This is a genomic window from Bradyrhizobium sp. IC3123 (assembly GCF_020193625.1).
Classification (GTDB): domain Bacteria; phylum Pseudomonadota; class Alphaproteobacteria; order Rhizobiales; family Xanthobacteraceae; genus Bradyrhizobium; species Bradyrhizobium yuanmingense.
Genome location: NZ_JADYVF010000019.1, coordinates 53,957 through 102,941, shown reverse-complemented (window position 1 = coordinate 102,941; position 48,985 = coordinate 53,957). Strand labels below are relative to the sequence as shown.

General features: G+C 64.2%; 42 protein-coding genes and 1 pseudogene (1 of these 43 only partly in view). 17 read left to right on the top strand and 26 right to left on the bottom strand.

Features of this window, described 5'->3' with window-relative positions:
- A partial coding sequence (locus I6F20_RS34590; protein WP_225130437.1) for a M10 family metallopeptidase C-terminal domain-containing protein occupies window positions 1–2,170 on the bottom strand: 2,170 nt, incomplete at its 3' end.
- 286 nt (window positions 2,171–2,456) lie between these two features.
- Between I6F20_RS34590 and I6F20_RS34585 the strand changes: the two genes are divergently transcribed.
- The 3 genes from I6F20_RS34585 (at window position 2,457) to I6F20_RS34575 (ending at window position 5,165) form a co-directional block, all read left to right on the top strand.
- Window positions 2,457–2,669 (top strand): hypothetical protein, encoded by a 213-nt coding sequence (locus I6F20_RS34585; protein ID WP_346277132.1) that lies wholly within the window; start codon window positions 2,457–2,459, stop codon window positions 2,667–2,669.
- A 117-nt stretch (window positions 2,670–2,786) separates the two neighbouring features.
- Complete coding sequence (locus I6F20_RS34580; RefSeq protein WP_109143042.1) at window positions 2,787–2,975, top strand: hypothetical protein; 189 nt, start codon at window positions 2,787–2,789, stop codon at window positions 2,973–2,975.
- A gap of 996 nt (window positions 2,976–3,971) precedes the next feature.
- Window positions 3,972–5,165, top strand: coding sequence for a CaiB/BaiF CoA transferase family protein (locus I6F20_RS34575; RefSeq protein WP_225130435.1), 1,194 nt, complete (start codon window positions 3,972–3,974; stop codon window positions 5,163–5,165).
- Between the two features lie 87 nt (window positions 5,166–5,252).
- On the opposite strand, the gene I6F20_RS34570 is transcribed toward I6F20_RS34575, so the two are convergent.
- From I6F20_RS34570 to I6F20_RS34555, 4 genes are all read right to left on the bottom strand, one after another.
- Complete coding sequence (locus I6F20_RS34570) at window positions 5,253–6,119, bottom strand: outer membrane protein (protein WP_109143040.1); 867 nt, start codon at window positions 6,117–6,119, stop codon at window positions 5,253–5,255.
- 168 nt (window positions 6,120–6,287) lie between these two features.
- A complete protein-coding gene (locus I6F20_RS34565; protein WP_225130433.1) occupies window positions 6,288–7,805 on the bottom strand; it encodes a tripartite tricarboxylate transporter permease in 1,518 nt (505 codons plus the stop codon).
- A 16-nt stretch (window positions 7,806–7,821) separates the two neighbouring features.
- On the bottom strand, window positions 7,822–8,364 hold the full coding sequence (locus I6F20_RS34560; protein WP_109143038.1) for a tripartite tricarboxylate transporter TctB family protein: 543 nt from the start codon (window positions 8,362–8,364) through the stop codon (window positions 7,822–7,824).
- Between the two features lie 211 nt (window positions 8,365–8,575).
- Entirely contained in the window at window positions 8,576–9,550 is a 975-nt protein-coding gene (locus I6F20_RS34555; protein WP_192893135.1) for a Bug family tripartite tricarboxylate transporter substrate binding protein, read from the bottom strand.
- A gap of 279 nt (window positions 9,551–9,829) precedes the next feature.
- Here I6F20_RS34555 and I6F20_RS34550 point away from each other — a divergent pair, with 279 nt between their 5' ends.
- Both I6F20_RS34550 and I6F20_RS34545 read left to right on the top strand, forming a co-directional pair.
- Window positions 9,830–10,183 carry a hypothetical protein gene (locus tag I6F20_RS34550; protein ID WP_109143036.1) on the top strand — a complete coding sequence of 118 codons (354 nt, stop codon included), beginning with the start codon at window positions 9,830–9,832 and terminating at the stop codon, window positions 10,181–10,183.
- Window positions 10,184–10,449: 266 nt separating this feature from the next.
- Window positions 10,450–10,911 (top strand): hypothetical protein, encoded by a 462-nt coding sequence (locus tag I6F20_RS34545; RefSeq protein ID WP_225130432.1) that lies wholly within the window; start codon window positions 10,450–10,452, stop codon window positions 10,909–10,911.
- A gap of 870 nt (window positions 10,912–11,781) precedes the next feature.
- On the opposite strand, the gene I6F20_RS34540 is transcribed toward I6F20_RS34545, so the two are convergent.
- The 3 genes from I6F20_RS34540 to I6F20_RS34530 all read right to left on the bottom strand — a co-directional run bounded on the left by I6F20_RS34540 (window position 11,782) and on the right by I6F20_RS34530 (window position 15,184).
- The gene (locus I6F20_RS34540; RefSeq protein WP_225130430.1) at window positions 11,782–12,579 is read right to left on the bottom strand and encodes an enoyl-CoA hydratase/isomerase family protein; all 798 of its coding nucleotides are present in this window, start codon (window positions 12,577–12,579) and stop codon (window positions 11,782–11,784) included.
- Window positions 12,580–12,635: 56 nt separating this feature from the next.
- Complete coding sequence (locus tag I6F20_RS34535) at window positions 12,636–13,835, bottom strand: pyridoxal-phosphate-dependent aminotransferase family protein (RefSeq protein WP_225130428.1); 1,200 nt, start codon at window positions 13,833–13,835, stop codon at window positions 12,636–12,638.
- A 146-nt stretch (window positions 13,836–13,981) separates the two neighbouring features.
- Window positions 13,982–15,184 carry a pyridoxal-phosphate-dependent aminotransferase family protein gene (locus I6F20_RS34530; protein ID WP_225130426.1) on the bottom strand — a complete coding sequence of 401 codons (1,203 nt, stop codon included), beginning with the start codon at window positions 15,182–15,184 and terminating at the stop codon, window positions 13,982–13,984.
- 134 nt (window positions 15,185–15,318) lie between these two features.
- Here I6F20_RS34530 and I6F20_RS34525 point away from each other — a divergent pair, with 134 nt between their 5' ends.
- The 3 genes from I6F20_RS34525 to I6F20_RS34515 all read left to right on the top strand — a co-directional run bounded on the left by I6F20_RS34525 (window position 15,319) and on the right by I6F20_RS34515 (window position 19,565).
- A complete protein-coding gene (locus I6F20_RS34525; RefSeq protein WP_225111928.1) occupies window positions 15,319–16,065 on the top strand; it encodes a GntR family transcriptional regulator in 747 nt (248 codons plus the stop codon).
- Between the two features lie 103 nt (window positions 16,066–16,168).
- Window positions 16,169–19,144: an FAD-binding and (Fe-S)-binding domain-containing protein gene (locus I6F20_RS34520; protein WP_225130424.1), complete on the top strand. Its 2,976-nt coding sequence runs from the start codon at window positions 16,169–16,171 to the stop codon at window positions 19,142–19,144.
- Entirely contained in the window at window positions 19,137–19,565 is a 429-nt protein-coding gene (locus tag I6F20_RS34515; protein WP_036029017.1) for a GlcG/HbpS family heme-binding protein, read from the top strand. Before I6F20_RS34520 ends, I6F20_RS34515 begins: the two co-directional genes overlap by 8 nt.
- 212 nt (window positions 19,566–19,777) lie before the next feature.
- On the opposite strand, the gene I6F20_RS34510 is transcribed toward I6F20_RS34515, so the two are convergent.
- The gene (locus I6F20_RS34510; RefSeq protein WP_036007523.1) at window positions 19,778–20,560 is read right to left on the bottom strand and encodes an enoyl-CoA hydratase/isomerase family protein; all 783 of its coding nucleotides are present in this window, start codon (window positions 20,558–20,560) and stop codon (window positions 19,778–19,780) included.
- A 166-nt stretch (window positions 20,561–20,726) separates the two neighbouring features.
- Between I6F20_RS34510 and I6F20_RS34505 the strand changes: the two genes are divergently transcribed.
- The gene (locus tag I6F20_RS34505) at window positions 20,727–22,106 is read left to right on the top strand and encodes a caspase family protein (RefSeq protein WP_225130414.1); all 1,380 of its coding nucleotides are present in this window, start codon (window positions 20,727–20,729) and stop codon (window positions 22,104–22,106) included.
- Here the strand turns inward: I6F20_RS34505 and I6F20_RS34500 are convergent.
- The 8 genes from I6F20_RS34500 to I6F20_RS34470 form a co-directional block, all read right to left on the bottom strand.
- Entirely contained in the window at window positions 22,079–24,205 is a 2,127-nt protein-coding gene (locus tag I6F20_RS34500) for a molybdopterin oxidoreductase family protein (RefSeq protein ID WP_225130412.1), read from the bottom strand. The genes I6F20_RS34505 and I6F20_RS34500 overlap by 28 nt on opposite strands.
- Window positions 24,206–24,370: 165 nt before the next feature.
- Window positions 24,371–25,177: an SDR family NAD(P)-dependent oxidoreductase gene (locus I6F20_RS34495; RefSeq protein WP_225130410.1), complete on the bottom strand. Its 807-nt coding sequence runs from the start codon at window positions 25,175–25,177 to the stop codon at window positions 24,371–24,373.
- Window positions 25,178–25,199: 22 nt separating this feature from the next.
- Window positions 25,200–26,492 carry a TRAP transporter large permease gene (locus tag I6F20_RS34490; RefSeq protein WP_036007478.1) on the bottom strand — a complete coding sequence of 431 codons (1,293 nt, stop codon included), beginning with the start codon at window positions 26,490–26,492 and terminating at the stop codon, window positions 25,200–25,202.
- Window positions 26,483–27,034, bottom strand: coding sequence for a TRAP transporter small permease (locus tag I6F20_RS34485; protein ID WP_036007481.1), 552 nt, complete (start codon window positions 27,032–27,034; stop codon window positions 26,483–26,485). The genes I6F20_RS34490 and I6F20_RS34485 overlap by 10 nt, the downstream gene beginning before the upstream one ends.
- A gap of 64 nt (window positions 27,035–27,098) precedes the next feature.
- Entirely contained in the window at window positions 27,099–28,070 is a 972-nt protein-coding gene (locus tag I6F20_RS34480; protein ID WP_036043896.1) for a TRAP transporter substrate-binding protein, read from the bottom strand.
- Between the two features lie 300 nt (window positions 28,071–28,370).
- A complete protein-coding gene (locus I6F20_RS34475; protein ID WP_036007486.1) occupies window positions 28,371–29,099 on the bottom strand; it encodes a Crp/Fnr family transcriptional regulator in 729 nt (242 codons plus the stop codon).
- Window positions 29,100–29,438: 339 nt separating this feature from the next.
- A complete protein-coding gene (locus I6F20_RS38085; RefSeq protein ID WP_275945336.1) occupies window positions 29,439–29,564 on the bottom strand; it encodes a hypothetical protein in 126 nt (41 codons plus the stop codon).
- A gap of 97 nt (window positions 29,565–29,661) precedes the next feature.
- The gene (locus I6F20_RS34470) at window positions 29,662–30,375 is read right to left on the bottom strand and encodes a helix-turn-helix domain-containing protein (protein WP_225130409.1); all 714 of its coding nucleotides are present in this window, start codon (window positions 30,373–30,375) and stop codon (window positions 29,662–29,664) included.
- Between the two features lie 151 nt (window positions 30,376–30,526).
- Between I6F20_RS34470 and I6F20_RS34465 the strand changes: the two genes are divergently transcribed.
- The gene (locus I6F20_RS34465; protein ID WP_036007493.1) at window positions 30,527–30,844 is read left to right on the top strand and encodes a c-type cytochrome; all 318 of its coding nucleotides are present in this window, start codon (window positions 30,527–30,529) and stop codon (window positions 30,842–30,844) included.
- Window positions 30,845–30,851: 7 nt separating this feature from the next.
- On the opposite strand, the gene I6F20_RS34460 is transcribed toward I6F20_RS34465, so the two are convergent.
- The 3 genes from I6F20_RS34460 to I6F20_RS34450 are packed head-to-tail and all read right to left on the bottom strand — an operon-like array spanning window position 30,852 to window position 33,865.
- Entirely contained in the window at window positions 30,852–31,955 is a 1,104-nt protein-coding gene (locus I6F20_RS34460) for an ABC-type transport auxiliary lipoprotein family protein (protein WP_036029008.1), read from the bottom strand.
- A gap of 3 nt (window positions 31,956–31,958) precedes the next feature.
- Window positions 31,959–32,726: an ABC transporter ATP-binding protein gene (locus I6F20_RS34455; protein WP_225130407.1), complete on the bottom strand. Its 768-nt coding sequence runs from the start codon at window positions 32,724–32,726 to the stop codon at window positions 31,959–31,961.
- Window positions 32,727–32,728: 2 nt separating this feature from the next.
- Window positions 32,729–33,865 (bottom strand): ABC transporter permease, encoded by a 1,137-nt coding sequence (locus I6F20_RS34450; protein WP_036007528.1) that lies wholly within the window; start codon window positions 33,863–33,865, stop codon window positions 32,729–32,731.
- A 177-nt stretch (window positions 33,866–34,042) separates the two neighbouring features.
- On the opposite strand from I6F20_RS34450, the gene I6F20_RS34445 reads away from it, so the two are divergent.
- Window positions 34,043–34,318 carry a hypothetical protein gene (locus tag I6F20_RS34445; RefSeq protein WP_225130398.1) on the top strand — a complete coding sequence of 92 codons (276 nt, stop codon included), beginning with the start codon at window positions 34,043–34,045 and terminating at the stop codon, window positions 34,316–34,318.
- Window positions 34,319–34,807, top strand: a complete 489-nt coding sequence (locus I6F20_RS34440) for a phage holin family protein (protein ID WP_225130396.1) — start codon at window positions 34,319–34,321, stop codon at window positions 34,805–34,807. It abuts the gene before it with no gap.
- A 110-nt stretch (window positions 34,808–34,917) separates the two neighbouring features.
- Here the strand turns inward: I6F20_RS34440 and I6F20_RS34435 are convergent, their stop codons facing one another.
- Entirely contained in the window at window positions 34,918–37,611 is a 2,694-nt protein-coding gene (locus tag I6F20_RS34435) for a bifunctional acetate--CoA ligase family protein/GNAT family N-acetyltransferase (protein WP_225130394.1), read from the bottom strand.
- Window positions 37,612–37,675: 64 nt separating this feature from the next.
- Complete coding sequence (locus tag I6F20_RS34430) at window positions 37,676–38,509, bottom strand: universal stress protein (RefSeq protein ID WP_225130392.1); 834 nt, start codon at window positions 38,507–38,509, stop codon at window positions 37,676–37,678.
- A gap of 178 nt (window positions 38,510–38,687) precedes the next feature.
- Between I6F20_RS34430 and I6F20_RS34425 the strand changes: the two genes are divergently transcribed.
- From I6F20_RS34425 to I6F20_RS34415, 3 genes are read left to right on the top strand one after another with little or no spacing between them, the layout of a single operon-like run.
- Window positions 38,688–39,671 carry a zinc-dependent alcohol dehydrogenase family protein gene (locus I6F20_RS34425; protein WP_225130390.1) on the top strand — a complete coding sequence of 328 codons (984 nt, stop codon included), beginning with the start codon at window positions 38,688–38,690 and terminating at the stop codon, window positions 39,669–39,671.
- 23 nt (window positions 39,672–39,694) lie between these two features.
- Window positions 39,695–41,233, top strand: coding sequence for a bifunctional aminoglycoside phosphotransferase/ATP-binding protein (locus I6F20_RS34420; protein WP_225130441.1), 1,539 nt, complete (start codon window positions 39,695–39,697; stop codon window positions 41,231–41,233).
- Window positions 41,233–42,219: a CHAD domain-containing protein gene (locus I6F20_RS34415; RefSeq protein ID WP_225130388.1), complete on the top strand. Its 987-nt coding sequence runs from the start codon at window positions 41,233–41,235 to the stop codon at window positions 42,217–42,219. The genes I6F20_RS34420 and I6F20_RS34415 overlap by 1 nt, the downstream gene beginning before the upstream one ends.
- Here I6F20_RS34415 and I6F20_RS34410 read toward each other — a convergent pair.
- Window positions 42,216–43,882, bottom strand: a pseudogene (locus I6F20_RS34410) (PHA/PHB synthase family protein). The gene I6F20_RS34415 and the pseudogene I6F20_RS34410 overlap by 4 nt on opposite strands.
- Window positions 43,883–44,246: 364 nt before the next feature.
- Between I6F20_RS34410 and I6F20_RS34405 the strand changes: the two are divergent.
- Window positions 44,247–44,975, top strand: coding sequence for a CBS domain-containing protein (locus tag I6F20_RS34405; RefSeq protein WP_225130386.1), 729 nt, complete (start codon window positions 44,247–44,249; stop codon window positions 44,973–44,975).
- A 12-nt stretch (window positions 44,976–44,987) separates the two neighbouring features.
- Here the strand turns inward: I6F20_RS34405 and I6F20_RS34400 are convergent, their stop codons facing one another.
- The 3 genes from I6F20_RS34400 to I6F20_RS34390 all read right to left on the bottom strand — a co-directional run bounded on the left by I6F20_RS34400 (window position 44,988) and on the right by I6F20_RS34390 (window position 47,822).
- Window positions 44,988–45,446: a RidA family protein gene (locus tag I6F20_RS34400; protein WP_109143015.1), complete on the bottom strand. Its 459-nt coding sequence runs from the start codon at window positions 45,444–45,446 to the stop codon at window positions 44,988–44,990.
- A gap of 21 nt (window positions 45,447–45,467) precedes the next feature.
- Entirely contained in the window at window positions 45,468–47,159 is a 1,692-nt protein-coding gene (locus tag I6F20_RS34395) for a benzoate-CoA ligase family protein (protein WP_225130383.1), read from the bottom strand.
- A gap of 144 nt (window positions 47,160–47,303) precedes the next feature.
- Window positions 47,304–47,822 carry a MarR family winged helix-turn-helix transcriptional regulator gene (locus I6F20_RS34390; RefSeq protein ID WP_225130381.1) on the bottom strand — a complete coding sequence of 173 codons (519 nt, stop codon included), beginning with the start codon at window positions 47,820–47,822 and terminating at the stop codon, window positions 47,304–47,306.
- A 250-nt stretch (window positions 47,823–48,072) separates the two neighbouring features.
- On the opposite strand from I6F20_RS34390, the gene I6F20_RS34385 reads away from it, so the two are divergent.
- A protein-coding gene (locus I6F20_RS34385) for an ABC transporter substrate-binding protein (RefSeq protein WP_225130379.1) crosses the window boundary here: on the top strand, window positions 48,073–48,985 show its 5' portion. 263 nt of this gene lie beyond the right edge of the window; only the first 913 of its 1,176 coding nucleotides appear in the window; the start codon lies at window positions 48,073–48,075; its stop codon lies beyond the right edge, outside the window.

Sequence of the window (48,985 nt, the reverse complement as noted above, 5' to 3'; positions counted from 1 at the left end):
CATTCTTCCAGGCCACATCATAGCCAGTACCGCTCTGCTCTGCCCCGATCGGCGCCCAGCCTGTCCACATATCGACCGCGACCGGCGCACCCGAAAACGTGAGCCTGGGCCCTACTCCGCCCGCCACGGGATTGAGGAGGTACTCGTTCCCAACTTGAACAAGGCTCGTCGAGCCCGCTGCCTCGATCGTGATCGTAGGTACACCAATCAAACCATCGCCATTGAGATCCTGGTGGAACGTGGTTTCATATGATTCCAACGCCGAGTTCGTCCCAGACACAAAACTAAGGAGGTTCGTTGCGTAATTGCCATTCGAGTCGGTGCTCCAGATGTTGTATTGGCCTGTGCTCGCATTCTTCCAGGCCACATCATAGCCAGTACCGCTCTGCTCTGCCCCGATCGGCGCCCAGCCTGTCCACATATCGACCGCGACCGGCGCGCCCGAAAACGTGAGCCTGGGCCCTACTCCGCCCGCCACGGGATTGAGGAGGTACTCGTTCCCAACTTGAACAAGGCTCGTCGAGCCCGCTGTCTCGATCGGGATTGTGGGCACACCAATCAAACCGTCGCCATTCAGGTCCTGGTGGAAGAGTGGTTCATACGCTTCCAGCGCGGAGCTGGTACCCGAGGCAAAACTCAATAGATTCGTGACGTAGTTGCCATTCGAATCGGTGCTCCAGATGTTGTACTGGCCCGTGCTCGCATTCTTCCAGGCCACATCGTACCCACTACCCGTTTGCTCCGCTCCGATCGGGGCCCAGCCCGCCCACATGTCAACTGCAACCGGTGAGCCGTTATATTTCAGCTGCGGTCCCGCTCCGCCGGCAACAGGGTTAAGAGAGTAACTATTCCCGACCTGCACCAAACTGGTCGTTCCGAGCCCCTCGACCACCGTTGGCGATACGAACGTCAAGCTAGCGATCGTGCCGTCACCAAACTGGAAATACTCGACGCCGGTGACCGTATCGATGCCGTCTGGCGAGCCGTTGCGCAGATCGGTCAGCGTGAACGTCTGTGTCGTCGTGTTGTACGAGATCACGTAGCTCGCCCGGCTGCCGGAATACACCGCGGTATCGGTGCCGACGCCGCCGTTGATGGTGTCGTTGCCCGCACCGCCGGTGATCGTGTCGTTGCCGCCGCCGCCGTTCAGCGTATTGGCGATGGCATTGCCGATGATCGTGTCGTTGCCGGACCCGCCGGTGGCGTTGTCGATGTAGGAGCGCGCGTCGCCGTTATAAAGATAGGCGTTGTAGACGTTGCCCGATGCATAATGGCCGTTGCCGAGATAGGCCAACTGCACGGATGAGAACACCGACGAAGCACCGGGATTGAGGTTGATGCTCAGGTTGGTCGTGTAGTTCGAGAGGTCGTAGGTATCGACGCCGCCGCCGTCCCAGACGGTCTCGTAGATGCGGTTGGCCGAGCCGCCGACGCCTCCGCCCGGTGCGAGCTGGCCGACGCCATTGATGAACTGCTGCCCCGTGGTCGGATTCCAGGTGTAGACGGTGCTGCCGCTCTGCGTCGTGTAGTCCGCGCCGTACATCGTCTGGAGCGCGAGGATATCGTTGGCCATGTAGGTCTGCGAATATCCGTAGGCTTCGTTGGTGTAGCCGCCCGTGGTCGAAGCGCCGACATAGCTGCGATAGCTCATCACGGTGTATTCGCTGCTGTCATGCGCGCTCGGCACCGCAACGTTGCCGGGGCCGCCGGCCTCCTGGCTGTGCTTGAGGCCGATCGCGTGTCCGAGCTCGTGCAGCGCAGTGGTGAAGTAGTAATTGCCGAGCTTGGCCAGCGAGAAATTGTATTGAGTCCCGAACCAAATGTCGCCGCCGGGTGCATAATTGCCGGGATAGTAGGCGTAGGCGGTCGGATTGGCGGCCGACGACTGCGCGATCATGAGGTCGGCGCCGTTGGTGCCCGCATATTGGATGTTGGCGTTGGTGTAGCTCAGGATCAATCCGACGGCGTAATTGATCGCCGCCTGGATCTGCGTGGGCACCGAGCCAAAGCCCGACGTGGTCGGCTCGCTGCTGCCGCCGTAATAGGGATTGGAATAATCGCTCGGCGCGTCAGGAAAGCTGTAGGTTATGGTGCCCGACCATTTGACTCCCGACAGCAGGCCGTCGATCTCGGCGTTGTTAGTGGCACTGACGTTAACGGCGGTGGCCAATTGACTCTCCAAAGCAACGCGTCGTGTGATTCGCCGCGGGGGCACATGATTCTAGCTAGAGAGTTAAACGTTTGGTTTAAATGGGGCAGCGGCGTTTGCGCGGCTCCCAAAACGCTGTGTTAGCCATTAACTCCCGTATTCATACGAACGCGAGCATAGAGTTTGGTTCCCGGAACACCGTGATTTGCAGGGTTTCATGAATCGACGCACACTCCAGGCCGGCCTACTTGGTGCCTTAGTTGCGCTTGCTGGACCGTCCGATCAACCTCTCGGAGGACTGCCTGTGATGGTGGAGAGGGCCAAAGCAGACGACACCAGCAAGGCAGGGCGCGCGCCCTCCATGCCGATGGCGCGAGATCCTGCCGCTGCGGTGGCAGAGGAATATGAAGCTGCCCGCCGGAAGGGAACGCGGGAGGCCCTTGAGCTTTTCATTGCGCGCCATGGCGACGACCCGCTGGCCGAGCAGGCTCGTGCAGACTTGCAGCGCCTGTCGCGCTGATCTCTCGGGCCCGCGACAGCCATAGCATATCAGCAGGCGGCATCAGCGCCGGCCCGACTTGTCGCGTGATCTCTGGGTACTATGGTAGGCCCGCAGTCTGACCCGGAGCCTTCCACGATGCCCTTTCCGCATGCCTTGGAAGCCCTGTCGCGCTTCACCGTGTTCGATCTGACCCGTGTCCGCTCCGGGCCGACCTGCGTGCGGATATCTGCCCATCCGGACCAAGCGACGGCCCCCGCCCGTTCCAACAACAGCGACGCGCCCAACGCGGAGACGGAGAAACGCGTGGTGACGAAGTCGAGCTAGACCTGGGTCCGCGAGCTCAATGAGGCCGGCGCCCCCTACGGGGCGATCTATCGACCTAGCAGATGTTCGAGGACGCGCAGGTCAAGCATCTTGGTATCGCTGAGGAGGTGCCGAAGGATGAAGGCCGCATATCGGGAACCAGCCCCGTAGCTCTCGCGTAGGCCTAGCGGATGGTGGCGTGGCCGTCGGAATTCGGCGAGCAGCGGAAAAAGGTGCTTGAAGAGACTGACTTTCGTCGAGGAGATTGCAAACCTAAAGTCATTTAAGACACTCTAGCTCTACGGCCGGGCGTGCGTGAATCACCCCGAAGATCTTCGCGCCGTGGTTGATCCCAACTAAGGAGGGAGTCCGGGTCAAATCAAGTAGCTCGTTGGGAGAACTGGCACAGCGCTGCGCAAAGTGTAATCAATCGCCATTTCTCGGTACGATCCAACATTGGTATGTGGTATCGACTTCCGGACCCCCTTTCCACGAGCAACCGCTGTCCGTTCTGGAAGACGTGGCGCTGCCCTGATCGACAGACGCGGCCCCATTCACTGACTAACCGGGGCACCTAGCGCCGCTTGGTTTGGCGGACAACTTCAAGTATTCTCGTGGAATGAACTGGATCGGCCTCGTCGCTGCTTTTGCCCTGGCTACCCTCGTCTTCGGGATCGTATCCGATTTCCAGATGACGCCCTGCCGCGCTGGTTCGCTGTATGCGGTTGTAGGGGCCTGCTCGCCCGATCGGAAGGCTCCCGCAACCTAGACTTTTGCACAGCGATAGGTGCGACCAGACTAGACTGTTCTGGACAGGCCGCGGTCGTCCTGTTTCGGAGCAAGCGGATCGGCCCCTCGAAGTCCGACCGGCCCACCTTAGCATTCCGTGATCGACAATCATCGACGCTGCCGTCGCGACGTCCTTCCGCGTGCAGAGCGAACCAACGCCCGGAGGGACTTTGCCGCTCCCCTGTCAGCCAATATGGTAGGTTAGCAATTCTCCCGGAGCCTTTCACGATGCCCTTTCCGCATGCCTCGGAAGCCCTGTCGCGCTTCACCGTGCTCGATCTGACCCGTGTCCGCTCCGGGCCGACCTGTGTGCGGCAGCTCGCCGATTGGGGCGCCAATGTCGTCAAGATCGACGCGCTGACCGAGGATGCCGGCGCCGAGCAACCGGGCGGGCCGCGGCGCGGTTCCGACTTCCAGAATTTGCACCGCAACAAGCGGGCGATGACACTGAACCTCAAGGACGAGCGTGGGCTGGCCGTGTTCAAGCGCCTCGCCGCCAAGGCCGACGTCGTGGTCGAGAATTTCCGCCCTGACGTGAAGAAGAAGCTCGGCATCGACTACGACAGCCTCGCCGCGATCAACCCGCGCATCGTCTATGGCAGCATCTCCGGCTTCGGCCAGGACGGCCCCTACCACAAGCGGCCGGGCTTCGATCAGATCGCGCAAGGCATGGGCGGGCTGATGTCGATCACCGGCGCGCCGGGCGAAGGCCCGATGCGGGTCGGCATTCCCGTCGCCGACCTCACCGCGGGTCTGTTCTGCGCCATGGGCATCCTCACCGCGCTGCTCGAGCGCGAGGTCTCGGGCAAGGGCCAGTGGGTCCAGACCTCGCTGCTGCAGGCCCAGATCTTCATGCTCGACTTCCAGGCCGCGCGCTGGCTGATGGAGAAGGAGGTCGCCAAGCAGGCCGGCAACAACCACCCGACCAGCATCCCGACCGGCGTGTTCAAGACTTCCGACGGCTACATCAACATCGCCACCACGGGCGGGCGGATCTGGGAGCGCTGCGCGCAAGCGATCGGCGCACCGGAGCTCTATGCCCATCCCGACTATGCGACCGCCCCTGCCCGCTCCAAGAACCGCGATGCGCTCAACGCCGAGATCGAGAAGCGCACCGCGACGAAGTCGACCGAGACCTGGGTCCGCGAACTCAACGAGGCCGGCGTGCCTTGCGGGCCGATCTACGCCATCGACCAGATGTTCGAGGACGCGCAGGTCAAGCATCTCGGCATTGCGCAGGACGTGCCGAACGATGAAGGCCGGCATATCCGCCTGGTCGGCCAGCCCGTGACGCTGTCGCGCACGCCGAGCAGGATGGTGGTGCGGCCGCCGGAATTCGGCGAGCAGACCGACGAAGTGCTGAAGGAGTTCGGCTTCGGCGCGGACGAGATTGCAGGGCTCAGAGACGCCAAGGTGGTGTGAATCTCACGCGTCCCGTCTGCAACGACAAAGCCCGGCGCGAGCCGGGCTTTGTTTATTGTTAGACGCCTCTTTTGTGATCCAGCTCGCTCAGTACTTCGCGACGACCGGGCCACCAAATTGATAGTTGATGCCGGCGCGCAGGATGTGGTCGGTGAAGCGAGAGGAAGCACTGGCCGCAATCGTGGGCAACGGCGCCAGCGAGAACGGACCTGACGAGAACCGGCCGAGATCCACATAGAGATATTCGAGCTTGGCGCTCCAGTTCTGAGTGATCTTGCCTTCCACACCCGCACCCACGGTCCAGCCGACCCGCGTGTCCGACGAAGAGCTGGTCGAGGCGACCGCGACACCAGCCGGGGTGAAGCCGACGATGGTGCCCGTGGTCTTGATCTCGCCGAAGGCCACGCCGCCGGTGCCATAGAACAGCACTTTCGGCGTCGCCAGAATGCCGACGCGGCCGCGCACCGTGCCAAACCATTGCAGATGCTGGTCGAGCGTCAGAGTGGTGCCGGCAGCAGCGCCGGGGGGCAGAAAGGTCAAGCCGGGAAGACAGGCGCCGCCTGCAAGGCTGGTGGGGGCGCAGCTGAAGCCGGCCCGTCCCTTCTCGTCCGACCAATTCAGGTCGCCCTCGATGCCGAACACCCAATTCGTGCTCTGCCAGTTGTAGCCGGCCTGGCCACCGGCGACGGCGCCGTTCATGTCGAACGAGGCGCTGGTGACGGATCCGGCCGGCGGCGCGATCACCGCACCAGTCGCCGTGTTGGTATAGGTGACGTCAGTGCGCGAACGGCCCCAGCTGTAGCCGCCGTTGGCGCCGACATAGAAGCCGGTCCAGCTCCAGACCGGATCGACGATAGGCGCCTTGACATACGGCTTTGCCGCGAGATCGGCGGCCAGCGCGCCGGTCGCAAACAGCGACATCGCGGCCGCCATTCCAATCACTACCCGCTTCATAGAGAATTCCCCCTTGCACGATCTTGTGATCGAAATATACCCGCCTCCTCGCCCAAGAGCTGTGCCGCCGCGGCAACATTCGGAAACAATCGGACACGCGGTGGTATCCCGACCGAAAAGCTACCTTACATATAAACCATTGATTTCAAAAAAGATTAGCCCAGCGCCCTAGGCCGATGTCGCCCTGGTCCCATGCGTCAACCCGACACGGGCGAGGAGGTGGTCGATCACCGGCCAGAATAGCAGCACAATCGCCAGGGTTGTGATCGAGCCGACCAGGCCGTTCGACCAGAACACCTTCAGGGTGCCGCCCGAGCCGATCATCGACAGGCGGAAGGCATCCTCAGCGCGGTTGCCGAGCACGAGCGCCAGGGTGAACGGGGCCAGCGGAATGCCGATCTTCTTGAAGACGTAGCCGACGACGCCGAAACCCAGCATCAGCCAGATGTCGAACATCGCGTTCTGGATGGCATAGGCGCCGATCGCGCAGGACACCACGATCATCGGCGCCACCGCCGCGAACGGCACGCGCAGGATCGAGGCGAAGATCGGCACCGTCGTCAGCACCAGCACGAGGCCGACGACGTTGCCGAGATACATCGAGGCAATCAGGCCCCAGACGAAATCCTTGTGCTCGACGAACAGCAGCGGCCCCGGATTGAGGCCCCACACCATCAGGCCGCCGAGCAGGATCGCGGCGGTGCCCGAGCCGGGAATGCCGAGCGCGAGCATCGGCAGTAGCGCCGAGGTGCCGGAGGCATGCGCCGCCGTCTCCGGCGCGAACACGCCCTCGATGCGGCCCTTGCCGAAGCTCTCGGGCTCCTTGGCGAAGCGTTTTGCCAGATTGTAGCCCATGAAGGAGGCCGCGATCGCACCGCCGGGGGTGATGCCGAGCCAGCAGCCGATGAAGGAGGAGCGCAGCAGCGTCACCCAGTATTTCGGCAAATCTTTCCAGACGCCGAGCACGACGCGCAGCGAGATGCCCGCCGCATGTCCGCGCAGCGCAAGGCGCTCCTCCATGGTCAGCAGGATCTCGCTGATGCCGAACAGGCCGATGACGGCGACCAGGAAATTGATGCCGCGCAAGAGCTCGGGCGAGCCGAAGGTCATGCGCAGACTGCCGGACACCGTATCCATGCCGATGCCGGCCAGCAGCAGGCCCAGCGACATCGAGATGACGGTCTTGTGCTTGGCTTCGCGCCCGAGGCCGACGAAGGAACAGAAGGTGAGAAGATACACCGCGAAGAACTCGGGCGGGCCGAATTTCAGCGCAAAGGACGAGATCATCGGCGCGAGGAAGGTGATCAGGAGCACTGCGACCAGCGAGCCGATGAAGGAAGAGGTGAACGCCGCCGTCAGCGCCTCCGCCGCCCTGCCCTGCTGCGCCATCGGGTAGCCGTCGAAAGTGGTCGCGACCGACCAGGCTTCGCCCGGGATGTTGAACAGGATCGAGGTGATGGCACCGCCGAACAACGCGCCCCAATAGATGCAGGACAGCATCACGATGGCCGAGGTCGGGTCCATCGTGAAGGTCAGCGGCAACAGGATCGCAACGCCGTTGGGACCGCCGAGCCCGGGCAGCACGCCGACGAAGATGCCGAGCACCAGCCCGACCATCATGAGCACGAGCGTCTTCCACGTCAGCAGGACGGCAAAGCCGTGGAGCAGGAGACCGAGAGCTTCCATCGCGCGGGGGCTCCGCCTAGCGGCCGAGGGCCGCTTCGAGCGGTCCCTTCGGCATGATGACGTCGAAGGCGAGGTCGAAGGTGACGAACATGATGGCCGTGAACGCAAACGCGGTGAGCAGCGACTTCCACAGCGCGATCCGGCCGACGAGGCGCATGAAGCCCGCGATCAGGAGAAAGCTCGCGACATAGAGGCCGAGGAACTGCGTCGCCAGGCAGAACAGCAGCGTCGGCACGAACACCGCGAGCACGCGGCGGCCTTGCGCGCGCGTGACGAAGGTTGCGGGCGAGACGCGCCGCGCCAGCAGCGCGGCGATCAGACCGTAGAGGCTGCCGCCGGCGAGAATGACGCACAGATAGAACGGGAAATAGCCGGGCTCCGGCCCGGTCGCATCCCAGGACGCGCCGGTGCGCCAATTGTCGTAGCCGAGCGTGACCGCGAGCGCGAGCAGCAGCAGGCAGACGACGATCTCGATCGTGCCGGAAGAGACGACGGAGGGGGAATCGTCTTCGGGCGCGGTAGGATCCTCGACGACGATTTCGATATCGGTTTGGGACATGGGCTCAGATGCGAGGCTGGGGATTGTGCATCTCTTCCCGTGCTGACGGGGAGAGGCAGAGGCCGGATCCGCGGCCGTTCTCTAGAACGCCGAAGCGAAGCTCTGGCTATGGCAAAGCGCCGGGTGAGATGCTCTCTCCACGAGCTCAACTCGTCGAGAGAGCCCCTCACCCTGCCCTCTCCCCGTAAGAACAGGGCGAGAGGGAAGAGAGCTACTTCGCGACGAAGCCGGCTTCCGTCATCAGCTGCTTGTTCAGCGCATCGTCCTCTTCGAGGAACTGCACCATGTCCTTGCCGGAGAGGAAGATCGGCTTCAAGGCCTGCTTCTCCATGTAGTCCTTGTACTCCGCGGTCTGCGTCACCTTGTGGAACAGATCGACGTAGAACGCCTGCTGCTCCGGCGTGACCTTGCCGGGCAGGAACATCGCGCGCAGCATCAGATATTGCACGTCGACGCCCTCCTCCTTGCAGGTCGGGATGTCGGCCCAGGACTGGGTGTCGGTCACCTTGGTCGTGTAGGCAATGCGCTCCCTGTCGAACACGCAGAGCGGACGCACCTGGCCGGCGCGCCAGACCTCGAGATTTTCGGATGGGTTGTTGACGTTGGCTTCGGTGTGGTTGCCGACCAGCTGGGTCGCGGCCTCGCCGCCGGATTTGTAGGGCAGATAAGAGAATTTCGCGCCGGTCTTCTGCTCCAGGAACACGGTGAGCACGTGGTCCTCGCGCTTGGAGCCGGTGCCGCCCATCTTGAACGGCGCGCTCGCAGCCTTGGCGGCCGCGACGAAGTCCTTCAACGTCTTGGGGCCCGCGCTGTTGTCCCACAGCACGAACTGGTCGAGCGCCACCACGGAGACCGGCGTCAGCTCGCGCCAGTTGAACGGGATCTTCGCCGACAGCGGCAGCATGTAGATCAGCGAATAGGCGATCAGCACCTTGTTGGGATCGCCCTCGCTGGACTTCATGTACATCAGCGCTTCCGCGCCGGAGGCGCCGCCCTTGAGCGAGACCACCATCGGCTGCTTCATCAGATTGTTCTTCTGGATCGCGGCCTGCATCATCCGGGCCATCTGGTCGGAGGCGCCACCCGCGCCCGCCGCCACTACGATCTCCACCGGTTTCGTCGGCTCCCAGCCCGCAACAGCCGGCGCGCCACAAAGCGCGGTTGCAAGCGCGATTGCGGCCTTCATTCCATGTCCCACGTGCGTCTTCCCTATCTTCTTGTTTACATTGGAAATTCAGCGATGAACTCGGCCCATTGTGCTGGCGAATCCGGCCGAGTTCAAGCCATCCCGCATCATCCCGGCTATGACTTTGGAATAAGACAAGTCACGCGCTATACGAGCTGCAAGGGAGCTGGTCCTATCGGAGGCGAAGGTAGATTAATGATCTTCTTGGGCCTAAAGATCTTGGGCCCTCAGCCGTTCGGCCTTTCTGAGTTTGCGAAATGTACTTGAAGTGCTGAAGTGATGCCGCGCCTCCTCTACATCAATGAGAAATTTGGCCATGACGCAACGATCATCCTGGACAGCGGGGACGCCTGTTGGGTCTCTGTTGGCAGCAGGGGCGTCTTGGTACGCTCTCACAAGCACAGCTTCTGGGGTGGATTGTTGGGAAGCCTGCTTGGTCTGAAGCTCTATCAGGAGCGGGATGTCTACCGCGCACTCAGTGTGGCTCAAGCTCTCGCCGCGACGTTTCGGCCGGTTCCACAAATTCAATGCAGAGACGTGATCCTCAAGGCATTCTGCACAGCGGTCTGGCACAGCTCTTCACCCGCACGTGTTAAGGACGTTTTGAATGACCCGGGTCTGCTCGAAGGGTAACATTACTAGCCGCAAGCACGGCTCCTAACAGGCATTCTGTTTCGTCTGTGCTTGCAATTTCGTTTTCCAACTATATTCCTGAAAATATGAGTACCAGTAGAAAACTGAGTTTGAACCACGGCCACGAGCGGAAGAGAACGCGGTGGAAAGTGAAGTGGGGAGTTCCCGCCCGAGCCGCTGGCGGCACAGCCAGAGCAGCCGCGCTATCCGGTGACGAGCGACGCGAAATTGCGCGGAAGGCCGCCAAGGCCCGTTGGGCGAGACACTTGCCGCGGGCGACGCATGAAGGCGTCATCCGGTTTGGAGGCATCGAGATTGAGGTTGCCGTTCTCGATGACGGACAGCGCCTAGTGACTCAGAGTGGCTTCATGGTGGGCCTAGGTCGCATTCGCCCCCCCAAGGGACGTCAGTATTACAGGAGCGGCGCCAATCTCCCTGCTTTTTTGACAGTGCAGAACCTAAAGCCCTTTATCGGCGAAGAGTTGGTTATGATGGCTAACCAGATCGAATTTCGTACCAAGCAGGGCTTTAAGGCATTCGGGTACGCGGCGAACTTCCTGCCGGAGGTCTGCGATGTCTTTGCGCGCGCCCAACGAGCCGGAGTCCTAAAGGCCGTTCAGCGCAACGTTGCTCACCGCGCCGGAATTATCGCCGAGCGGCTTCAACGCTCATGCACTATGCGCCTCATAGATGAAGCTACCGGTTACCAAGAAAGTCGCGAGACGTAGACGGGCCGGGATGGTTGTCGGGCGCGAGGAATGAATCTCCGCCACATATTCCGGCTCTACAGCATCAATCTAGGACGAGGATTTGCCTGGTCAAAGACATTGCTTGATCCTGTTGGAGAACCGCTCAACTCGATTGCGAGCACAACAAACGACCAAAGCAGATCGGTTCATAAGCGAAAACCGTTTGCGCTGGTCCTGATGGGACGCCAGCCATGCTGCATTGCGGCGGTGATTTAGAGCGCATGCACCATGGCATGCAATTGGCTTGCGGTTCTCAGGTCACTCGTTGACGGATGTCGCCCAGCATCTTCGGCAATCGTTCGAGGAGTTGTACGCATGTGCTTCCTTCAAGGTGTCCTGGTGTTCCTGCTAGCCAGCATTGGTACAACCGTGTTCGCCAAGGGCGTGCCGCAGGATCCAAAACCTAGACCGCAATGCGTTGTGAAGGCCTCCGAACTACCGCCGGAAACACCAGAGGTCATGTGTCCAACTCGCAGCTCACCGGGCGGCTTTTGCGTCTGTCCCAGATTCACTAAGGACGGTGACGCAGACGGATATTTTGTTGGGACAGCAAGATAGGCAACCGCACCCCCTAAGCGGCGACGGTCTTCATTGGTGCTTGGAGGGCCCGAGGTGAAGATGCAATGCAAGCGGCTGTCTTAGCTGGAGGCCGTTCAGCCAGGCCACTACGCACCTCGAATGCGCTGGCCGCGCCTCGCCACGATCTCCAGTGACCCACAACCGGTATATTCACGCCTGCGCAACGTGCAGGCACGGGCATTGTTGAGATCGTGCTTGCCGGCGGCTGTCGGGGGGCGCTTTGGGTGGGACTGGATACGGAGGCGCTGCAGCGGGTATTGAAGATGCGCGCTACTTGCCCTTCCAGACCGGCGTCCGCTTGTTGAGGAAGGCATCCATGCCCTCGCGGAAATCCTCGCTCATATAGGCTTTCAGGATCAGGTCCTCGCCTTCCTCGCGCGAGAGCGTGCGGCGGATGCGGCGCACCGCTTCCTTGGTCGCTTCCAGCGTCAGCGGCGCGTGGCTGGCGACGAGCTTTGCAGTCTCGTCGGCACGGCGCTGCAGCGTCTCCACGTCAGGCACGACCTCATTGAGCAGGCCGAGTGCCAGCGCCTCCTGCGCCTCGACCAGGCGCGCCTTGAAGATCATATCCTTGGTGCGGGCGGGACCGACCAGCGCGACGACGCGGCTGATGTTCGACATCGACAGGCAGTTGCCAAGCGTGCGTGCGATTGGAAAGCCCATCCGCGTCGTCTCGGTGCCGATGCGAAGATCGCAGCAGGCCGCGATCCCTGCGCCGCCGCCGGTGCAGGCGCCGGCGATCGCCGCGATCACCGGCACGCGGCACTGCTCGAGCGTGCCGAGCACGCGATCGATGCGTGCCTCGTAGTCGAGCGCATCCTGCGCGGTCTTGAAGGCACGGAATTGCGAGATGTCCGTGCCGGAGGCGAACGCCTTGTCGCCCGCACCGGTCAGGATCAGCGCCTTGATCGAACGGTCGACGTTGATCTCCTGGCATATCTCCGCCATGCGGTCATACATGGCAAAGGTCATGGCGTTCCGCGCCTGCGGGCGGTTGAAGGTGATCCGCGCGATGCCGTCCGTAACGGAGTAGAGCAGGTCTTCGTTGGCAGTCGTCGGTGCGTTCATCGCGCGCTCACTTTCTTCACTACAGTCAGTCAGGCCGCCCTCAGGCAACCTGAGCCTTAGGCGACTTGAGCCTTGGTCATCGGCACCACGTCGCGTCCCTTCAGGACGTCCATGGCCGCCAATACGCCGCCGCTCCGGTGCGGGATCTTTGCGAGGTCGAGGCCCATCTCGACCCCGGCGAGCGTCCCCATCAGCATCAGATCGTTGAAATGGCCGATATGGCCGATGCGGAACACCTTGCCCTTGACCTTGTTCAGGCCGGTGCCGAGCGACATGTCGAAGTTTTCCAGCACGACCTTGCGGAAGGCGTCGGCATCAAAGCCCTCGGGCACGCGCACGCCGGTCAGCGCCGGCGAATGCGCGGCGGGATCGGCACATTGCGTCTCGAGGCCCCAGACCTTGACCGCAGCACGCGTCGCGGCGCTGTGGCGCTTGTGGCGGGTCCAGACGTTCTCCAGCCCCTCCTCCTCCAGCATCTTCACCGCCTCGCGCAGGCCGTAGAGCAGGTTCGTTGCGGGCGTGTAGGGGAAGGTGCCGAGCTTGTTGAAGCTGATCACCTCCTGCCAGTCCCAGTATGAGCGCATGCCGGGGTTGGCCTTGGCGGCCGCGAGCGCTTTCTCCGAGACCGCGTTGAAGCCGAGGCCCGGCGGCAGCATCAGACCCTTCTGCGAGCCGGCGACCGAAACGTCGATGCCCCAGGCGTCGTGCTCATATTCCATCGAGCCGAGGCCGGAGATGGTGTCGACCATCAGCAGCGCCGGATGTTTGGTGCGGTCGAGGATCTTGCGCACCTCCAGCGGCGGCGTCACGCAGCCGGTCGAGGTCTCGTTGTGCACGACGCAGACCGCCTTGATGGCGTGCTGCTTGTCGGCGGCAAGACGCTTCTCGATCTCGGCAAGATCGGCGCCATGGCGCCAGTCGCTCGGGATGAAGTCGACATCGAGCTTGAACTTGTCGGCGATGCCGCGCCACAGCACGGCGAACTGGCCGGTCTCGCACATCAAGACCTTGTCGCCGGGCGCGAACACGTTGACCATCGCCGCTTCCCAGGCGCCGGTACCGGACGAGGGGAAGATGATCACGGGCTGCTTGGTGCGGAATACGCGCTGCATTGCGGCAAGCACGGCAAAACCGAGCTCGGCGAACTCCGGACCGCGATGGTCCAAAGTCGGCATATCCATCGCCCGCAGCACCCGATCGGGCACGTTGGTCGGTCCTGGAATCTGTAAGAAATGCCTTCCAGTATGCACGGTCATCGGCGTCCTTCCCGGTCTTGCTTGGTTTGGTGGGCGCCGAATAGCACCATTTGACCGGCTTGTCCTCTCCTCCAAGGGGCCCCTCGCGCATAGCGGGCCGGCCTGCCCTCGGCCGCTCCGTCGCGACCATCTTCGCGGGCCGACCTTTACGTGCCGACGATCTTCAGATGCGGCGCGGCATTGCCCTGCGGGCGCTGCTCCAGCAGCTTCATCGCGACGTCCACGCCGCCGGCGCGGTGCGGCACGCCGGCCACCGACAGGCCCATCTCGATGCCGGTGAGCGCGCCGAGCAGCGTCAGCGCGTTGCATTCGCCGAGATGGCCGATGCGGAAGACCTTGCCGGCGACCTTCGACAGGCCCGAGCCGAGCGACATGTTGTAATTGTCGAGCACGACTTTCCGGAACTGATCGGCATCATGCCCCGGAGGCATCAGCACGGCCGTCAGCACCGGCGAGAACTCCGAAGGCTCCTGGCAGAGCACTTCGAGACCCCAATGATTGACCGCGGCCCGCGTCGCGGCCGCCAAGCGCTGATGCCGCGCAAAAACATTGTCGAGCCCCTCCTCGAGCAGCATCGCGATCGCCTCGCGCAAGCCGTAGAGCAGATTGGTCGCGGGCGTATAGGGGAAGAAACCCTTGGCGTTGGGCTTGAGCATCTCCTCCCAGTCGAAATAGGAGCGCGGCATCTTGTTGGTTCTGGACGCAGCCAAGGCCTTGTCCGAAATCGCGTTGAAGCCGAGACCGGGCGGCAGCATGAAACCCTTCTGCGAGCAGCTGACGCTGACATCGACCTTCCACGCGTCGTGACGATAGTCGACCGAGCCGAGCGAGGAGATGGTGTCGACCATCAAGAGTGCCGGATGCGAGGCGTGGTCGATCGCGGCGCGGATCTCGGCGATGCGGCTGGTCGCGCCGGTCGAGGTCTCGTTGTGCACGACCATCACCGCCTTGATGGTGCGCGCGGCGTCTTCGGAGAGCCTGGCCTCGATCACCGTGGGATCGGCGCCGCGGCGCCAGTCGCCCGGGACGAAATCGACCTTGATGCCGAAGCGCCCGGCCATCTGCCGCCACATCGTGGCGAAGTGGCCGGTCTCGACCATCAGCACCTTGTCGCCCGGCGACAGCGTGTTGACGATTGCTGCCTCCCAGGCGCCGGTCCCCGACGAGGGGAAGATCACGACCGGCCCCCGGGTCTGGAAGATCTGCTGGCTGCCTTCGAGCACGGTCCGGCCGAGCTCGCCGAATTCGGCGCTGCGGTGGTCGATGACAGGCATGTCCATCGCGCGCAGGACGCGCTCGGGGACCGGGCTCGGGCCCGGAATCTGCAGGAAATGGCGTCCCTCAGGCATGCAAAGCTCCTTTTCGGCAGGTTATGGCCGGCTCCGCCGGCTAGTTTGCATTCATTTTTTGTCCCTTCAATCGAAATCTGGTATTCGATTGCGAAGCGTCGACGCGATCAACCGGGCAAACTACTGTGCTGCAAATGAAATCCACGATTCCCGACACCGGGGTTCCGATCACCCCGTCCGCCGGCAATGGCGAGCGCCAGGAAAACCGTCACGAGGCCTCGCTGCATGGCGAGATCCTGCTGCGGCTGCGCGATTACGTGGTCGAAGGCAATATTCCCGAAGGCGCGCGCGTTCCCGAGCGGCAACTCTGCGAGATGCTCGGCATCTCCCGCACGCCGTTGCGCGAGGCGCTCAAGGTGCTCGCCGCCGAGGGCCTGATCGAGCTACTGCCCAACCGCGGCGCGCGCGTGCGCCAGCTCAGCCAGCGCGACCTCGAAGAACTGTTCGACGTCATGGCGGGCCTGGAAAGCCTGGCGGGGCGCCTCGCCTGCGAAGCCATAACGGATGCGGAAATCACGGCGATCGAGCAGCTGCACTACGAGATGTACGGCCATTACCTGCATCGCGACATGCACGGCTATTTCCAGGCCAACCAGCGCATCCACGAGAGCATCGTCGATGCCGCGCGCAACGATACGCTGAAGATTGCCTACGCCAATTTCGCCGGCCGGATCCGACGCGTCCGCTACTCCGCCAATTTCGCCCGCAAGCGGCAGCGCTGGGCGGAAGCCATGCGCGAGCACGAGGCCATCCTCGATGCGCTGCGCCGCCGCGCCGGGAGCGAGCTCAGCGACATCCTGTTCCAGCATCTGCGCAACAAACGGACGGCAGCGATCGAGCACCTGACCGAACCCCAAGAGGGCGCGCCGGCATCGCCTTGAAGGCGCCAGGCTTGCTCATTTTGCATTCACAATATAGTCGATCAGGAACCACAATGAATATCCCAGCAAGGCTGAGCCTCGCCGGGTCAGTCCGGGATCAGGGATGACGAACGCCTCCTCGCTCGAACGGCGCCTGCGGTCGGAATTGACCGGCGACGTGCTGTTCGACGGCTTCAGCCGCGGCCGCTACGCCACCGACGCCTCGTTCTACCAGATCATGCCGGCTGGCGTGGTGGTCCCGAAGACCATGGGCCAGGCCTTGCGGGCGCTGGCGATTGCGCGCGACGAGGGGCTGAAGGTCACCCCGCGCGGCGGCGGCACCTCGCAATGCGGCCAGACCGTCAATGACGGCCTCGTGATCGATCTATCCAAGCACCTCAACCAGATCCTGTCGCTCGATGTCGAAGGCCGCACCTGCGTAGTCGAGCCCGGCATCGTGCTCGACGACCTCAACCGTCAGCTCAAAAAGCACAGCCTGTGGTTTCCGGTTGACGTCTCCACGGCCTCCCGCGCCACCATCGGCGGCATGGCTGGCAACAATTCCTGTGGCGGCCGCTCGCTGCGCTACGGCACCATGCGGGACAACACGCTGTCGGTGGAGGCATCGCTCGCCGACGGCACGCTGGGCCGTTTTGGCGAGGTCGCGCGCGATCTCTCCGACCTCGAGGTGAGCGACAGCACCCGTGCCCTGTTCCGCGACATGCTCGACCTTGGCACCCGCGAGGCCGACGAGATCGCCGCGCGCTTCCCAAAGGTGCAGCGGCGCGTCGGTGGCTATAATCTCGATGCGCTGGTGCCGCGCAATGCACCGAACAACATGGCGCATCTGTTGGTCGGCTCCGAAGGCACCCTCGCCTTCACCACCAAGGTCGAGCTGAAGCTTTGGCCCGTGATCCGCAACAAGGCGCTCGGCGTCTGCCATTTCGGCAGCTTCTACGAGGCGATGGATGCGGCCCAGCACCTCGTCAAGCTCAAGCCGATTGCGGTCGAGCTGGTCGACCGCACCATGATCGCGCTCGGCCGCGACATTGCGATGTTCGCACCCGTCATCTCCGCGGCGATCAAGGGCGATCCGGACGCCGTGCTGGTGGTCGAATTCGCCGAAGAGGACCAAGCCGACAACCTCGTGCGCCTCAAGCAGCTCGGTGAGCTGATGGCGGATCTCGGCTTCGGCTGGAACAACGACACGCGCAAATGGGGCGGCGTGGTCGAGATCACCGAACCCGCGCTGCAGAGCGGCATCGCCGATTTCCGCGCGGCCGGCCTCAACGTGATGATGTCGATGAAGCAGGAGGGCAAGCCGGTCTCCTTCGTCGAAGACTGCGCGGTGCCGCTGCCGCACCTCGCCGACTACACCGCGCGGCTGAACGAAGTCTTCGCCAAGCACGGCACCAGCGGCACGATGTACGCGCACGCCTCCGAAGGCTGCCTGCATGTGCGCCCCGTTCTGAACCTGAAGCTGGAGAAGGACGTCAAGGCGATGCGCGCCATCGCCGAAGAGGCTTTTGCGCTGGTGCGCGAGTACAAAGGCTCGCATTCCGGCGAGCACGGCGACGGGCTGGTGCGCTCCGAATTCCACGAGGCCATGTTCGGCGAGCGCCTCGTCGCCGACTTCAGGGAGGTGAAGCAGCGCTTCGATCCCGGCGGCGTGCTCAATCCCGGCAAGATCGTCGATGCGCCCAGGATGGACGACCGCTCGCTGTTCCGCTTCAAGCCCGACTATCGGGTCGGCGAGCTGAAGACGAAGCTCGACTGGTCGGCTTATCCCGGCGCCGGCGGCGGTTTCCAGGGCGCGGTCGAGATGTGCAACAACAACGGCGCCTGCCGCAAGCTCGAGGGCGGTGTGATGTGCCCGTCCTATCGCGCCACGCGCGACGAGAAGGACGTTACCCGCGGCCGCGCCAATACGCTGCGGCTTGCGATCTCCGGCCAGCTCGGCCCGGATGCGCTCTCTTCCGACGAGATGATGGAGACGCTCAAACTCTGCGTCTCCTGCAAGGCCTGCCGCCATGAATGCCCGACCGGCGTCGACATGGCCAAGATGAAGATCGAGGTGCTCGCGGCGCGCGCCGCCAGCCGCGGCCTGACGCTGCGCGACCGGCTGGTTGCATATCTGCCGCGCTATGCCGGCCTTGCTTCGCGCTTGGCGCCGCTGGCTAATTTGCGCAACGGCAGCCCGCTGCTGCGAAAGCTGTTCGAGCGCTTCGCCGGCATCAGCTCGCGCCGGGCCCTCCCCGCCTTTCGCCGCGATGTGTTCGTGCCGCCGTCCGAAAGCGTCGGGCCTACGGACGGTCGCGAGGTCGTGCTGTTCACTGATACCTTCAACCGCATCTATGAGCGCGAGAATCTCGACGCCGCGCTGCGCGTGCTCACGGCCGGCGGCTATCGCGTGCATCTGCCGAAGCCGGTGAGCGGGAGCCGTCCGCTGTGCTGCGGCCGCACCTTCCTTTCTGCCGGCCTTGTCGACGAAGCCAAGGTCGAGATCGACCGGCTGGTCTCGGCTTTCGCACCCTATGCAGCGCGCGGCGTGCCGATCGTCGGCCTCGAGCCGAGCTGCCTCCTGACGCTGCGCGACGAGCTCGCTTCGCTGCGCAAGGACGACGACGCCAAGGCGATCGGCGCCCATGCGCTGACCTTCGAGGAGTTTCTGGTGCGCGAGGCCGAGGCCGGCCGGCTGCAACTGCCGCTCGGCAGCGTCGCCGACAAGGCCGTGGTGCACGGCCATTGCCATCAGAAATCCTTCGGCGCCTTCAAGCCGGTCGAGCAGGTGCTGCGCCTCGTCCCGGGGCTGAAGGTCGAGACCATCGAGTCGAGCTGTTGCGGCATGGCCGGCGCATTCGGCTATGGTGCGGATACCTACGATGCCTCGATCGAGATGGCCGAGCTTTCACTGCTGCCGGCCGTGCGGCGCGCGGACCCGGATACGCTGATCGTCGCCGACGGCACCTCCTGCCGTCACCAGATCCACGACGGCGCCCAGCGCGAGGCGCTTCACGTCGCGCGCGTGCTGGCCATGAGTCTTGATCGTTTCAAGTCCAACGCCACTTCTCCAGCTGCAAAGGAAACCAGCCATGGCTGACCTCACCCTCGACACCGCCCGAAAAATCCTCGACGCCGCCTTCGCGAAGGCCGGCGAGCTCAAGCTGAAGCCGCTGGTCGTCACCATCCTGGACGCGCGCGGCGTGCTCAAGCTCGCGGCCGCGCAGGACGGCACCAGCCTGATGCGCGCCGACATCGCGCATGGCAAGGCCTATGGCGCGCTCGCCATGGGCATGGGCTCGCGCGCTTTGTTCCAGCGCGCGCAGGAGCAGGCCTATTTCATCGATGCCGTGAACACGATCGCCAAGGGCGCGCTGGTGCCGGTCCCCGGCGGCGTGCTGATCATGGATGGCACCACCCTGCTCGGCGCGGTCGGCGTCTCCGGCGATACGTCCGACAATGACGAAGCCTGCGCGGTGGCGGGGATTCAGGCGGCGGGACTGAAGGCGAACGCGGGGTGAGATTGTCATTCCGGGGCGCGCCCCTTGGCGCGAGCCCGGAATCCATTTCTCCGCATCACTTGCTGCACGATGGATTCCGGGCTCGCGCTACGCGCGCCCCGGAATGACGGCGGAGGATGCGGCTACATTCTAGTTCGTGCCGCCCTGGGTCCCGGCTCTGCGCAGCGACGCCGACGCGTTGCGGCGCGTCCGGGACGCGAGAGCGGATCCCCTCACCTCCCCGTCCAGACCGGCTTCCGCTTCTCGCTGAACGCTTTCAACCCTTCCTTGGCGTCCTCGGTCATCGCGAGCAGTGCGATCTGGCTTTCGGTATAGGCGATGCTCTCGTCGAACGACATCGAGGCGATCGCGCGCATGGCGTATTTGCCGCGGCGGATCGCGGTCGGGGATTTGTCGACGATGCGGGCGATCAGCCAGTCAACCTTGGCATCTAACTCGGCGGCCGGCACGATGTAGTTGAGCAGGCCAGCGGCCTGCGCGGCCCTGGCGTCGAACGGCTCGCCCGTGAGCGCCCATTCGTTGACGAGACGGGGCGGAGCGATGCGCTGCAGCAGGCTCAGCACCTGCATCGGGAACACGCCGACCTTCACCTCCGGCAGGCCGAAGACGACGTGATCGGCCGCAACCGCCATGTCGGTCATGCACAGAAGGCCCATGCCGCCGGCCATGCAGACGCCACTGAGGCGCGCAATCGCCGGCTTCGTGGCGTTCTGTGACAAACGTAACAGATCGGCATAGTCGACATTTGGTTTGGAATGATCCATCGCGAAAGCCGCGCCGGAATTCTGCAAGTCGGCGCCCGCGCAGAACGCCTTGTCGCCCGCGCCCGTCAGCACGATGACGCGGACGTCCTTGTCCTCATGCGCGTCGCGATAGGCTCTTGTGATCCCGGCGATGACCTCGCCGTTCAGCGCGTTGCGTTTCTCCGGCCGGTTGATGGTGATCCAGAACGCCTGCCCGCGCTTCTCGGTGATGACGGCTGTGGTGTCGGTCATGACATGCTCGCTCGCTTGGTCCCGTTTTGCAGCCATTTGCGGCAGGACCGGCGGCGCGCGCAAGGGCAATCTGCAGGGTCGCCTCACCATAGCGTGTGGGCGCAACTTCGCTTCGCGATTGAACTGGGGCTTGCGCGCGCTATCCTGACCGGAGATTTGATCACCGATGAGCCATTTCATGCGCGCCGCATTGATGTTGTTGCTGGCAGGATTGGTCGTGCTGAGCGGCGGCGCCGCATGCCATGCGGCCGACGCCGCGAAGATCGCGCTGGTGATCGGCAACGCGAAGTATCCCGACAATGAGTTCGTCCTGAGCGAGGTCGCCAACGATGCCCAGGACGTCGCCGAGGAATTGAAGCGCGGCGGCTTCGTCGTCGACAGGCAGAGCAATCTCACCGGCGATGCCATGCGGCAGGTGCTGGGCCGCTTCTACGACCGCATCGAGCGCGGCGCGGTGGCGCTGATCTTCTTCGACGGCTTTGCCATCCAGTCCAACCGTCAGACCTATCTGCTGCCGGTCGACGCCCAGATCTGGACCGAGCCGGACGTCTCGCGCGACGGCTTCGGCCTCGACGCCATCCTCGCCGAGATGAACACGCGCGGTGCCGCCATCAAAATCGCGCTGATCGACGCTTCCCGCCGCAACCCGTTCGAGCGGCGCTTCCGCCGCTATTCGGCCGGCCTGGCACCGGCGATCGCACCGAGCAATACGCTGGTGCTCTACTCCGCCGCGCTCGGCGCGGTCACGGCGACCGGCAAGACCGATCGCAGCCTCTTTGTCGCCGAGCTGCTGCGCGAAATGCGCGCGCCGAACATCAGCGCCGAGCAGGCCCTGACCAACACCAAGAACGGCGTGGTTGCCGCCACCAACCGCGAACAGGTGCCCTGGCTGTCCTCCTCGCTGACGACCGAGTTCTCGTTCGCAAGCCCGGCGACGCGGCCGCGGGACGACGCGGCCAAGCCACAGGTGCAGACACCCGAGCCGCAAAAGCCGGTCTGCGAGGTACCGCAGGCGGAGCCCGCCCCGAATGCGGACGAACTGGCACGAGATCCCGTCATCGCCGATCTCAGCCGCAAGATCACCGCCAACGCCAACGATGTCACCTCGCGCTACAAACGCGGCCAGGTCTACGCGATCAAGCGCGCCTATGCGCTCGCGATACAGGATTTCGACGCGGTGCTCCGCCGCGCGCCCAAGGACGCGGAAGCCCTAAACAACCGCTGCTGGAGCCGGGCTGCGACGGGCGACCCGCAAGGCGCGCTGGTCGACTGCAATCTGGCGCTCCAGATCAACCCGGGCTTGAGCGATGCACTCGACAGCCGCGGGCTCGTCAACCTCAAGCTCGGGCGCAATGCCGAGGCGATCAAGGATTATACCGACGCGATCCAGCGCAACCCGCGCTCCTCGTCCTCGCTGTTCGGCCGCGGCATCGCTGCGCGCAGAAGCGGCGGCGACGGCGCCACCGATATCGCGCAGGCGAAGTCGATGAACCCGAACATTGCAAAGGAATTCGCGGGCTACGGCGTCACGGAGTGCACGCCTTGAGCTGAGGCCGCCTTCCTGATCCAGACTTTATTATCGTGGAACGCCGCGCCGCCGATCGGCGCGATCGTATCTGCGCCCGTCAACGTGTTGATGCCGCGGCCGCCGATATGGTTGCTGTTGGGATGAACGGATTCGGCGATCAGGACACCGCGCCGCACGCCCTCGAACAGCGTCGCGATCAGCGTGGTCTCGCCGCGGCCGTTGCCGAGCGTCACCGCATCGCCATCGGCGATGCCGAGCGCGGCGGCATCTAACGGGTGGATCATCACGCTGGCCCGGCCCTCGCGCGCCTGCGAGGACGGCGTCTCGTTGAAGGTCGTGTTGAGGAAGCTGCGCGAGGGACTGGTCGCTAGCCGGAACGGATGGGCCCGGTCGGCGTGCTCGATCACTGCCCAATGATCCGGCAGACCAGGCATCTTGTCGTAGTCGCCCATGGTGACGCCGAACGGCGGATGCGCCCAGTCGGCTTTGAAATGGAACTTGCCGTCGGCGTGGGCGAAGCCGTCGAGATAATGCGAGGTGCGGAAATCCGGCTGCAGGTCGCGCCAGATGTCGGCTTCAAGGCCGGCGATGTCGCCGTGATTGCTCAGCCTCAAGGTCGCGTCGATCAATTCGCGCGGGCTCATCTCGAAGCCCGGATGCCTGGCGCCCAGCCGCGGCGCCAGCGCCTGCAACACCTCGTGGTTGGAGCGGCATTCGCCCGGCGGGTCGATCAGCTTCGGCCCGACCGAGATGTGCTGATGGCCGCCGCCATAATAGAGGTCGTCATGCTCCATGAACATGGTCGCCGGCAGCACGATGTCGGCCATCTGCGCCGTCTCGGTCATGAACTGCTCGTGCACCGCCACGAACAGATCCTCGCGCGCAAAGCCCTGCCGGACCAGCGCCTGCTCCGGCGCCACCGTCATCGGATTGGTGTTCTGGATCAGCAACGCCTTGACCGGGCCCTTGCCCTGCAGAGCTTCGGCATCGCCGGTGAGGATACGTCCGATCTGCGACTGGTCGAGCGCGCGGGTGGTCTTGTCGATCGCGTCGTGGCCTTCGATGATGGATTCGTTGAAGTGCCACAGCGCGTAATTGTTGAAGAAGGCGCCGCCGCCTTCATACTGCCAAGCGCCGGTCACCGCGGGAATGCACAGCGCCGCATGCATCTGCGTCGCGCCGTTGCGCGAGCGGGTGAAGCCATAGCCGAGACGGAAGAAGGTCCGCTTGGTCTCGCCGACGGCCTTGGCGAAAGCCTCGATCTCCGACACCGGAACGCCGCAAATCGCCGAGGCCCATTCCGGCGTGCGCGACTTCAGATGCGCCTCGAGCTCGGCGGGGCAATCGGTATACTTGTCCATGTAGGCTCGGTCGGCGTAGCCGTCGCGGAACAGGACATGCATGACGCCGCAGGCGAAGGCGCCGTCGGTGCCGGGCCGCAGGATGATCCTGATGTCGGCCTGCTTCATGGTCTCGTTGTCGTAGATGTCGACCGCCGCGATCTTCGCGCCGCGCTCCTTGCGGGCGCGCGAGGCGTGCGTCATCACGTTGACCTGAGTGTTGACGGGATTGGTGCCCCAGATCACGACGAGATCGGACAGCGCCATCTCGCGCGGGTCGACGCCGGCGATCTTGCCGGTGCCGATTGCAAAGCCGATGCGCGCAACATTGGCACAGATGGTCTGGTAGAAGCGCGAATATTTCTTCACATGCGTGAGACGGTTGAGCCCGTCGCGCATCACGAGCCCCATCGTCCCCGCGTAGTAATAGGGCCAGATCGATTCCGCACCGAAGTCGCGCTCGGCCGCATTGAATCGGTGCCCGATCTCGTCCAGCGCCTCGTCCCAGGAGATCCGCGCGAACTGACCTGAACCCTTGGGGCCGGTGCGGCGCAGCGGATAGATCAGCCGCTCGGGATGATGGATGCGCTCGGCATAGCGGGCGACCTTGGCGCAGACGACGCCGGCGGTGTAGGTCTGCTTCTTCGAACCGCGGACGCGGCCGATGCTGCGGCCTTCGACCACCTCGACATCGAGGGCGCAGGCCGAGGGGCAATCATGCGGACAGGTCGAATGGCGGATCTCGATCTTCGCGTTGATCTTGGCGTGCTGGTTCATGTCCCAGTTCGTAACACCAAAATACCGGCCAGCCGAGCGCATTTATCCGGCAAGCCCCATGCGATTTGCTCAAGCCGCGCGCGCCGGAGCTTCCTGCTGCGGTTGCGAAGGAGGCCTGCCAGTGAGCCGCGCGACGTGCAAGCGCAACCCTAGCTACATCCTTTGCTATTTGTGCAACTGGGTGAGACCGGTCGGCGGGCCGTCGACGGCGGTCCAGCCGCCGTCGACGAACAGCGTGCTGCCGCTGACATAGCTTGCGGCATCCGAGGCGAGATAGGCGACGGCGGTCGCGACCTCGTCGGCGCTGCTCCAGCGGTTGAACACGGTGTGGCCGGCGTAGAGATTGTAGATGTCGGGGCGCTGCTTGAATGGGCCGGTCAGCGCGGTCTCGGCGATGCTCGGGGCGATCGCATTGACGCGCACGCCGGCGTGTCCGACTTCGGAGGCAAAGCCCTTCACCAGGAGACCGATCGCCGCTTTGGTCGAACCGTAGACGCCGAGACCGGGTTCGATGGTCACCGCGCGGATCGAGGAGCAGGCGATGATGCTGCCGCCCTTCTGCGCGACCATGATGCGGCCGAAGGCCTGGAAGAAAAAGACCGTGCCCTTGACGTTGAGGTTGAGGACGCGGTCGAGATCCTCCTCGGTGTAGTCGAGGATGGTCTTGCGGATGTTGAGGCCGGGCGTCGTCACGGCGATGTCGAGTCGCGGAAACTTCTGCATCACGGTTTTCGCGAGCGCGTTGACGTCCGCGGCGCTTGCGGCGTCGCAACCAGCTGCTTCCGCCCAGCCGCCCTTGTCGCGAATGCCGGCGGCGGTCGCCTCCGCTGCGCCGAGCGCGCGATCGGCGCAGACAACCCGGGCGCCGAGATCCGCAAGCGCTTCGGCCGACGATTTGCCGATGCCGGATGCGGCCCCGAGCACGAGCGCGGTCTTGCCGGTGAGATCGAAGAGCTTGCGATAGTCCGTCACTGACAATGTCTCCCTGGTGCTGCTAGCCCTTGTAGCCCATCAGGAGGCGCGGCAGCCACAGCGAGAATGCAGGGACATAGGTCACGAACATCAGTGCTGCGATGAGCGCAGCATAGAACGGCAGGATGGTACGCATCACCGCGCCGACCGAGATGCCGCCGATGGCGCAGCCGACGAATTGCGTCGTTCCGACCGGCGGCGTGTTGAGCCCGAGGGCGCAATTGATCAGCATCAGCATGCCGAACTGCACCGGGTCCATGCCCGCCTTCATCGCGATCGGCAGAAAGATCGGGGTGCAGATCAGGATCGTTGCCGCCATGTCCATGAACGTGCCGAGCACGAACAGGATGACGTTGATGAGCAGGAAGATCACCCATGGCTGAGTCGACAACTTGTTCATCATCGCGCCGGCGAGATCCGCCACCTCGTAAAGTCCCATCAGGTACTGGAACATGGTGGAGACGCCGATCAGCAGCAGCACCACCCCGGTCGTCTTCACCGCCTTGGCGGCGGCGCGCAGGAAGTTGCCCCAGGTCATGGTGCGATAGATGAAGAAAGTCAGCAGGATCGAGTAGGTGACGGCGATGGCCGCCGATTCGGTTGCCGTGAAGACGCCGGACAGGATGCCGGCCAGGATGATGCCGACGATCAGAAGCCCAGGCACCGCGGCCGCCAGCGAGCGGACCACCTCGGCCCAGCCCGGGAATTTGCCGGCGGGATAACCGCGCTTCACCGCGACCGCGTAGGCGGCAACCAGCATGCAGACCATCAGCACCAGCGCCGGCAGCAGGCCGGCCGCAATGAGCGCGCCGATCGAGACCTTGCCGCCGGCCGCGAGTGCATAGATGATCATGTTGTGGCTGGTTGGCATCAAGGCGCCCACGAGCGAGGCGTGGGTGGTGACGTTGACGGCGTAATCGGTGTCGTATCCCTCCTTCTTCATCATCGGGATCATCACCGCGCCCATCGCCGACACGTCGGCCACGGGTGAGCCGGAGACGCCGCCGAACAGCGTGCACGCGACCACGTTCGACATGCCGAGCCCGCCGCGGATGTGCCCGACGAGATTCTTGGCGAGTTGCACGATCTTGTCGGCCACGCCGCCATGCAGCATCAGCTCACCGCTGAAGACGAAGAACGGAATGGCGAGGAAGGAGAAGATGTTCATCCCCGACATCATCTGCTGGAAGATGACGGCGACCGGCAGGCCTTCGTAGAGGATGGTGCAGATGGCCGACAGGCCGATCGCGAAGGCGACCGGTACGCCGAGGATCAGAAAGCCGAAGAAGGTGGCGCCGAGGATGATCAGTTCCATGAGGGGACGACCTCTTCGCCGCGCAGGAGAGCAATGATGTGCTCGATGGAAAACGAAACGATCAGGACGCCGGAGGCGAACAGCGGCACGTAGCGGATCACCTCGGGCAGGCCGAGATTGGGGATCTTCACGGTGCCCACCGACGCGCCGAGGATCCAGCCATTATAGGCCATTGCGAGGCCGAACCCGGCGACCAGAACGTGGATCACGATCTCGATCTTCTCCCGCGCGTGATCGGGGAGCATGACCAGCAGGCTGTCCATGCCGATATGCCCGGCATCACGTACGCCGACGGCGGCGCCGATCAGCGTGACGTAGAGGATCAGGACCAGCGCCAAATTCTCCGTCCAGGTCGGGCTGGAGTTGAGCACGTAGCGTCCGAATACCTGGTAGAAGACGATGGCGACGATGACGAGCAGGCCCGTCACCGACAGGTACATGCCGAGGCGCGCAATGGGGGCATTGACCCGCGACAGCAAGCCGGTGGACGGGCGTGCTGCTACGGCCCCCTGTTCGTGACTTGCGACGTGTGGGTCTGTCATCCCGCGCCTCCTCACGGGATCCGGTGCCGCCTGGCGGCGACGCCGGACCCGGCTTCGAATTGTCCTACTTCGTGTCCTGGATGCGCTTGACGAGGCTCTGCAGCTTCTCGTTACCGGCGAACTTCTGGTAGACCGGCTTCATTGCATCGACGAACTCCGCCTTGTTGCCGATCGTGACCACCTGAACGCCAGCGGCCTCGACGGTCTTGCGGGCGGCCTGCTCGCGCGCGTCCCAGAGCTTGCGCATGACGGGCACCGATTCCTTGGCTGCCTTGCGGACCATCGCCTGGTCCTCCTTGCTCAGCGCGTCCCAGACCTTTTTCGAGATCACGAGAACTTCGGGCGCGAGGGAGTGCTCGGTGATGTTGTAGAACTTGGCGGCTTCGAAGTGCCGGGAGGATTCGTAGGACGGCCAGTTGTTCTCGGCAGCGTCGACGAGGCCGGTCTTGAGCGCGGTGTAGACCTCGCCATAGGGCATCGGCGTCGGGTTGGCCCCCAAGCTCTGGATCATGCCGACCCACAGGTCGGATTGCTGGACGCGGATCTTCAGGCCCTTCAGATCGGCCAGCGATTTGACCGGTCCCTTGACGGTATAGACCGAGCGCGCGCCGCTGTCGTAATAGGCAAGGCCGACCAGGCCCGCGGGCTCCATGGCTGCCAGGATCTCATCGCCGATCGGACCGTCGAGGACGGTGCGCATGTGCTGCGTGTCCCTGAAGACGAAGGGCAGACACAACGCGATAGTCTCGGGCACGAAATTGTTCAGCGGCGATGCATTAATCCGCATCATGTCGAGCGCGCCGATCTTGAGTTGCTCGATCGTGTCCTTCTCCGAGCCCAGGGCGCCGTTCGGAAACACCTTCACGCCAAGCTTGCCGCCGCTCGCCGCCGCGAGCTGCTGGCCCATGAACTTGACCGCCTCGACGGTCGGATAATCGGCGGGGTGAACGTCAGCCGAGCGGAAATCGCGTGCAGTGGCCAGGGGTGCTGAGACCGCCAGTGCAACGGCTGTGATGATACCGGTGAGCGTCTTCATGTGGGCTTCCTCCTGGGTTGATTGAGATCGATTATATCGTTGTCGGCCCGGCTGCAGGCCGCCTTGGGTCGCTCCGCTTCAGGTGTGAAGTCAAGCGCCAATGTCGTCCCTAGGGCGGGCGGCATTCTCTGTCCAAGCCAAATCCGGCATCGATCGATGCAAGACTTGCATCGATCGATTTCTGGCGCAATTCGCACTATGGTGGGTATGGCGGCCTGGCTCGACGTCGCTAGCCCGTGACTTGACGCCTCCAATCGAGGCCCCGCGCGGTCGCCAGCATCGACGGTTAGGCCGACGGCGTCACTCGCCGCCGAGGCCACTCTCGGCGAGCTCGCGCAGCGCGTCCGTATCGAGCACGACGATGGCGCCGTGCTCGAGGCGGACCCAATTGCGGCCGGCCCAGGCGCGCAATTGCTTGTTGATACTCTCGCGCGTCATCCCGACCATCTCGCTGATCTCTTGCTGCGTGATGGCGAGCGTGCCGCTGCCGGAATCCAGCTTGCGCTCTTCGGTGAGACCGAGCAGTGCACTGGCAAGCCGGCCCGGCAGATTCTGCAGGATCACCTGCTCGACCTGCTGACTGGTCCAGCGCAGACGCGCGCACAGCAGCTCGATGAACTTCATCGCCAGCGCCGGCTGGCTCTTCACGAACGGCAGGAAGTCCCGGCGATCGATGACGTAGAGCTCGCAATTGGTATTTGCGGTCGCATCCGCCGACCTGGGCGCGCCGTCGAGCACGGCGATCTCGCCGAAGATTTCTCCGGGGCCGATCAGATTGAGAATAGCGTTCCGCCCATCAGGCGATGAGGAGGAAATCTTGACTGTCCCCGCGATCACCGCGAACAGGCTGTTGCCGGGATCGCCCTTGGCAGCGATCGTCGCGCCACGCTTGACGGTGGTGTGCTTGGCGTAGCGGCAGAGTTGATCGAGCGCTTCCGGCTCCAGATCCGCGAAGATCGGGTGCTTGCGCAGGACCGATAGTTTGTTGCCCGCCGGTTGTCGGGGATCGCCGGTCTTGTCCTGAGGCACGCCGCGGGGCTCCTAAGACTACGAGGCACTGAGTTCCTGCGTAGTCAACGTTACCAGGCATTTCAACCGGAAAGCACGCGCGCGATTTGAGGCAAATGCCACGAAAAGGCCCGTAACGAGGAAGTCAGCAGCCAAAAGCTGCGGCGATGCGTCTTCTTCGACGCAGAGTTGCGGATTACGCAAACCGTGATTGCGTCGAAACGCTGCCGACGGGTGGCGCCCGCCCAGGCGAGCATCGGCCCTGGCGCGCCGGACTCGGACCTAAACCTGGACTTGGACTTGGACTTGGACTTGGACCTGGACTTGGACTTGGACCTGGACCTGGACCTGCAGAAGGCTTCAGTGCCTGGAATCCGGATCAAGCCGACCCGCCCTGGTTTGCCGGTCAGCCCAGGCCAGAACTGCGGCGAACACGACAAAGATCGCGACGACGACAACGGTCACCAGCAACGCGTCAGCAGGCATCATCCCCTCCCGGATTTGTCTCCGGCATTATTTTGCGGGGCATGGCCGGCGTCATTGACCGGGATCAAATTCTGCCGAAGACGCCGTGGACGGGAGGTCAGGCTGCGGCCATGGCCTCGACACGGGCCGGGTCGAGCATGCTGATGCCGCCGTGAATGATCTCGATCACGCCGAGACGCTCAAGCTTGGTAAAAGTGCGGCTGACGGTCTCGATGGTCAGGCCGAGATAATCGGCGATGTCCTGACGGCTCATCGGAAGCGCGACCATGTCGGACGGACCGCTGAGCGCGACCAGCCGCTCGCGCCAGCCGAGCAGAAAGGTCGCGACCTTCTCGTCGGCCGAGCGGCGGCCGAGCAGAACCATGTGGTCGCGCGCCTGGCTCAACTCGCGAATGGCCAGTTCGTTGATGCGCCTGAGCAATTGCGGCCGGTCTTCGATGAAACGGCCGAAAGGCCCTTTTGGGAATTGGCACACTTTCACCACGCCGATCGCATCGGCCGAAAAATTGTGCCGGCCGGACAGATTCATCCCGAGGAAGTCACCGGGCAAGGCAAAGCCGACGATCTGCCGCCGGCCGTCAGGCAGCAGCTTGTACAGCCGCATGACGCCTTCGAGGACGTTGTAGAACGAGGTCGTGATGTCCTCCTCGGAAAACACGGTCTCGCCCGAATCGAAATGGACGCGGCGGCCGAGATGCTCGAACTCCCGGAGTTCGGCTGCATCGAGCGACGAGCAGACCGCCGCTCCACGCACGGCACAATCGTCGCAATGATGTCCGTTCGGCTCACTCGTGACCACGGAAGGCTTCATCCATCGCTCCCCACGCCGGCCGCTCCCGACGTCAGGCCGAGTCCACCGCGCGGCTGCATTTTACTGCACCGTGCCGCAGCCGATTGACCCAGATCAAATTTGGCTGGCATCCCGCTCTTATTCTGCGTCCACGGTTCGACGGGATGATTCCATGCTGCAAAGAGCACTGCGTCACGGCCTGATTGGGCTGCTTCTGATCACGCCTGCGCTCGCGGCCCCGGCCGCCGAACAACGCGGCAAGGCTTTCGCCCGAGCCAATTGCGCACGCTGTCACGCGATCGACCGCGCCTCCAAGAGCCAGCTGGAGATCGCGCCTCCGCTACGCACCCTGCATCGGCGCTATCCGATCAACAGCCTTGGCGAGGCGCTGGCCGAGGGGATCTCCACCGGACATGCCGACATGCCGGCCTTCGCGCTCAGCCCGGACCAGATCCACGACCTGCTGTCCTACCTGAAGACGCTGGAATAGTCGCCCCTCACACCGCCTGCACGGTCCATCCGATCAGCTCCTTGGCGATGCGCGCGAAGGCGGCATCGAAGGCGGCGACTGAAGCGGCCGGTTCGACCTTGTCGAGCTTTTCGCTGGCCTCGATGAGGCGCGATGCGATCACCTTGCCATTCTTGTCGACGATCCGAGCCGACAGTCCGATCTCGGCCCGAGCCTCCCCATCCGTCGCGATCCGAAAGCGCCGGATGTCGAGCAGGAGTTGGTAGTCCGCCGGCCCGAGATCCGTCGTGCGCAGCGGGGCGTGGGCGATGTCGTAGTTCTCGAAACTGTCGATCAGGCGCGCCTGCACCAGTTTCGGAATGCTGTCAGCCCAGAGGAAGTCCGCAAAGCCCGGCCTGTCGCCGCCAGGCGCGAACAGCATGCGCTGAGTCTGCAGCATCGCCACCGCCGTCGGCTCGGGAATGGCCAGTGAGGCCGATAGAGTCTTGCCGGCCGGTCCGAGATTCTGCGGCGTGCGCAGGTCGTAGGTGACCTTCTGCGCGGGCGTACCGCCGCCGGTCATCTTGTCGAGGCCTGCCAGGATGCCGTCGATCTTGCCGGTGTTGCGCGCGAGCCCGTCGGAGAAGGTCTTGAAATTGGCAATGGTGTCCTTCAGCGGACCGGAATTGTCCTGAAGCACCGTGTCGACCCGCCGCAGCGCATCGCGCGCCGCCTGCGTCATGCTCTGGCCTGCGCCGGCCTCCGCGATCAAGGTCGGCAGCTCGCCCGACTTGGCGACGATCACGCCCCCCTCCAATGTCACCACGGGAACGCCGGTCAGGCCCTGGAATTCGAGGCCGACCTTAGTGTCGGCACGCACCGGCGTCGCGGTGGCAACCGAGATCGTGGCATTGACGAAGCGCGGGTTATCAGGCGCGAGCCCGAGCTGGGTGACCTCTCCGACCCGAATGCCGTTGAACAGCACGCCCGCGCCAACCAGCAGGCCGGGCACCGGCCCCTGGAATTGCACGTGGTAGCTGGTGCGCGGCCCGATGCCGCCGGTGTTGTTCAGCCAATAGACGAAGCCGAACACTGCGACGATCGCGGCCAGCACGAAACTGCCGATCAGCACATAGGGAGCGCGGGTTTCCATCTCTCATCTCATCTCGTGTTGCAGCATCTGCGAGCGCTTGCCGTGGAAGTAAGCGCGCACCCAGGGATGCTCGGATTGCAGCAATTCGCGCATCGGGCCGATCGCCACGATCTTGCCGTCGGCGAGCGCGGCGATGCGGTCGCAGACCGTGGTCAGGCTCGCAAGGTCATGGGTCACCATGAACACGGTGAGCTCCAGGGTCTTTTGCAGCGTCTTGATCAGCGTGTCGAACTCGCCGGCGGCGATGGGGTCGAGGCCCGAGGTCGGCTCGTCCAGGAAAAGGATCGGCGGATCGAGCGCGAGCGCGCGCGCCAGCGCCACGCGCTTGGTCATGCCGCCGGACAGCTCCGCCGGATATTTGTCGGCGTCCTCGGCGCGCAGGCCGACCATCTCGAGCTTGGCGATCGCGATCTCGTCCATCAGCTCCAGCGACAGGACCAGATTTTCGCGCAAGGGAAACTGGACGTTCTGGCGCACCGTCAGCGAGGAGAACAGCGCGCCCTGCTGGAACAGGATGCCCCAGGCCATCGCTGCGCCGCGGCCGTGGCCGCCGGCGGGTTGTCCCATGACCTCGATGGTCCCGCTCCGGCGCGGGATGAGGCCGATGATGGTCCGCATCAAGACCGATTTGCCGCCGCCGGAGGCACCCACCAGCCCGAGGATCTCGCCGCGGCGGACGTCGAGCGACAGATGGTCGAGCACGGTTTGACGGCCGAAGCCGACCACGAGGTCACGGACGCGGATGGCGAACTCGTCTTGTGGTCCGTCCATCGTCACATTCCGATCGAGGCAAAGAACACGGCGAACAGGCCGTCGAGCACGATCACCAGGAAGATCGATTTCACCACCGACGTCGTGGTCTGCCGCCCCAGCGACTCCGCGCTGCCCTTGACGCGCAATCCCTCGCTGCAGGCCACGATCCCGATCACCAGCGCCATGAACGGCGCCTTCAGGATGCCCACTTCGAAATGTGCGACGGAAATGGCCTCGTGCAGGCGCGCGATGTAGATCGCCGGCCCCATGTCGCCATAGAACTGCGCGACCAGCCCGCCGCCATAGAGCGCGGCGATCGATCCGATGAAGGTGAGGATGGGCAGCGCAACTACCAGGGCCGCAACGCGCGGCAGGATCAGGACGTCGACCGGATCGAGCCCCATGGTCGAGAGCGCGTCGATCTCCTCGCGCATCTTCATCGAGCCGAGCTCGGCCGTGTAGGCGCTCCCCGACCGTCCCGCGACCATGATGGCGACGATCAGCACGCCAAGCTCGCGCAGCACCAGGATGCCGACCATGTCGACCGTGTATGATTCCGCGCCGAATCTACGGAAGTGGAAGAAGCCCTGCTGCGCGATGATGGCGCCGATCAGGAAGGTGATCAGCGTGACGATGGGGATCGCCTGCCATCCGATGCGGTAGAGCTGATACACCAGAGAGGTCAGCCGCAGCGAACGCGGCCGGCGCAGCACGCCGACCACGGCCATGAACAAGGCGCCGAGCATCTGGAGGAAGATCGTGACGTCCTCCCGCGCGCCGACCGCGGACTTGCCGAGATCACCCAGCCGCGCCAGAACCGGATTGGGCGCGGCCGCCGAAGCCGGTGTGCGGCGGTTGACCTGGCGCACCTCGTCCATCAGCCCGCTGAAATGATCGGCGACGCCGACGAATTCGGCTGGCCTGCCTGACGAGGCGGCCCTGCGCGACAGCTTCTCCAGGACCCAGGCGCCGAGCGTATCGAGCGCGCTGATCCCCGACATGTCCAAGGATACGGCGCGCGAACGATCGACGTCGGCCCCGACCGAGCGGGACAAGGTCTCGAGCGTCACCACGTTCGCGGCGGTCCAGGGCCCCTCGGGGCGCAATTTCAGCACGTCGCCGGACGGCGTCGCGTGCAGCAGCGGTTCGTGATTCACGCTTTCCACCTCATCGGGACAATCGGTCCCCATTCAGCCGGCATTTCTAGGCCAGCATGTGGCGGCCGGATTGACCTGTCTCAAGACCCCGAACGGGCTCCGCCTCTTGACGCAAATCAAGCGCGATCGCACGGGCTGGTCTTAGACTTGTATAAATCTAGTGAGGACACCGAATCCATGTTCGACAGTGACAGGATGAGCGAGGAATTGCGCGCGCTGAAGGTCGACGTCACGCGCCTGTTGAGCACCGCCGGCGAGGAGATGTTCGAGAGCTCGAAAGCTCGCACCCAAGCGCTCGCCGATCAGATCAGGGCCGCGCTTGCTGAGCTTGGCGAGACCGTCGAACAGGAGCGGGAGCAGCTCCAGGGCCTCGTTGCGGAGCGTCCGGTCACTTCGCTCGCCTCCGCCTTCGCGCTGGGCGTGGTTGTCGGCTTCATGCTGAGGAGACACTAGGTGAATACCGAGAATGTCGTCAAACATCTGCGCGTGCTGTGGCGCACCGACAGGATCATCGCCGACATCAGGCTGCGGCATTTGCTGATCGGCCTCGGCCTGCGTGCCTTCGCGGCGCTGATCGCCGCGTTCGGGCTGCTGATGCTGGAGCTGTCGGCCTATTTCGCACTGGTGCAGATCTGGAGCGCGATTACCGCGGCTGCCATCCTCGGCGCCGTCAATTTCGTCATCGCGGCCGCACTCTTCCTGATCGCCGGCCGCGCTCCGTCGGGGCGTGACATCGAACTCGCCAACGAAATTCACGACACCTCCATCGAAGCCCTCCAGCTCGAGGCCCGTGCGCTCCAGGCCCAGGTGTCGGGCGCGGTGCACCACCCGCTGAGCACGATCGTGCCGGTGCTGCTGCCGCTGATCGCGGTCATCATCAAAAATCTGCGGGCGACGGCCAGGACGTCAGATGATGCAAATTCGGCCGAGGCGCGCTCCTAAGCGCGATGCGATTAGGATGAATCGTCATCGCGCTTTAGGTTGTTTGTTTGAGCATGATCTTTTCGGAAAACCGCTACACACTTTTCCGGATCATGCTCTAGCTGACGCGATCAGAGCTTCAGCCTGACGTCGCAGATTTCAGGCTCGGCCGGGTCCGGCTTGACCTCGAAGCCGAGCTGCCGGCACATGTCGAGCATCACGGTATTCTCCTGCAGCACGTCGCCCGATATGGTCTTCAATCCTTCCGACCGCGCGTAGTCGATGATCAGCTGCATGAGGGCCCAGCCGAGCCCCCTGCCCTTGAGGTCGGACCGCAGCAGGATCGCGTATTCGCCGGTCTCGTAGATCGAGTCGGAATGGAGCCGGACCACGCCGACCATTTCGCCGCTGGCCTCCTCGAATGCGATGAAGGCCATCGCGCGCGCATAGTCGAGCTGGGTCAGGCGTGCGATGAATTCGTGGGTGAACTCTTTCATCGGGGCGAAGAAGCGCAGGCGAAGGTCGTGCGCCGTGACGTGACGCAGGAATTCGTGGATGGTCGGCTCGTCCTCGGGGCGCATGGGCCGCACGAAGATGCGCCAGTCCTCCTTGAGCTTGAGGCGGCGCTCCCATTGCGATGGATAGGCGCGAACGGCGAAATTGGCCGGGCCGGAGCCGGCGAACTTCCGCTGTGGCGGCCCGACCGCGACGCGGGCATCCACCGCGGTCACGCCGGTTTCGTCGGCCAGCAGCGGGTTGATGTCGAATTCGCGGATCTCGGGAATGTCGGCCGCCATCTGCGCCAGCTTGACCAGCACCATCGCGACGGCGTCGTGCTTCACCGCCGGCACGTCCCGATAGGCCTTCAGCAGCCGCGACACGCGCGTGCGGTCGATCAGATCGCGGGCCAGTTGCAGATCGAGCGGCGGCAGCGCCAGCGCCTTGTCGTTGATGATCTCCACCGCCGTGCCACCGCGGCCGAAAACCACCACCGTGCCGAAGGTCGGATCGTCGGCAAGGCCGAGGATCAGCTCGCGCGCCTTTGCCTTGACGACCATGGCCTGGACGATGACGCCGCCGATGCGCGCCTCGGGCCGCAGCTTCCGCGCTCGCGCAAGAATGTCCGTCGCCGCCGCACGGACGGCCTCCGGCGACGTCAGATTGAGCACGACGCCGCCGACGTCGGATTTGTGGGTGATGTCGCGCGACATGATCTTCAGCACGACGGTGCCGCCTTGCGCGAAGATGTCCTTTGCATAGGCTACCGCCTGCTCGACATCTGCTGCCGCATAGGTCGGCACCATCGCGATATCGTAGGCTTCGAGCAGGTGCTTGATCTCGACGGGTTCGAGCCACTGGCGGCCATCCGCGATCGCGGCGGTGACGATCTCTCTCGCCCCCCTCGCATCCGGAACGAACGTGTCGGGCATCGCGGGAGGCACCTGGGTCAGCTCCTCCACCACCTCGCGGTGCCGGACCAGATGCATGAAGCCGCGCACGGCGTCGTCCTCGGTCGGATAGTTCGGCACGCCGGCGCTGGAGAGTGCCTGGATGATGTGTTGATCGGCCCCGACCCAGGCCGCCAGCACGGGCTTTGCCCATCGGCGGTGCTGCTCGCGATACTTGGCCACGAGCTCCGTCACGGTCTTGGCGATCTCGGCGGCCGATGCGATCGCGGTCTGCACGTTGAGGACGAGGACTGCGTCGTTGTCGCGATCGGCCAGCAGTTCCTCCAGCGCCGCTGCGTAGCGCGCAGCATCGGCGTCGCCCACGATGTCGACGGGGTTTGCACCGGACCAGGTCGGCGGCAGCGCCGCATCAAGCTTCCTGCGCGCGTCAGTCGAGATGGTTGCCGGAATACCGCCGAGCTCGACCAATCGATCGACGGCGAGGACGCCGATGCCGCCGCCATTGGTCAGGATGGCGAGACGCTTTCCGGTCGGCGATTCGACGCGGCCGAGTGTCTCGGCACAGTCGAACAGCTCGCGCAGGTCGGACACCCGCAGCACGCCCGCGCGGCGGAACGCCGCGTCATAGACGGCGTCGGCACCGGCGAGCGCCCCGGTATGCGTCGCAGCGGCCTTCGCACCCTGCGCCATGCGGCCGGACTTCACCACGACGACGGGCTTCACCCGCGCGGCCGCGCGCGCCGCCGACATGAACTTGCGCGCGTCCTTGATCGCCTCGATGTAGAGCAGGATCGCGCGGGTCTTGTGATCCATCGCGAAATGGTCGAGCAAATCGGCAATGTCGACGTCGATCTGATCGCCGATCGAGACGATGCCGGAGAAGCCGACGCCGCGCTGCGCGGCCCAATCCACCATGCCGGCGGCAATGGCTCCCGATTGCGAGATCAGCGCGAGGTTGCCGGCCCCCGGCATGTGCGCGGCGAAACTGGCATTCAGGCTGACGCCGGGCATCATGATGCCGAGGCAGTTCGGCCCGATCAGCCGCATGCCGTGTTTGCGGGCGGCAGCGCTGGTCGCCTCGTGCAGCGATCCCGGTCCCTGGCCGAGACCGGCGGAGACGATCAGCGCACCCGCAGATCCGCGACGGCCGGCCTGCTCGACGATGCCTGGAATCTCGCCCGCGGGCGCGGTGACGACGACGAGCTCGGGCACGAAGTCCAGCCTGTCCAGGCTCTTCACCGCGGCGAGGCCGCCGAGCTCGGCGTGGCGCGGATTGACGAGGCCAAACCGCCCCTTGAATCCCGCTTTCCGAATGTTTTCCAGGACCGCGCGTCCAACGGACGCCGGACGCGCGCTCGCGCCGACGAGCGCAACCGAGCGCGGCGACAGCAGGTTGTTCAGACGATAAGTCGACATGAAAACAAATGCGCCGCGCCAGCGGCGGTTCCGATGATTGAACGATCCGGCTGGAAGAAGACGCCTAGTGCGAGATCATAACCCAGCATGGTGGCTGGCCAATGACGGTCTTTGTCACACCGCCCCACACGATCTCGTTCAGGCGCGAATGATGATAGGCGCCCATCACGACGGCATCGATGCCATGGGAATTCGCCCAGCTTCCCAATACTTTGCCGGTCGAGCGGCCGCCCCCCTTCGTGGTTTCGAACGAGGCAAAGACGCCGTGTTCCCGCAAATGGTTGACGAGTGCCGTTCCGGATCGGACGACCGCGTCCGTCTCGTCCTCCGCCACGGTCAGCACACGAACCGAACTGGCAGCCTGAAGAACAGGCAACGCATCGCCGACCGCACGCGCGGCCCGTGCAGAATGATCCCAGGCAATCACGACGTTCTCGAACTCGGGCCTGAGCTCGTCGGCGCGATGTTCGGGACAGAGCAGAAGCGGCCGGCCGGATTCGAACAACAACGCCTCCACGATGGTCTCCGTTCGACTGTCATGCGGTTTCACGGGAACCAGCGCGAGGTCGCTGAAGCGGGCGTGCTCGGCCAGGATCGCTCCGATCTGATCCGCAGGCACCTTGCCCGACCGGCCCTGGGCGCGGACGTTGGCGCAGCAAGCCGCATCGGTGAATGCATTCAGCAGCTGCTGCATGTCGCTCGCCTCGAGGCTGGCCTGCGCGAATTCGCGATCGTCAGGCAGCATCACCTTCGGTCGCTCGAAAACATCTTCCTCGAGCGCGAGCGCGGTGATCCTGGCGCCGAGATCGGCGGCGACAGAAACGCATTTCTCGATCGCAACCAGGGCTGGCCCGCGCGGCTGGCCGACAAGGGGCAGAAACACATCCTTGATGGGCATCGGAATTCTCCTGAGCCACCATGATAGGCGGGCTGTCGTCGAGACCCTTGATCCGCGTCAAGACCGGGGGAAACTCCGTCCGATCAGCCCGGGAAACAGGCGTTGACTGACGTCAAGGACTGGCCACTCGGCCGTTCTATGGATACTTCAGTCGGAGCGGTTCGCCCCGGAGACAGACATGCGTGCGATGGTGTTGCCGACCCCACGAGCGCGGCTCCGGATGGAGGAGCGGCCCGACCCGATGCCGGGCGAGGGTCAGATCCGGGTGAAGATCAGCGCCTGCGGTGTATGCCGGACCGATCTTCATCTCGTCGATGCCGAGCTGCCCGGCATCCGCTATCCGATCGTGCCTGGCCACGAGATCGTCGGCCGGGTCGACCTCATCGGCGCGAATGTGACGACACATGCGCCTGGTGACCGGGTCGGCATTCCCTGGCTCGGCTTCACCTGCGGAAAATGCCGCTTCTGCCGCGAGGGTATGGAAAACCTCTGTGATGCACCGCTGTTCACCGGCTACACGCGCGACGGCGGCTACGCGACCCACACCATCGCCGACGCACGTTACGCTTTTCCGCTCGGCGAGTCCGGCAGCGACGTGGAGATTGCGCCCCTGCTGTGCGCGGGGTTGATCGGCTGGCGCTCGCTGGTCCTGGCCGGCCCCGCCGAGAGGCTCGGTCTCTATGGCTTCGGCGCGGCCGGCCACATCATTGCGCAAGTCGCGGCTTGGCAGGGACGCTCCGTCCATGCATTCACGCGGGCCGGCGATGCCGCTGCACAAGATCTTGCCCGCCGTCTCGGCGCTGTCTGGGCGGGGTCATCGGACCAGGTGCCCGACGAGCCGCTCGACGCCGCGATCATCTACGCGCCAACCGGCGAGCTGGTCCCGGCGGCGTTGCGCGCCGTGCGCAAAGGCGGTCGCGTCGTCTGCGCCGGCATCCACATGAGCGACATTCCAAGCTTTCCGTATGATCTGCTGTGGCAGGAACGGCAGCTGGTCTCGGTCGCCAACCTGACCCGGCAGGATGGCCTCGATTTTCTCAAGGTCGCGCCGCAAGCCGGCGTGCGGACCGAGACGACGGCGTTTCCGCTCGATCACGCCAATGAGGTCCTGACCATGCTGCGGAATGGCCAGATCCTCGGCGCGGCCGTGCTGACGCCCTGATGGTGCTTGCCATGTCCGCTTCGATGAAGGATGACACGGCGGCTCAGGAGCGCATCTTTCGGATGCTGACCGACCATCCCGGCGTGATGCGCATCGACACGCATGCCGCCTCGGTGTTCCTGGACGCAAAGCGTGCGCTGAAGATCAAGCGCGCCGTCCGGTTTCCCTTCCTCGACTATTCGACGCTCGAAAAGCGCAAGGCGGCCTGCGAGGAGGAGATCCGGATCAACCGGCCCCTGGCGCCGCAGATCTATCGTGGTGTCGTGGCGATCACGGAAGAGGCGGATGGATCGGTGAAGGTCGAGGGCGCCGGCCGGCCGATCGAGTATGCGGTCGACATGTGGCGCTTCGACGAAAGCAGGACGTTGGATCATCTGGCCGAGGCGGGACCGCTGGACGCGAAGCTTGCCTCGGCCGCCGCTGACGCCATCGCGGCTTCGCATGCGGCGGCGACGCGCGCCGACGGAAAGGCATGGGTCTCCTCCATTCCGGGCCTGATCGACGGCAACACCGATGGGCTGCGGGCCGGCGGCCATTTCAGCGCAGACGCGATCGAGCAACTCGGGAAGGCTTCGGATGCGGCCTATCTGCGTATTCGTCCCCTGCTCGCAGGGCGCGGCAGCCGGGGCTTCGTGCGCCGCTGCCACGGCGATTTGCATCTGGCAAACATCGTCATGATCGATGATCGGCCCGTGCTGTTCGACGCGATCGAGTTTGACGCGCAGATGGCGACGGTCGACGTGCTCTACGATCTCGCATTCACGCTGATGGACCTGTTGCAGCACCACCAGCCGAGCGCGGCAAACATGGTGCTGAACCGCTATCTCGCCGCGACGCCGGCCGACAATCTCGATGCGCTCTCGACCCTGCCGCTGTTCCTGTCCATCCGGGCGGCGATCCGCGCCCAGGTGGCGCTGGCGCGACTGAAGCCGCCGCACTCCGACGATCCCGGCATCGTCGACCAGGCACGGCGTTATTTCGACCTCGCCGGGACGCTGATCCGTCCTCCTGCTCCGCGTCTGATTGCGGTCGGCGGACTGTCCGGCACCGGAAAGACCGCCTTGGCGCACGCGCTCGCGCCGGTCGTGGCACCGGAGCCGGGCGCCGTCGTGCTGCGCAGCGATCTCGTCCGCAAGCAGATGTTCGGGGTCGAGGACACCCACCGCCTGCCGCCTTCAGCCTATACGCCGGAGGTCACGGCCCGCGTCTATGACACGCTGGTGCAGCAGGCCCGGCGGGTGCTGGCGCAGGGCCATTCGGCGATCGTTGACGGCGTATTCGCGCGCGAGGACGAACGCGATGCGATCGCGGCGCTGGCGCGCGAGTGCAACGTGACGTTGAACGGGCTGTTCCTGGTCGCAGACCTTGCAACCCGGCAAGCGCGCATCGGCGACCGCCGGGGAGACGCATCGGACGCCACGCCGGAGGTTGCCGCGCTGCAAGAGCACTATAATATCGGCCATGTCGGCTGGGCGACCATCGATGCATCCGGGACACAAGAGCAGACGCTTCAGAACTGCCGGAACGTCATCGCTGAGGGGCAAACAAGGCAATCAGACTGATGCGGGCAAGGAAGTCGCGATCCACCACGCGCTCGACGGCAAATGCGCATGCCAAGCCGGCAACGCGGCGCAATGTCCTGCCCGCCCGCCTCAGCCCCGGCATGGCCTGCGACACGGCCTTCCGCATCATCGCCCGCCGACACCTCGGCGCGGTGATCGCTCAGCACGACGGCACCTGCCGCGGCGATCCGGATGCGCTGCACCAGATCCGGATCGCACTGACTCATCTGCGGACTGCCATCCGCTTCTTCTCGCCAATGGTCGACGATAACGTGCGACCGGAAGTCTGGGCCGAACTGAAATGGCTGAACAGTCAGCTCGGCATGGTGCGAGACCTCGACGTGGCCATCGAGCGGATCGTCGCAGAGAGTAGCGACGAGCTCGCGGTGGTCGCCGAGCTTCAGCGCTGGGACGAGAAACGCGCGGAGAGCCATCGGCTGCTGGCGCGTGCGCTGCAATCGGCGCGGTATCGCCGCCTGGTCGAGCAAACCTCGACGTGGATCGAAAGCGGCCCCTGGTCGACCCGCCGCAGCAAGGAAGCGATCCGGTTGCGCCGCTGCACCCTCGCCGACCATGCAACGGAGCGGCTGACCGAGTGGGAGACGACGCTGCTCAAGAAGGCCCGTAAGCTGAAGAAGCTCGATGTCGAGAAACGTCACAAGCTGCGGCTCCTCAACAAGCGGATGACTTACTCGGTCGAGTCGCTTGCGGATCTGTTCGCCAATGGGGTGGCGACGAAGCAAAAGTCCATCCTCAAGCAATTGCGCAAGGCACAACGGTCGCTCGGTCAATTGAACGACGATGCGCGCGGACAAGCACTAGCGGCGTCGTTGAATGGCGCCGGCATCGAGGCCAGCCGTCGCTTCCTCAACCGCAAACGCGAGAAGAAGCTGTTGCGGAAGGCGTCAACGGCCTATCGCAAATTGGACAAGGCCAAACCGTTCCGCTCTTCGGATCTCGCGCCGAGATCGGAGCCGGAGGCCTAGGTGTGGACGTAGTCCCCCGGCGCATCCGGCAGGCCGAGGGCGTCGCCAAGTCCGATCTGCGGCGGATCGCAGGGGGCGCCGGAACGTGCCGCCAGCCAAGTGGTCCATTCCGGCCACCATGAGCCCTCGACGCGCGGCGCCAGCTTCAGCCATTCGTCGGCACCGACATAGGGCGCATCGGCAGCCTTGGTCAGCACCTGATAGAAGTGGCCCTCCTCCTGCGGAGGCGCCACGACACCGGCATTGTGACCGCCGCTGGTCAACAGGAACGTCACGTCGGCATCGACCTGATAATGGATCTTGTAGACGGATCGCCAGGGCGCCACGTGATCGGCGAGCGTGCCGACCACGAACATCGGGGTATGAATGTCGGACAGCGAGATGCTCCGGCATTCGACCCGATAGCGACCTTCCGCCAGATCGTCGTTCAGGAACAGCTTGCGCAGATACTCCGAGTGCATGCGATAGGGTAGCCGCGTGGCGTCGGCATTCCAGGCCATCAGGTCGCTCGGTGGCGAGCCGTCGCCCATCAGATAATCACGCGAGAGCCGCGACCAGATCAGCTCGTTGGAGCGCAGGAGCTGGAACGCGCCCGCCATCTGTGTCGTGTCGAGATAGCCGCGCTGCCACATCATATCTTCGAGAAAGGCAACCTGGCTCTCGTTGATGAACAGCGTCAATTCGCCGGCCTCGGTGAAATCGGTTTGCGCCGCGAGAAGCGTGACGGTGCCGAGACGGCTATCGCCGTCCCGCGCCATGGCCGCCGCGGCAATCGACAGCAACGTCCCGCCAAGGCAATAGCCGAGCGCATGGATCTTCCGGCCCGGCACGATCTGCCCGATCATGTCCAGCGCGGCCATCACGCCCAGCTTGCGGTAGTCGTCGAAGGCAACATCCCGATCGTTCGGATCCGGATTGCGCCAGGAGATCGCGAAGACGGTGAAGCCCTGAGCGGTCAGGTATTTGACCAGGGAGTTCTGCGGCGACAGATCGAGGATGTAGTACTTCATGATCCAGGCCGGCACGATCAGAATCGGCTCCGGCCGCACCTGCGCAGTCGTCGGATGGTACTGGATCAGCTCGATCAGGCTGTTGCGGTAGACGACCTTGCCGGGCGAAGCCGCCACCGTCTTGCCGACGACGAACTGATCCTCCCCGGCCAGCTTCGAGCCGGAGAGCAGACGCATCAGGTCGCTGCACCAGTTCTGCCAGCCGAACACGAAGTTCTCCCCGCCGCTTTGGAACGCTTTTTCCAGCACCTGCGGATTGGTGGCGGCGAAATTCGAGGGCGCCAGCATGTCGAGCATCTGGCGCATCGAGAACTCGACGATGGCCTCATTTGCGTGCGACGCGCCGCGTATGCCGGTCGTGGCATCGTGCCACCAGCGTTCGGTGAGCAGAAACGCCTGCGCAAGCAGATTGAACGGCGCGGCTTCCCATTGCCGGTCCTTGAAGCGGCGATCCCGCGCCTGCGGCCGAATGACGGACCATGGTTCTTTGGATGTCGCGTGAGCGGCAGCTTCAGGAAGCGGCCTGAGTCGCGGAAGATATTGCGGAAGAGCTCCATCTGGTGCTGAGGCGCCGCCGCAAGATGCGCGCCCCAATCGAGCCAGGCGAGCGACAAGGCCACAGGCGAGATTCCGCCCGTGAACCGCGCCAGCATGGCATGAAACGCGCGATCGAGTGGATACGAATCCGTCGTTTGCGGGCAAGTGCAGTCAGCCGGCGTGTCTGCGACCCTTTCGGAAATCCCGGCAGCCGGCCTGGTAGCGGGAGCTTGCAGCGGCGCTTCGGCCCGTGGAAATATTTTTACGACGCTCATGGCTCATTGTTCCTGCGGGCTTCCGTTCTACGCCTCCGGCAGGATATGGCGACGCTTCCGCCGCGCGTTGAGCTGCATCAAATCGCGGCACGGATCAAAATCGGTCAATCAAGGCAAGCTTTGTCCGCTTGACCTGAGTCAAACCGCACCCCGATGGACTCACTAGGCTTTGTCCATTGAAATTGACATGCCAGCGGAGTTGTCCATGCGCGCCCACCAGATCATGACCCGGTCGGTCATCTCGGTTACCCCCGACACCAGCATCGTCGAGGCGGCCAATATCATGCTGAAGCGACATGTGAGCGGCCTCACGGTGGTCGACGCTACCGGCAAGCTGGTGGGCGTGGTGTCGGAAGGAGATTTCATCCGCCGCAGCGAGATCGGCACCGGGCGCAAGCGCGGGCGCTGGCTGCGGTTCATCCTCGGTCCGGGCAAATCCGCCAGCGACTTCGTTCACGAACGCGGCCGCAAGGTCTCGGAAGTGATGACCGACCTGCCCGTAACCATCACCGAGGATACGGCGCTTGCGGAGATCGTCGATCTCATGGAGCGAAACAACGTCAAGCGGCTGCCGGTGGTGCGCGGCGACAAGGTCGTCGGAATCGTGTCCCGCGCCAACCTGTTACAGGCCGTGGCCGGGCTCGCCCGCGAAGTGCCGGATCCAACCGCCGATGACGACCACATTCGCAGCCGCATCATCGACACTATGGAGAAGAACGACTGGTGCCCGTTCGGGCTGAACGTCATCGTGCGCGACGGTATCGTTCATCTCAGCGGCGTCATCACCGAAGAGCGCGCTCGGCAAGCCGCGATCGTCGCCGCGGAAAACGTCGAGGGCGTGAAGAAGGTGCACGATCATCTCTGCTGGGTCGACACCATATCCGGCGTCTACCTCAACTCGCCCGAAGACGATGAGCTCGCCAAAGCGAGCTGATTGCCGCGGAGTTCAGCTCGGAATGACGGCGGTGGCTTCGATCTCGACGCGCGCCGCCTTCTCGACGAGGCGGACGACCTGTACCAGGGCCATCGCTGGATAGTGCGTTCCGAAGACGTCGCGGTAGATCCTGCCGAGCTCCTTCAGATTGGCCAGGTACTCGTCCATGTCGACGACGTACCAGGTCAGGCGCACGAGGTGCTCGGGCCGGGCACCGGCCTCGGCCAGGATCGCTGCGATGTTGTCCAGGGTCTGGCGCACCTGCGCGACGAAGCCGTCGGCGAGACGCTCCTCGGCGTCCCAGCCGATCACCCCGCCGGTGACGACGATGCGTCCTTCGGCAGCCATGCCGTTGGCATAGCCCTTCGGCAGCGGCCAGCCTGACGGCTGCAGGATCTGCGCCTTGGTGCGCGTTCCATCCTCGGCTGCGGTCGGCAGGACCGCGAGTTGCGGGCTTTTCGGCGTCGTCACAGACAATTCTCTATCCTTCTCTCATTCCGCGGCGACGCCTGAGGACGTCACTGCAGCCTGCGCCAGCTGCCGCAGGGCAAAGCGCTTCAGCTTGCCGGTCTCGGTCTTCGGCAATTGCGCGACGAACTCGATGGCGCGCGGATATTTATACGGCGCGATCTCGCGTTTGACGTGCTCTTGCAACTCGGCCACCAGCTGAGCGTCAGGGGTCACGCCGGGCGCGGCAATGACATAGGCTTTGACGATCATGCCCCGCGCCTCGTCCGGCGCGCCGACCACACCGCATTCGGCGACCGCCGGATGCGCAAGCAGCGCCGCTTCGACGTCAGTTCCTGCGATGTTGTAGCCGGCCGACACGATCATGTCGTCGGAGCGCGACTGGTACCAGAAATAGCCGTCGCTATCCATCAAATAGGTGTCGCCGGTGATGTTCCAGCCGTTCTGGACGTATTTCCGCTGCCGCTCGTCGGCCAGATAGCGGCAGCCGGTCGGCCCGCGCACGGCGAGAAAGCCCATCGTTCCGGGCGGCACGTCGCGGCCCTCATCATCGACGATCTTGGCTTCATAGCCCGGCACGGGCTTGCCGGTGGCGCCGGGGCGGATCTCGTCCTCGGTCGCGCTGATGAAGATGTGCAGCATCTCGGTCGAGCCGATGCCGTCCATCAGCTTGATCCCGGTCGCCTTGAGCCAGGCATCGAATGTCGGCTTGGGCAGAGTCTCGCCCGCGGAGACGCATTTGCGGAGCGAAGAAATGTCGCGGCCTGCGAGCTTGCCAAGCATGGCGCGGTATGCGGTCGGCGCCGTGAAGCAGACCGTGGTCTTGTACTGCTCGATCGCATTCAGAATGTCGTCCGGCGTCGTCTTCTCCAGCACGACGAAGGAGGCGCCGATATGCATCGGAAACAGCACGCCGCCGAAGCCGAAGGTGAAGGCGAGCGGCGCCGAGCCGATAAAGCGATCGTTTTGCTCGGCGCGCAGAATGTTGCGCGCATAGCCGTCACAGACCGCGAGCATGTCGCGGTGGAAATGCATGGTGCCCTTGGGATCGCCGGTCGTGCCCGAGGTGAAGGCGATCAGGCAGATGTCGTCGGCGGCGGTATCGACCGCCTCGAACTCCGGACTGGCATCGGCGATCAACGCTTCGAGCGAATCCGCCGCGCCATTGCCCCAATAGACGGCCCGCTCGAGGCCCGGTGCCGCAGCCTTCGCCTTCTCCATCTCCTCGGCGAGCTTTCCATCGCATAGCGCCAGCGTGATCTCCGCCTTCTGGATCGGATAGGACAGCTCCTTGGCGCGCAGCAGCGGCATCGTCGCCACGCAGATTCCGCCGGCCTTGATCACCGCGAGATAAGTTGCAACCATCATCGGATTGTTGGCCGAGCGCAGCAGCACACGCCCGCCGGTGACGAGGCCGAGCTTGCCAACCAGCACATTGGCGATGCGGTTCACCAGCGCCTGCAGCTCGCGATAGGTGTAGCTGAGGCCTGGGCTGATGACGCAAGGGGCATCGCCGTGGCCCTGCTCGACCCAGCGATCGAGGAAATAGCTGACGCAGTTCAGTCGCGGCGGATAGTTCAGCTCCGGCCGCGTGAAGATGAATTCGGGCCAGAGCTCGCGCGGCGGCAGATGTTGCCGCGCGAACGTGTCGACATGGGCCGTCGCGGCGCTGCCGTCAGACGAGCCCGTCACTTGAATCTTGGCGGCGTTGGCCATCGCACGCTCCTTTCAGCATGGATTGCACCCGGCAGCACGATCTGGAAAACATTTTAGGCTTAAAACAATTCGGCGCAATAGGGGATTTTGGGCATCCCGTGCTTTTTCATGCGGCAAAGGGTGTCGGGCTGTCGCGCCCGCAGGCTACGGCCGGCGGCGGGCGGCCGATTTCTGCGCGGACGCCTTGGTCTTGGCGAGGAGGCGCATCAATTCGCGCACATCCTTCGGGGAGAGATCGGCGAACAGATCGGCGATCCAGGTCTCGTGCTCGGCGGCCATCCTGCGGAACTCGGCACGCCCGAGCTTGGTCAGCCGGATCACCTGGACGCGGCGATCGGTGTCTGAGGTCCGCCGGTCGAGATGGCCTGATTCCACCAGGCGCTCCACGAGCCCGGTCACATTGCCGTTCGAGACCATCATGCGCTTGGAGACATCTGACAGGGTCATGCCGTCAGGCGCCTTGTCGAGCTGTGCCATCAGGTCGAAACGCGGCAACGTGACGTCGAACCGCTGCCGCAGCCGGCCGCGCACCTCGCCCTCGATCAGCGTCGTGCACGTCAATAGCCGCAGCCACAGCCGAAGCTCTTCGGCGTGGTCCTCCGGTGTTTCGACGGCCTTGGTCTCAGAATCGAGCATGTCGATGCAGTCACTCACGGCCGGCATTGGCGCGGGCGGATTCCCCCAACGTTTTGAGCTTCAAATAAATCCGAGCCGGCCGCAAGTCCAAAGCTGCAACAATCGACCGCACGCCAATTTCTTTAGGCTTCAAATAATTGGCGCGCAGCTTGCATGCATCGCTGCTCGCAGGATGCGACGCCCCGCGCTCGGCTTGCCGCGGCCGCCGTCATCGGCATAAGCTTTGGATTGGAGTACGTGGCTTGCAGCGCAAGCCAATCGTCACGAGGGACAGATCATGAAGACGAAAATAACCTTGGCCGCAGCTGCGATGCTACTCGGCACCGTGGTGACCCCTGCCCTCGCCCAGGAAAAAATCAAGCTGGGTGTGATCGTGACCCTATCGGGGCCCGCCGCAGCGCTGGGCCAGCAGGTTCGCGACGGCTTCGCCCTCGCCGTGAAGGATCTCGGCAGCAAGATGGGTGGCCGCGATGTCGAGGTCGTCGTCGTCGACGATGAGCTGAAGCCGGATGCTGCGGTGACCAAGGTGAAGGGCCTTCTGGAACGTGAGAAGGTCGACTTCGTGGTCGGGCCGATCTTCTCCAACATCCTGCAGGCCATCCACCGGCCCATCACGGAGTCGAAAACCTTCCTGATCAGCCCCAATGCCGGTCCGTCGACCTTCGCCGGCAAGGATTGCAACCCGTTCTTCTATGTGACCTCGTATCAGAACGATCAGGTGCACGAGATCCTCGGCAAGGTCGCGCAGGACCGCGGCTACAAGCGGATGTACCTGATGGTGCCGAACTATCAGGCTGGCAAGGATTCGGTGGCGGGCTTCAAGCTGGACTACAAGGGCGAGATCGTCGAAGAGTCCTACATGCCGCTGAACACGTTGGATTTCCAGCCGGAGCTCTCCAAGATTTCCTCGCAGAAGCCCGATGCACTGTTCACATTCATGCCGGGCGGCCTCGGCGTCAATCTCGTCAAGCAGTACCGGCAGGCCGGGCTCGCCGATACTATTCCGGTGCTCTCGGCCTTCACGGTCGATGAATCGACCCTGCCGGCACAGCAGGATGCGGCGGTGGGCATGTTCGGTGGCGCGAACTGGGCGCCCAATCTCGACAATCCCCAGAACAAGAAGTTCGTTGCCGCCTATGAGGCCGCCTACAACAGCGTTCCCGGCACCTACGCCTTCCAGGCCTATGATG

What these genes read in the sequence shown, in the direction of transcription:
- I6F20_RS34585 (WP_346277132.1), top strand. Translation starts at nt 2,457, where the DNA reads ATGGTGGAGAGGGCCAAAGCAGACGACACCAGCAAGGCAGGGCGCGCG.
- I6F20_RS34580 (WP_109143042.1), top strand. Translation starts at nt 2,787, where the DNA reads ATGCCCTTTCCGCATGCCTTGGAAGCCCTGTCGCGCTTCACCGTGTTC.
- I6F20_RS34575 (WP_225130435.1), top strand. Translation starts at nt 3,972, where the DNA reads ATGCCCTTTCCGCATGCCTCGGAAGCCCTGTCGCGCTTCACCGTGCTC.
- I6F20_RS34570 (WP_109143040.1), bottom strand. Translation starts at nt 6,119, where the DNA reads ATGAAGCGGGTAGTGATTGGAATGGCGGCCGCGATGTCGCTGTTTGCG.
- I6F20_RS34565 (WP_225130433.1), bottom strand. Translation starts at nt 7,805, where the DNA reads ATGGAAGCTCTCGGTCTCCTGCTCCACGGCTTTGCCGTCCTGCTGACG.
- I6F20_RS34560 (WP_109143038.1), bottom strand. Translation starts at nt 8,364, where the DNA reads ATGTCCCAAACCGATATCGAAATCGTCGTCGAGGATCCTACCGCGCCC.
- I6F20_RS34555 (WP_192893135.1), bottom strand. Translation starts at nt 9,550, where the DNA reads ATGAAGGCCGCAATCGCGCTTGCAACCGCGCTTTGTGGCGCGCCGGCT.
- I6F20_RS34550 (WP_109143036.1), top strand. Translation starts at nt 9,830, where the DNA reads ATGCCGCGCCTCCTCTACATCAATGAGAAATTTGGCCATGACGCAACG.
- I6F20_RS34540 (WP_225130430.1), bottom strand. Translation starts at nt 12,579, where the DNA reads ATGAACGCACCGACGACTGCCAACGAAGACCTGCTCTACTCCGTTACG.
- I6F20_RS34535 (WP_225130428.1), bottom strand. Translation starts at nt 13,835, where the DNA reads ATGACCGTGCATACTGGAAGGCATTTCTTACAGATTCCAGGACCGACC.
- I6F20_RS34530 (WP_225130426.1), bottom strand. Translation starts at nt 15,184, where the DNA reads ATGCCTGAGGGACGCCATTTCCTGCAGATTCCGGGCCCGAGCCCGGTC.
- I6F20_RS34525 (WP_225111928.1), top strand. Translation starts at nt 15,319, where the DNA reads ATGAAATCCACGATTCCCGACACCGGGGTTCCGATCACCCCGTCCGCC.
- I6F20_RS34520 (WP_225130424.1), top strand. Translation starts at nt 16,169, where the DNA reads ATGACGAACGCCTCCTCGCTCGAACGGCGCCTGCGGTCGGAATTGACC.
- I6F20_RS34515 (WP_036029017.1), top strand. Translation starts at nt 19,137, where the DNA reads ATGGCTGACCTCACCCTCGACACCGCCCGAAAAATCCTCGACGCCGCC.
- I6F20_RS34510 (WP_036007523.1), bottom strand. Translation starts at nt 20,560, where the DNA reads ATGACCGACACCACAGCCGTCATCACCGAGAAGCGCGGGCAGGCGTTC.
- I6F20_RS34505 (WP_225130414.1), top strand. Translation starts at nt 20,727, where the DNA reads ATGAGCCATTTCATGCGCGCCGCATTGATGTTGTTGCTGGCAGGATTG.
- I6F20_RS34500 (WP_225130412.1), bottom strand. Translation starts at nt 24,205, where the DNA reads ATGAACCAGCACGCCAAGATCAACGCGAAGATCGAGATCCGCCATTCG.
- I6F20_RS34490 (WP_036007478.1), bottom strand. Translation starts at nt 26,492, where the DNA reads ATGGAACTGATCATCCTCGGCGCCACCTTCTTCGGCTTTCTGATCCTC.
- I6F20_RS34485 (WP_036007481.1), bottom strand. Translation starts at nt 27,034, where the DNA reads ATGACAGACCCACACGTCGCAAGTCACGAACAGGGGGCCGTAGCAGCA.
- I6F20_RS34480 (WP_036043896.1), bottom strand. Translation starts at nt 28,070, where the DNA reads ATGAAGACGCTCACCGGTATCATCACAGCCGTTGCACTGGCGGTCTCA.
- I6F20_RS38085 (WP_275945336.1), bottom strand. Translation starts at nt 29,564, where the DNA reads ATGCCTGCTGACGCGTTGCTGGTGACCGTTGTCGTCGTCGCGATCTTT.
- I6F20_RS34470 (WP_225130409.1), bottom strand. Translation starts at nt 30,375, where the DNA reads ATGAAGCCTTCCGTGGTCACGAGTGAGCCGAACGGACATCATTGCGAC.
- I6F20_RS34465 (WP_036007493.1), top strand. Translation starts at nt 30,527, where the DNA reads ATGCTGCAAAGAGCACTGCGTCACGGCCTGATTGGGCTGCTTCTGATC.
- I6F20_RS34460 (WP_036029008.1), bottom strand. Translation starts at nt 31,955, where the DNA reads ATGGAAACCCGCGCTCCCTATGTGCTGATCGGCAGTTTCGTGCTGGCC.
- I6F20_RS34455 (WP_225130407.1), bottom strand. Translation starts at nt 32,726, where the DNA reads ATGGACGGACCACAAGACGAGTTCGCCATCCGCGTCCGTGACCTCGTG.
- I6F20_RS34445 (WP_225130398.1), top strand. Translation starts at nt 34,043, where the DNA reads ATGTTCGACAGTGACAGGATGAGCGAGGAATTGCGCGCGCTGAAGGTC.
- I6F20_RS34435 (WP_225130394.1), bottom strand. Translation starts at nt 37,611, where the DNA reads ATGTCGACTTATCGTCTGAACAACCTGCTGTCGCCGCGCTCGGTTGCG.
- I6F20_RS34430 (WP_225130392.1), bottom strand. Translation starts at nt 38,509, where the DNA reads ATGCCCATCAAGGATGTGTTTCTGCCCCTTGTCGGCCAGCCGCGCGGG.
- I6F20_RS34425 (WP_225130390.1), top strand. Translation starts at nt 38,688, where the DNA reads ATGCGTGCGATGGTGTTGCCGACCCCACGAGCGCGGCTCCGGATGGAG.
- I6F20_RS34420 (WP_225130441.1), top strand. Translation starts at nt 39,695, where the DNA reads ATGAAGGATGACACGGCGGCTCAGGAGCGCATCTTTCGGATGCTGACC.
- I6F20_RS34415 (WP_225130388.1), top strand. Translation starts at nt 41,233, where the DNA reads ATGCGGGCAAGGAAGTCGCGATCCACCACGCGCTCGACGGCAAATGCG.
- I6F20_RS34405 (WP_225130386.1), top strand. Translation starts at nt 44,247, where the DNA reads ATGCGCGCCCACCAGATCATGACCCGGTCGGTCATCTCGGTTACCCCC.
- I6F20_RS34395 (WP_225130383.1), bottom strand. Translation starts at nt 47,159, where the DNA reads ATGGCCAACGCCGCCAAGATTCAAGTGACGGGCTCGTCTGACGGCAGC.
- I6F20_RS34390 (WP_225130381.1), bottom strand. Translation starts at nt 47,822, where the DNA reads ATGCCGGCCGTGAGTGACTGCATCGACATGCTCGATTCTGAGACCAAG.